Below are 57,671 nucleotides of genomic sequence, written 5' to 3' on the forward strand. Positions count from 1 at the left end.
TTGAAAGCTTTGTGAACTTTAAAACCGATTACGAGCAGGATATGCAGGTGAATATTGCAGAAGAATTCCCAATCAATGAAGCAGCGGTGAAAAAGACGCAAAGACATTTTAAAAGCATCATTAAGTTAGATAAAAACTTTCACATCTACATTCACGGAGACAGACAAAAACTGGAAATGGGTGAGGATGATAAAGGAAAATATTACAGACTTTACTTTGACAAAGAAGTATAATTAAGAAGAACTTTATAAAGTTGGATGCGAGAAGCAGGAGGCTGGAAGTTATGAAGACCATAAGAACTATTATTTATAAAAGTAATTTCCAGCTTCCCTCTTTAATCTTCCAGTTTTTAATAAATAATATTATCATAACTTTATTGCTGATTACAAAACAGCAGTTATGAAATTTATGATCATTTTCTGGGGAGCTTTTCTCCTTTTTTTCTGCGTACCGTTTCCGATTTTCATTTATATGATGGGTGGGGAACTCGCAACAGAACCGAGAAATTCATTAGCTGTAAGCTATGGGTATCTCGGTTTTTCTTTGCTGATATGGGGATATATTCTCCTATTCTTTATCAATACTCTGTTCATTAAAACTTTCAAACAGAAGAATACTATTCATTCGATTCTGAGAAACGGGATTCCCAGAGAAGCTAAAGTTATCCGCTATCAGCTCATCAAATATTTTCCGAAAACCAATATGAATGCTATTCAGATTGTTCTTTCGTTTCCGAACCTGAGAAATACAGTGATTGAGCATGAGATGATGTTTCATGATTCCAAGCCACAGGAAAAAAGATTTGATGTAGGAAAAGAAGTAAAGGTACTGCTGAATCCTACTATTTCTCAGGAACCTTATTTTATTTTGAGTGATCAGAAAGTGGGATTCAATACATCCGGAATCATAATAAGAATCGTATTTATAATACTGTTAATAGCTTACATTATCGGATTGTACTCTTATTTTTATATGAAGGAATCCTTTGACTATGGCTGGAGGTTTCTCACGTTTATGCATCCGATTATTTTTAGTGGTGTAATGACGATTATCTATGTATTGGTATTTCAACTTATTGTAGGGAAATTTTTTAAGAACAAAAAAGAAGAACGAATTCTGTTTGCAGGAAGAAGCGCTGAAGCAAATATTATCAGTGTAAGCCAAACCGGTCTTACCGTGAATGATCAGCCGGAATTGATGTTTCAGGTGAGTTTCCAGGATTATAGAGGTACCGAACATATTGCTGTTTATAAAAAGATAGTCAGCCTTTTAAACCTTTCTTCAGTCCCTAAGGCAGGAGCTATAGAAATAATGTATGACGAAAATGATCCGAAGAAAATAATGATTCCGAAGATATTTTAAGGAAAAGGCAGGAAAAACAAAAAGGTAAAAACTAAGTTTGATCATAACATATCAAAATAATTAATCAATCTTTAGAATTCAGATGTGAAAATTCTGTTTGAAATTAATTATTTAACATAAACAAAAAGATTAAAAAATATTTTTTAATAAATACTTTTTCATTTAAGTAATACCATAAAATCAATTCAATTTTTCACGAAAAAATCTTAAATAAAAAATGTTTTTTTATCAGGTAATCAACTGTTTAACATAATGAAAAACATTCCGTAGATATGAGTTAGTTGTATATATTTGAAACTTAATTAAAAAAATACATTTTGTGAAAAAATTAAAAAAATTAACTCGTGAAGACCTTAAAACTGTAAAAGGAGGAGCTAAACAAAGTTGGATTGCAGAATTTTGTGGTCAGACTGCTACTACAACTCAAGATTGGACTCCTGAACAAGCAAATCAGTGGCTTGCTAATCTTGAAGCAAATTACTGTAATTAATCTTTGTTTTATCTTAATTATTTGCACTTATAACTTTTACTATTAAGTTATAAGTGCTTTTTTTTTGCCATCAAAAATAATTCTATGCATTACAATAAAAAACTACTTCAATTATTAACCTTATTTTTTAGTGTTTTATTTTTTTCTCAATTGCATAAAAAAGATACTTTGTGGGGTGAGTTTACATATTTATTAAAAGGTAAATTAAATACTTTAACTCCTGATTATAAATATGAAGAATTTTTTTCATTACAAATAGGTGATAAACGTGCTTTTTTTGCTAGTATTCAATCACTGAAAAGAGATTCGGTATTCCAGGCACTTCCCATAAAAACTTTAGAAAATGGAGCAAAACTTTTAAGCTCAAAAGGGGTGTCTGTTCCAAAAACAAAATTTTCCTTTACTATAATACAATCAAATGAAAATATACAGTATTTTAACTTAGTTGGAATGTCAATACTCACCTATAAAGAACCCGTAATGGAAAATTGGAAGCTTGTTGATGAATCAAAAATAATCAATGCAATTAATTGTAAGAAAGCAGAAATTACTTTTAAAGGTCGGAAATGGATAGCATGGTATTCTCCTGAAATTCCATTTCCTTATGGTCCATATAAATTTAGTGGATTACCAGGGCTAATTATAAAAATAACGGATAATAAAGGTGATTATGATTTTGAGCTTATAAAATCTATACCTGGATTTAAATTAAAAGGTAAATTAATTAATATAAACGAAAATCGATATAATCAAGCTTTTGAAACAACCCGACCTAAATTTGAAAAAGCGTTAAAAGATGCTAATGCGAATTTAATTGGTGTACTTCAAAATTCTGACACCACTATTATACAAGGTCAAGAAATGATAAGGCAAAGACAAAAAGAAAAAGATGAAAATAAAAAATACGAAAACCCGATAGAACTAGAAGAAGATCATTAATTAGCTGATCTTTTTGGTATATTGATCAGATTGTAAACATTCGTTTGAAGTTAATATTTTAAAAAAATAGAAAGAGCAAACCTGCACTGGCAAATTCGCTCTTTCACATAGTATCATTTTTAGTGTTCTTCGTTTATTTACCTTTTTTATTGAAAAATAAGGCTCTGTTGTATTCGAAATTCATTCTGGCAATATTGAGGACAGAGATTCCTTGCGGACATTCTACTTCACATGCTTCTGTATTGGAACAGTGTCCGAAGAGCTCAGCATCCATTTGAGAAACCATATCCAGCACACGTTTGCTTCTTTCTTCTTTACCTTGTGGAAGCAATGCCATATGAGTGATTTTTGCTGAAGTAAACAATGCAGCACTTCCGTTTTTACAAGTTGCCACACAGGCTCCACATCCGATACATGCCGCAGAATCAAAAGCTTCCTCTGCAACCTGATGGGTAACGGGAATGGCTGTTGCATCAGGAGCCTGACCGGTATTCACTGATACAAAACCTCCGGAAGAAATAATTCTGTCAAAAGCGGAACGATCTACCTTTAAATCTTTTTTCACCGGAAAAGCGTCCGCGCGGAAAGGTTCTATTAAAATCGTTTCACCATCATTAAAAGATCTCAGGTGAAGTTGGCAGGTTGTTGTATTTTTTAGAGGACCGTGAGCAATTCCGTTGATCATCATTCCACATTGTCCGCAGATTCCCTCACGACAATCGTGATCAAATTCTACAGGTTCATCTCCTTCAGTGATGAGTTTTTCGTTTAACGTATCCAGCATTTCCAGGAAAGACATGTGGGGATTAAGCCCTTTCAGGTCATACCCAACAAGTTTTCCTTCACTCTGTTTGCTTTTCTGTCTCCATATCTTAAGGTGTAAATCCATAATTTCTGTTTTTTATTTGTAGCTTCTTACCGTTGGCTGTATTTCTTCAAAGATCAAAGGTTCCTTGATCAGTTCAGGCTCGCCATTTTCACCTGTCCATGCCCATGCAGAGATAAATTGATATTCAGCATCGTTTCTCATTGCTTCACCGTCCGGTGTCTGATATTCTTCGCGGAAGTGGGCTCCACAAGATTCATTTCTTGTTAATGCATCATAGCACATCAGTTCTCCGATCTCAAAATAATCGGCAACACGACCTGCTTTTTCCAGCTCAGAATTCATTTGATCTCCCTGTCCGGAAACTATGACGTCTTTGTAGAATTCCTGCTTTAGTTTTCTAATCTCCTGAATGGCATATTTCAGCCCTTCCTCATTTCGGGCAAGTCCGCAATAGTCATATAACAGTTTACCCAATGTCTTATGGAAATAATCAACAGTTTTAGTTCCTTTGATATCCATAAAATCCTGAATTTGTTTTTTAACAGCATTTTCTGCCTGCTCAAACTCTGGAGTATCCGGTGAAATTTTCCCGGTATGAATTTCATTAGCTAAATAATTGGCAATGGTATAAGGTGCAATAAAATATCCATCTACGGAAGCCTGTAAAAGAGAGTTGGCACCCAGTCTGTTTGCTCCGTGATCTGCAAAATTAGCTTCACCTAAAGCAAATAATCCAGGAACGGTAGTCATCAGTTCATAATCTACCCAAAGACCTCCCATGGAGAAGTGTGCTGAAGGGGAAATCATCATCGGTTCTGTATAGGCGTCATATCCGGTGATCTTAAGATACATATCAAATAAGTTTCCATATTTCTCTTTGATCTTATCCTTTCCTTGCTCTTTAATTGCTTTAGAAAAATCCAGATAGACAGCATTTTTCAAAGGACCGATTCCAAATCCTGCATCAATTCTTTCTTTTGCTGCACGGGATGAAATATCTCTCGGCGCTAAGTTTCCAAAAGCGGGATATCTTCTTTCCAGATAATAATCCCTTTCGTTTTCAGGAATATCATTCGGAGCTCTGTTTTCATCCTGTTTTGCAGGAACCCAGATCCTTCCGTCATTACGTAGTGATTCGGACATCAATGTTAATTTAGACTGATAATCTCCGGATTGGGGAAGGGAAGTAGGGTGCACCTGAATCCAGCTTGGGGAAGCCATCAATGCTCCTTTTTTATGGGCTCTCCAGATTGCAGAACCATTACACCCCATGGCTAGGGTAGACAGATAATAAATTTTTCCGTAACCTCCTGTTGCTAATATGACAGCATGAGCGGCATGTCTTTCAATTTCTCCTGTGTCTAAATTTCTTACGATAATTCCTCGCGCTTTGCCGTCAATAGTAACAAGATCAAGCATTTCATGTCTCGAAAACAATTGTACAGAACCTTTTCCAACCTGTCTCATTAAAGCCTGATAGGCACCAAGAAGTAACTGCTGACCTGTTTGTCCTCTGGCGTAGAACGTTCGGCTTACCTGCACCCCTCCGAAAGACCGGTTGTTAAGATAACCGCCATATTCTCGTCCGAAAGGAACACCTTGTGCTACAGACTGATCAATGAGGTTTAAAGAACATTCAGCCATTCGGTAAACATTGGCTTCGCGGGCTCTGAAATCTCCTCCTTTTAAAGTATCTACAAACATTCTGTAAACGCTGTCACCATCATTTTTATAATTTTTTGCAGCATTTACCCCTCCCTGTGCTGCCACAGAGTGTGCTCTTCTTGGGCTGTCCTGGAAACAGAAGGACTTCACATTATAACCCATTTCACCTAAAGAGGCTGCAATAGAACTTCCTGCCAGACCTGTTCCTACAACAATAACATCCAGTTTTTTTCGGTTGGCTGGATTAACGAGCTTAGCTTTCTTTTTATAATTGTCCCATTTGTGTTCCAATGGTCCCTGTGGTATTTTTGAATCTAAAATCATGATAGGTCTTTTTAATGATAGGTGAAGAATACATAAATAGGCATCAGTGCAAAGCCTAAACTGATAATGATGGAATATGCCGTTCCGATGATTTTGAACCATTTCACGAACTTAGGGTGATATAAGCCCAATGTTCTTACAGCACTGTATAGCCCATGAATCAAGTGATAGCATAAAGCAATCATGGAAAAAACATAAATGATCACATACCACCATTCTTTAAAGACATTCACTACAAGAATATATAAATCTTTGTTCCCGTTTTCATCCAATGGCGGGTTTCCAAACTTATAGATATACCAGAAATTTTGAAAATGAATCACCAGAAAGATAAGAACCAGTGTTCCGAGAATCCCCATATTTCGGGAAGCCCATTTGCTGGCTCTTCCACGTCTGTCATTCTGATAATCTCCACCGGACTTCTTATTTTTTAAAGTGATGATTAATCCGTCTACAGCATGCAGAATAATACTCGCATACAAAACGTATGAAACTATTTTGATAATGATATTTCCTGATAAAAAATGCGAGTACGCATTGAATTGCAGGTGTGCCTGCTCCTGTGGAAGAAAAAGCTGAAGATTTCCAAGGAAATGAATCAACAGGAAGAATCCCAAAAAGAGTCCTGTAAGGCACATCAGCATTTTTCTTGACAATGTTGATAACATAAAGTTGATTTAATAATTAATAATATCCTAAAACTTTCATCCAAAGACCTCCTACAGCCATATAGATAATTAAAAGTACAATACCGATTTCAAGACCACGAAGCCACCATACTTTCAGGTCTACATATCCACTACCGAAAAATACCGGCGCCGGACCGTGACCATAATGGGTAAGTACTCCGTAAATAGATCCCATGAATCCTAGCATCATTGCTAGTAACATAGGAGGAATTCCCAAAGAAACACCTACACCCAGTAACGCAGCATACATAGCAGCAACGTGAGCTGTAGCACTTGCGAAAATGTAGTGACTAAAGAAGTAAACGACAATGATAACAGGGAAAGCTACCTGCCAGCTCAAACCTCCGATCTGTACTTTGATAAGATCACTGAACCAGCCAATGAAGCCCAGTTCATTCAAAGAACTCGCCATCATCACTAATACAGCGAACCAAACGATGGTATCCCATGCTCCTTTTTCGCCTTTTACATCTTCCCAGGTTAATACGGAAGTTAGCAGCAATAATGTTAATCCGATAAATGCAGTTGTAGTTGCATCAATAGAAAGTGCTCCACCAAAAATCCAAAGCCCTAAAAGAATGAAGAAAGCCAATAGCATCAGCCATTCGTTTTTAGAAATAGGTCCCATTTCTTTTAGTTTTTGAGCCGCCATTTTGGGAGCATCACCTGTTTTTTTCAATTCAGGCGGGTATAATTTGTATAACACCAATGGAACGATAAAGAATGCTACCATTCCCGGTACAAAACCTGCCGCTGCCCAAGACATCCATGTGATATCAATTCCGAGGTTTGCCGCAAACTTCTGACACATTGGATTACTCGCAGTTCCCGTAAGGAACATAGAAGAAGCGATGAGATTCATGTAATAACTGTTCAGTGTTAAAAATGATCCTAATTTTCTGTGGGTTTCAGGTTTTTCAGGAACAGAATCAAAGCTTATCGCCATAGATTTCATAATCGGGTAAATAATTCCTCCGCCTCTTGCCGTATTACTTGGAATAGCCGGAGCAAGACAAACATCGGCAAGCCCTAATCCGTAGGCAAGTCCTAATGAACTTTTACCGAAAACCCTGATGAATAAAAAGGCAATACGGTTTCCAAGTCCTGTTTTAATAAATCCTCTGGCAATAAAGAATGAAATCCCGATCAGCCAGATCACTTTATCTCCAAACCCGGAAAGAGCTTTGGTAATTGATTTTCCTGCGTCTCCGGGAGCTACAACCTGTGTAAGAGCTGTAAATCCTATCGCCATCATACACATGGTTCCCATAGGAGCCGCTTTTAAAATAATCCCTAAAATGGTTGCTGCAAAAATGGCAAAAAGATGCCACGCATCCTGAGTAACCCCCTCGGGTACAGGAATGAACCAGATGATTAACGCAACGACGAATGTGATCGCAACGTTTTTAATATTAATTTCTTTCATGATATTCTATTTAATCCTTAAAATCTACTTTGTACCTGTACAATAAAAAGGTTGTTATTGTATTGATTTGTATCCTCCACCTGATGTTTATATCGGTCAAACTGTACACCCAGCTGAATTCTTGCGCCATAGTTTTTCAGGAATTCTAGCCCTACCATTGGAGTAACGGTTTGTCTTGGATTTGATGCCATTCTGAAATTGGTGTCAAGGTATTCATATCGGCAGGACAGCTCAAAGGCGCTGAGGTTTTTATGATTGATCTCGTATCTTAAATTCGGAAGGAAATAAGCACCACGAATCAGATATTGATCAGGATTATCAGGTCTTGCTTCAGGAGCAATAGAATTGTAAAGAATATGATTGGTAGCCTGTTTAGCTTCAAGCTGCATATCCAGACTCCATCTCGGGTCAAACTGAATCATAGAGCTCAGGTCAATTCCCACGGCATATACTTTTTTGCTGAAAACTTCTCCGATACCTCCATTTAAACCAATATTGAAGTTGTATTTTTTAGATAATCCGAAAAGTAATCGGGTAGAATACTGCTTGCCATTATCATTATCGTTGATCTGATTTTTTCCGTTACCGTTTACTACGGAAACTGCATATTGTAAAGGAATTTCACCTAATTTTACCTGTCCTGTTGCAGAAAGCCCAATCTGGAAACTTGTCCATCCCAGTTTTCCAAACTCAGAATACTGATTAGACCAGTCTAATGACTTGATAATATCAATAGGGTAAGTCTCCTCAATTCCGAACCAAGGTCTGAACTGCCCTACGGTAAAAGCTAATTTTGGACTGAAAGTATATTTCAGATAGGCATTTTCAAGCACTCTGCTTTTAGGGTCATTTTTAAAATCTGCGAAATTGGCTAAAGCAACCACCTCTGTACGCTTGCTGATCTGAGCACGTACCTGAACCCTCATATATTTAAGCATGAAATTATTGCTCGTTCCCGAACCGTCAGAATGATGAAGTCCGTTTACGTCAACATCCTTGCTCATCCCTACCAGATAACGAGCCTGAAAAAGTCCCTTAATCTGAAGTTGTGGATATTTTACATTATCTTCTTCCGGTTGTGGTTTGGTCTGTAAAGAATCCTGTATCTGTGCGTTTGCTGAGAACCAGCCCATAAGGATGCACAGGATCAGGCTTCTCTTTTTTAGTGAAAAAAAGGCCATATCTAATTTTTTAATTTTTGCTTTTTGAAATTTTGTGCAAGCATAAAAGTTCCATCTCTATCCTTTAAAAAGCTGAGGAAATACACAGAACGTGTATAAAATGAAAAATACTTTTAATTGCTTGCCCCCTCCGTTAAATCCTGATTTATACTTTCTCCAAGGGAAGGAAATGATCACATATCTAATCCTGAATTCAGGTTTTACCAACCTTAAGTAGAGCGATTTTTAATCTGATTACTTAAGATTTCTCTTTGTTTTTTAAGATTCTAAGCCTAAAAACTTGAAAGATGGAGCTTCTTTGAAATCAATATTTGATTTACCGTGGTAAGTCTGGTAGTTGCTTAGGTCCAGCTTCATCACTTTACCTTTTGGGCTTAGATCAAAATCTTTAAGATCTACCCAGAATGTATTCGGAGTGAAAACGGTTTCAAAATAATATACAAGATTCTTCTGATCCGAGACAGAACGCCATCTTGTAGAAGAGATATTAGGCTCAGACGGAGAGGTGATTCCGTAAGGTACCGAACAGTTTCTGATCACACTGAATACACTGGCTACAGCAGTACGGGTATCAGCAGTCTTCGGAATTGCATTAATATAATATGAAGCTCTTACAAAGCGGTCTGCCGCACGATTGGTCCCCGGAAGCATTACCGTTCCCGGGATACCTTTCCAGTAATTGTTAAGAGCAAGCTGCTCCTCAAAAATGGGAGAATTAGTCATTACTGTATAAGAAGGATCGTGGTGGATTACCAACTTTCCGTTGATATATTCTAAGACCGCATTATCTCCAGATGCATCAGAAAGAGAAAGATGGATTGTGGTAAATCTTTCTGTTCCAGGGATGTTATCACTTACTACTACAAAAGGTTCCTTTCTTGAAAAATCAACAGCTTCCTTTACTGTAAAAAAATTATCAAGATAATATTGTGCCCACAAAGAAATGGCAAGTCCCTTTTTACTTCCTTTCGGATCGAATTTCGGATATTGAGATTCTCCCAGCCAAAGCATATTGGCTACAAGTCCTTTTTCGTTCATTCCGTCTGCAGAAGCAATGTCCCATGTAGAACTAATGATACTTCCGTATTTAGAGGTCCATTTTACAGATTTCGGTCCGGTTTGTCCTGTTCGGTCTATTCCTTTCGGAAACACCCAAAGATTTGCCGGGATTTCATCACGCCAGTCCATAGAACGCGCTGTAAGAACAGTGTTTTCCGGACCTTTGTAGACTACCCTTGTACAGGCTTCTGACGGATTCCATAATCCTATAGAGAGGACCAAAGAAAATAAAATTAATGGGAACTTTTTCATAATAGTATTATTTGATTTTAAATATTATATTGAAATTATTGTGAATATTTCAATGAATTTTTCATCATATTCATTATTTGGTGATATAAATTTAGCTAAAATTGTTTAAATAACACAACAATCTTAGTTAATAATCCTTAATTCATGTTATGAATCATGCCTAATAGGGTAAATAGGTGAAAATTGTATTTTTTTTCGTATATTTTAGAGATAACCTATTAAAACTGGAGGAAAATAAAGAATGTTTTAACGTGATTTTTATCTGTCTGTTTGAGAGTAACATCCTCTGCAATTCCTTGATGTTGACTAAATTTAATACCACAATATAAGAGACAGTTAAAAAAAAGCGGTATATTTGATTGATAGACAATTATATGAATTTTGTAGAGTGCCATGAAGAACCGATCCATATTCCAGGCTATATACAAAGTTTTGGTTACCTGATTGGCATTGACTCAGTGTCACATTCCATTACTTTTTTCAGTAGGAATATTATGGATCTGTTTAAAATCGAAAACTTTGATGAGTTGTTCGATAAAAGGCTTACTGATTTTCCGGAAAGCTTTCCGGATATTATTAAGTCAGATATTTATACCTCTCTGGAGAAATTTACCAGAAGGGAAAATGAAGCCTATTTTGATAAAATCTTTATTGGCAAAAAAGAATATCATTTTTCCGTTTTCAGAAGCGAAGGATATATTTTTCTTGAATTTGAAGAAGTATTGATAAATCCGGATAAAAGAATTTCTAATAAATATGACAATTTTTATGTTATTGAAACAGAGCAGGAACTTTGGAATCATTTATTAGAAGCCCTTTCAAAAGTGGTGAATTATGACCGGATAATGGTTTATAAATTCATGATGGACGGGTCGGGGAAAGTGATTGCTGAAAAGAAAAATGAAGGGATGGAAAGTTTCTTCGGACTTCATTACCCGGAATCTGATATTCCAAAGCAGGCACGTGAGCTCTATCTTAAAAAAAGAAAGAGAATATTCAGTAATGTACATCATGAAACCGTTCCGATTATCAGTAAAACGGGGAAAGATATTGATCTCAGCTTTACTGCTTCGAGGGGAATGTCTCCTGTTCACAGACAATATCTGATCAATTCCGGGATTTCTTCAAGTTTCAGTGTTTCCATTATTATAGATAATCATCTTTGGGGATTGGTGACGTGCCAGAACGTAGAACCAAAGCATGTAGACCTTGAAGATCGTGTTCAGGCAGGGATTTTCACTGCACTTGCCGCTAATGCATACTCTTCTTTTAAATCAAAAAATGAACTGAATTATCGTCTCGAACTGAATGATAAATTATCTCAGTTGAAAACGAATTTTTTAAAGCATAATAATCTGTTTGATTCCCTGATCGAAAGTAAAACTGAAATTAGGAATTTTCCGGAAGCAGAAGGACTTGCTGTTGTGTATGATGAAAATATAGTGACGGATGGAGCTGTGCCTGCCAGTGATGTGATCAGCAGAATTGTAGATTGGGGGCTGAAGAATACCACGGACCGTATTTATGTTAACCGTAGTTTCCTTAAAAATCATGGGGAAGAACTGAATCTGCCTGAAAGCGCAGCCGGTATTATTATTTACTTTATTGAAAGAGAAAAAAATGAAATGCTGATCTGGTTCCGTAAAGAATTTGATGAGCACATAGACTGGGCTGGAAACCCTGAAAAAAAGATTGGTATTTTTACCCAAAACGGTGAAGATAAGAAGATGGTTTCGCCAAGAACATCTTTCAGGATTTTTACAGAAAATATTAAAGGACATTCCAAAAGATGGAATTCAAGAAATGTGAGTGCCGTACAGGCGATCCGCGATTTGATTCTGGAAACTTCCCATAAGAATTATAATGCTATCAAAAGGCTTAATGACGAGCTAAAAAAGGTGAATGAAGAACTGGATAGTTTTTCTTACACCATTTCCCATGACCTGGGAACTCCTTTGACGGTAATGAAGCTTAATGCTCAAATGCTTTTGGGAAATCTGACTGATAATTCTGAAAAGAGCAAAACAAAGATCAAAACCATTATTGAAGAGATCGATAATATGGCTGAAATGATGCATGATGTATTGCAGCTCAGCCGTGCCAAGCATAGCGAAATACAGTTGGAAAGTCTGAAAACGGGTACTACCATTCATAAAATCTCTGAAAATGCAAAAATCACTTATGGAAGCCCTAAAAGTGAAATCGTCATAAAAGAATGTCCCGATGTGCTGGCGGATAAAACATTGCTCCACCAGGTATTTTTAAATATTATCAATAATGCTGTCAAATATTCTTCGCATAAAGATCAGCCAAAGGTGGAGATTGAAGGCAGTGAAGACGGGCAGACTATTATTTACCGCATTTCAGATAATGGAATCGGAATTCCTCATGAAGAAAAGCATAAGATGTTTAAAATCTTCAACAGGATGGATAATGCAAAGAAATTCAAAGGGAATGGAGTAGGGTTGTCTATCGTACACAGGATCATGAAGAGAATAGGCGGAGACGTAGATTATGAGAGCAATAAGGACGGAACTTCCTTCATTTTAACGTTCAAAAAACCTTACATTTGAGAAACTTTAAAATATAATTATGGTATCAGAATATCTTAAACAAAATACAGCAGACTATCACGATGCAGCGGAGAAACTTTTTAATTCTGAAAAGATTTTTAATAAAACCTTCACTTTAGAAGATTATAAAAAGATCATCCATACCAACTATCTTATGCTTCTTCACAGCGAAGATAAAATATTCAGCAGTCTTTCGGACAAGTATGCAGAGAAACTTCAGCTTGATAACAGAAAGAAACTTCCTCTTATTGAAAAGGATCTTAAAAGTCTTTCTCTGGAAAACAGAAAAGCATCTCATGACCTTGAGTTTGTGAATGAGCATGAAGCTTTGGGAGCAATGTATGTGATCGAAGGGTCTACATTGGGTGGAAATGTGATTGCCAAGCAACTTTCCAAGACAGAAGGCTTTGATGAGGTGACTTTCAACTTTTTTGGATGTTATCAAGAAAATACAGGACCAATGTGGAAGAATTTTAAAGAGGTTCTGGATACAGAAGTGGCTGAAGAAAACTACCATGAAGTACTGTCAGGAGCAAAAAAACTATACACGTTTTTACTGAATGTCAACTAATTCCTTTTAATTCTAATAAAATTTCTGAAAAATTGCGCATTTTTTCAGGATTTATTAAATTTGGGGAGTTTCAAATTTAAACTTAACTAAAAAAATAAATAATTTAAAAAGTAACAATATGAAAGTAACTGTAGTAGGTGCAGGCGCTGTAGGAGCAAGCTGTGCAGAATACATCGCAATGAAGAACTTCTGTTCAGAAGTAGTTTTGGTAGACATTAAAGAAGGGTTTGCTGAAGGTAAAGCAATGGATTTGATGCAAACGGCATCTCTAAACGGATTTGATACAAAAATTACCGGAACAACAGGAGATTACAGCAAAACTGCAGGTTCTCATGTAGCAGTAATCACTTCAGGGATTCCTAGAAAACCTGGAATGACGAGAGAAGAATTGATCGGTATCAACGCAGGTATCGTAAAAGAAGTTACTGAAAACTTAGTAAAACATTCTCCGGAAGTAATCATCATTGTGGTTTCTAACCCTATGGATACTATGGCTTATTTGGTACACAAAACTTCAGGTCTTCCTAAGCACAAGATCATCGGAATGGGTGGTGCATTAGATTCTGCAAGATTCAAGTACAGATTAGCTGAGGCATTAGAATCTCCAATTTCTGATGTTGACGGTATGGTAATCGCTGCTCACAGTGATACTGGTATGCTTCCATTATTGAGCAAAGCTACAAGAAACGGTGTTCCTGTAACTGAATTCCTTGATGATGAGCAACAAAAATATGTAATTGAAGAAACTAAAGTAGGTGGTGCTACCCTTACTAAATTATTAGGAACTTCTGCTTGGTATGCGCCAGGTGCAGCTGTTTCTGTAATGGTTCAGGCAATTGCTTGTGATCAAAAGAAAATGATCCCTTGTTCATTAATGCTTGAAGGTGAATACGGACAAAACGATATCTGCTTAGGAGTTCCTGCGATCATTGGGGCAAACGGAGTAGAGAAAATCGTAAACGTAACACTTACTGCTGAAGAGCAATTGAAATTCGCTGAAGCTGCTAATGCAGTAAGAGAAGTGAATGGAGATCTTAAATTCTAATTCATTAGACTTTATATAATGAGAACCGCGCCCGAAGGGCGCGGTTTTTTGCTATTATCAACGACGTAAAAATGTTTTTGTTATTTTTTGTAATAATCTCCTCTTTCAAAAGGGACTCCCATTCTTCCAGTTTCCTGCATTTTAATAAAAATCATAATACAAACTCCACTCTCCGGTTTCCTTGTTCTTTGCAAACATAAAACTTCCACTGTCTATTACATTCAATTGAGCTTTACCATCTGAAGAAACCTGGAAAACAAATTCGAAGCCTTCACCAAAGCCATCCTTAAAACCAATACCAGGCTGGCAGAATGATGGATAACCACCTAATTTAGTACTGTAACAGTGCTTAATGATATTATAATAACTGTTGAAAAGCCCTTCTCTTTCAAGTTTCACAATATCAGAGATTAAATGGTAGTCTATATCCTCAATTCCGCCACCATCCCATACAGGGGCATCTTTAGGATATAATTCTGAGCGTAGTGGAAATGGTTTTAAATAGGAAACCGGACTTTGTAAATCCTTGATGACTATATCTTCCAAATCATCATATTCCCGAATGACCCAATGATCACCCATTTTTTCAAGCATTTCCGGAAAATCCTGAGAGATAAATACGGTAATTAATTTTTTATTTTTTATCAGTTCCGGCACAAAAGGTTGGTTGGGAAGGTAAAACTGAATAAGAGGCATCATAGGATCTCCGTTTTTATCCAAAGGAATTTCTTCATGTTCCGCATAAGCAAATACACGTCCGATCCATGATTCTTCGATAGTATGTAAAGGTCTGAATCCTCCGGTGAAAAATTCGGTTGCTGGTCGTTCAATTTTATCTTTGATTGCTTGAATTCTGCTATCCATAGTTGTATAATTGGTGATTAATCTTCTTCTTCTTCTTCAAATTCTGACATCATCAGGTTGATATAACCTTTGATTTCAGTTTTTTCCTTTGCTGTCCATGCATCAAGCTCAAGCGTTAAATCCCGGGCTTCTAAAAGGGAGATCCGTTGGCTATATTGAGTAAAAACAACACATCCGGGAAAGGATATCCCTTGATCTTTTAGTTCTTTTATTTTGTCACTAAGCTCCTGTCTGTTCTGAGCGGTAAAAGCAAGTGCAGCTTCTTTAATTTCATTAATATTCATGACGATTTTAAATGTTTCAAAGATAATACGATTCAAAAGGCATTAAAAATCTCTCGAATAGTAAACCTTGTCATTTTGTAAGTATATCCAGATCAAAAATGATTATGAAAGTTCTTCCATTTTTTCAAATAGCCCTGGGTAATTAACAACCATCCCGTTTTCATCAACTAAAATATCAGCTTTAAAATCGGAAAGAAGGTTTTCATAACGGTATTGATCCTCGGAAATTCTGGTATATAATTGAGGTGCTGGCTTGATGATATTATTTAAAACATCAATATAGATTACCTTAATTTCCTGTGAACCGCCTTTAGGAATGTGTAAATGATTTATGGGTAATGTATTGGTAAAAGGGGTAAGAGAAATATCAATGAAAATAAAATCCTTAAAACCCGGATCGATGGCATTATTGATCTCCCAATTGTTTTGCAACTTCTTTCCTATCAATCTATTTTTGACAGTATTGACTTCAGATTCAATATTGAATTCCTGAATTGTCCAGTTTTTATCAATAGTAAGATTGTAACTTACATTATAAATCTGTTTTTTGTAGGAACCAATGATTCTTGATTCTACGATGTAATTTTCATTGTTTTCTTTCAGTTTAAAATATTCAAGAGACTGGTAAGCGATTCCTTTCCAGATTAGTGTTTTCATTTTTTTTGATTTTTGTGTGATGTTAATAGAGTGATTAAGAAGAATAGATTTACCCAGATAATCTTCGCTTTCTGATCCTGCTTAAAGTTTCCCTTGCTACACCCAAAAATGAAGCAAGTTGAGTAAGTGATATACGTTGCACCATTTCAGGATACTTCTTTTCTATATATTCCAGTCTTTCCTGCGCTGAGTATAGTTTGAAAAGATTGGAAAACTCTTCCTGCCTGGAAGCAAACTGACGAATGCAGTGACGCCCCAAAGCCTCTATTTCCGGACATTCTGCCGCCACTTTAAACAACTTTTCTTTATCAAAAATAATAACGTGTAATTTTTCACATGCTGCGATATTAAATTCCGAAGGCAAACCATTTCCAAAGCTGTTGATATTAGTGGCTATTTCGTTTTCAAAGAAAAATCCTGTATTTTTTGTTACACCGTCTATTTCATAATAACTTTTACAAAATCCCTGATCAATATAGAATAATGAATTGCATACCTCGCCTTCCTGTAACATCAGCTCGTTCTTCTTATATACTTTTTCTGAAAGTGCAGTTTGGAGTAAGTTCCAGCTTTCATCAGAAAAAGGAGTGAGGGAATAGATGTATTTCAGGAGTTTATTCATGAAAGAATTTATACTTTCTTACTTTTTGGGATTTTAACAAGCAGAACAATAGCCCATGCCTGAAGAACAAACTGGAGAATATTCATAATTCCTAAAACAGGATTGATAATCAGGTTAGCCACCAGTGCAGGAATGCCGGCAAGTCCTAATATGAAAAGAATAATGAATAAATACTTTGCCACTTCGTTACCTTTTCCGACCATATACCCGACACCAAAAACAGCAGCAAGAACAGCAGCAGATATAAAGATCGCCAGTTCTGAATCTAATTGTTCATACGTCCATATCAAACAGCCGATTCCTACAGCCCCTGATAAGTAAATAAGATTGGCAGCCTTTGTATAGTTGGGGTGAAGTATTGTTGCTTCGTTTTCTTCAGTTTTGGAAATGACAGAGTTAATACGTTCTTTTTCCTGCTCTGTAAATACTTTTCCTCTTGATTGTAAAATTTCATAAGCATATTGAATAGCTTCAGGAACGAATTTACTATCAGGTTTTATGTATTGTTCAAGCTCATGATCCGACAATTTTTCAAGAACATTTTTTCTAGTATCCATCTGTTATAAGTCTTTTTTTGCTAAAATAGTGAAATTGCATTGAATTTTTAAGGCTGCATTATAAAAATATAAAAAACAAAAGAGCGGTAAAAACCGCTCCTCACATTATCTAACAATCTAACTTTAATTAACACATCCGCACCCTGTTTCTCCTTCCTGGCAGAAGCGTATTGGCTCATGGCAAGGAGTACCTCCGCCTCCGGGACCTCCACCGCCAGGGTTACCACCACCACCAGTTGATCTATAGCAAGTATCACCGCTGCAATAGTAAGATCCAAAAGTAGGAGGGCAATAACCATCTAAACAAACTGCATAGGCAGTATCACCACCACTGATTAATACCAATTGACTTCTTTTTAATTTCTTTAAATTTTTCATAGTAATTGATGTTTTTAATTTGTTGATTACTAATGTATAAAAATTTTAAGACACTAACAAGTGTTTTAATATAATTGAAAAATTATTCTATATCTAAAGTCATAAACAGGGCAATTTCCTCAGAATTATTATATAATCTCGTATTTATACCTGTAATATTGAAACCCATTCTTCTGTAAAATTGAATGGCGGGGTAGTTGGTATTCTGAGTTTCTAATTCAATCACCCTGCAGCTAAGTTTTCTTGCTTCTTTGATGATATTTTTAATCAGCATGATCCCGATTCCCTGCCTGCGGTATTTTTCATTGACAAGGAGATTTTCTATATAAAAGCTGTTGTTCCATGTTCTGTGCTCACCAATGATCCATCCCTGAAGCTCATCATTATCAAAAGCACCGAAAGAATGATCTTGCTCGATGATCGTATTGAGTTCTATAATATCGTCGGAATCAGTTTCCCAGTTTTTGGTATAGGAAAGAGATTTTTCTTTAATAATAAACTCAAAAGTTCCACCAAACTCGATTGAGGAAACAGTATAGATTGTATCTGTTGAGTAACCATTCTGTCCCCAATATATACTTGGATTGGTTGTCAGTTTCTGTAATTTTTTAATTTCCACGGAGTAGGTATTTTATTGAATTTCTGTGCAAATTTCCACTAAATAATTATCAAGGTCTTTGATGTAAGCTGTTTTTTGACCCCAAGGTTTTACAGCAATGTCTTCATACAATACGGCACCGTTGCATATTGATTTTTTAACCAGTGCTTCCACATTGTCAGTAACGAAACCTAATTCTAATCCGAAAGGTTTTACCTCTGTTTTTGAATGTAAGAATCCTTTTTTTACATTAGAACCAGCAAGATCGATAGATGCAAAAGAAAGAGTAGTTTCTCCTGTCAGTAATTCTCCATAATCTTTTTCCGGAGTGATGAATTTGATATCAGCATTGAAAGTGTCTTTGTAAAAATTCATGGATGTTTCTACACTTTCTACATATAAAATGACATATTTGAACTTAATCATAGCATTGTTTAAAGATGAGTATTGAATTAGGTTTGTGTTTATTCTGGGTTCAAAATATATTCTTCATCCACCATCATTTCAACATGAGGACCAGTTTGGGGATAATATTTTAAACCTTCAAAATGCCCGAAATGAAGCGAATATTTCTGAGCCAGGTGTCTTACTTTGTTTCCAAAAGTATTGATATTAACAGTTTGAATAGCATTTTTTGTCTGTCTGCCATTTGTAAAAAAGAGCATCAGATTACAATGATTGTTGAACTCGCAATCATTATAATAAAACACATTGATATTTTCTTCTTTGCAGATGGGAATCAGAGCTTTGATAAAATGTTCTTTATCTGTTAAAGGCAAATTACAGTCAATTCTTATGGAAAAGTTTTCAGCATTATTTTTTTTAAAATCTGAACCTACCAGCTGAATAAAGCGATCTTCAATGTTTCCGAAATGGTCTCTTTCTATGGGAAAGGTTTGGGATCTTTCTGATGTAAAGGGAAGGTTTGAATCCATTGATGCAGCATTTTCCTGGATCAACAGTTCTTCTATTTCTAGAGCAAACTGAAAATAAAAATCAAAAAGCAGATGTCCGCCAATACTGATGATGATTTCGTTTCCGCTGATATTAAGATGTAAAAAAGCTTTTTTAAACTGATCTTTAAGGATTTCGAGTTTTTTAATAAAATCATTGGGATTATTCACGTAAACTCTTGCCACAAGTTCTGCCGCATTATCAGCATGACCTCCATATCCTTCAAAAAACTTAAAAAATCTGAAATTGTATAGGTTTTCAGGAAATTTAAAGTACCAATATACTCCTAGAATCATGTTGAATTGGGTTGATTAATTGCATAAAGATCAAATTTAAAGAAAATTTCATACTCTAAAACTTTCAAAACCCCTAAATTTGTGATGAATAAAAAATTTACGTGGATGTTTAGGAAAATTTCAATTGCGGCAGTTACTTTCATGTCCGTAGTTACGATCAATGCACAGAAGGTCAAAAATTCTCAATTGGAGAGACCCAAATTAGTAGTAGGTCTTGTCGTAGACCAGATGCGTTGGGATTACTTATACCGTTTTTATAATAAATATGGAAATGACGGTTTCAAAAGACTTTTGAATACAGGATATTCTTTAAATAATGTACATATTCCTTATGTGCCTACAATTACAGCTTTAGGACATACTTGTATCTATACAGGATCTGTACCTGCAATTCACGGGATTGCCGGAAACGACTGGACGGATAAGGAAACAGGTAAAGGTGTATATTGTACTGCAGACGAAAGTGTACAGCCGGTAGGAACAACGAATACGAAAACGGGAAGCCATTCTCCAAAAAATCTTTGGTCTACAACAGTAACTGATGAATTGAGATTAGCAACAAACTTCCAGGGTAAAGTAATCGGGGTTTCTTTGAAAGATAGAGCTTCTATTCTTCCGGCAGGTCATACACCTAATGGTGCTTTTTGGTTTGACGACAGTACCGGAAATTTTATTACAAGTACATGGTACATGAATGATCTTCCTCAGTGGGTGAAGTCATTCAACTCTCAGAATTTACCAGAAAAATTGGTGGCAAACGGATGGAATACTTTACTACCGATCAACCAATACACGGAAAGTGCTCCGGACAATTCACCTTGGGAAGGACTATTAGGAAGCGCAAAAACACCTACATTCCCTTACAATGATCTTGCTAAGGATTATCAGACTAAAAAAGATAATATCCGTTATACACCTTTTGGAAATACTTTGACATTAAAGTTAGCGGAAGCTTCTGTAGAAGGTGAAAAATTGGGTGGTGATAATATTACAGACTTTTTAGCAATCAATCTGGCTTCTACGGATTATGCAGGACATAAATTCGGACCGAATTCTATTGAAGTAGAAGATGTGTATATCAGATTAGATCAGGATTTAGCACAATTCTTCAATTACCTGGATTCAAAAGTTGGAAAAGGAGAGTATACTGTTTTCCTTTCTGCTGACCATGGTGGCGCACATTCTGTAGGATTCCTGAAAGAACATAAAATCCCGACAGGTTTCTTTGGTGAAGGTGCAGAAAAAAATCTTAACCAAAAGCTTAAAGATAAATTCGGAGCAGATAAGCTAATCAATGCGATTGACAATTATCAGATCTACTTTGACAGAAAAGTATTGGCAGACAGCAAACTTGAACTGGATGATGTAAGAAACTTTACTGTAAAAGAATTAGAAAAAGATCCTACTGTTTTATATGCAGTTTCTGTAGACAGGGTTCAGGAAGCCAGCATTCCGGAGCCGATCAAGCAGAGAATTATTAATGGGATCAACAGACAGAGAAGTGGAGATATTCAGCTGATTTCGCATGACTCAATGCTTCCTCCATATTCTAAAACAGGTACTACACACAGTGTATGGAATTCTTATGACTCGCACATTCCATTGATCTTTATGGGATGGGGTGTAAAGCAGGGAGAAAGTAACAAGGCTTATCACATGACTGATATTGCCCCTACTGTTTCTTCACTGTTAAAAATTCAGTTCCCAAGCGGAAATGTTGGAAATCCAATCACAGAAGTTATGGGTAAATAATTTATACAATTATTATCAATATAGAGCTGCTTTCAGGATTGGAAGCAGCTTTTTATTTTAGAATATATGAAAAGGAAAAGGGTAGAGCATAAGTTCCTTTTTTGGCTAATACGTTTAAAAAACTATCTTTGCAAAAATTTTGGTTTCCAGTATATTGGAATGAAAAGGGAATTGGGTGAAATGCCCAGACTGTCCCCGCAACTGTAAATCGCAATAAAAATTTCTGTAAAAAGCCACTGTGTAAAAACGGGAAGGCGCAGAAAGCGAAAGTCAGGAGACCTGCCAGAATGATAATCAATAAAACATATTGCTTTCGGAGGAAAAGTAAAAAGATATGAATATAAAAAGATCTGTAGTACTGTTTTTGTCGTCTTATGGCTGTTTTCTTTTCGGTCAGGAGAAATCAATTGATACCATTTATATTTTCGACAGCCAGATGAATAAGGCGAAGCAATTTCATCCTATTAAAATCATCACTCCTTCAGAAATACAAAAAAACTCCAGTAACCTTTCTGAACTGTTGAGGTTTCAATCTGATGTTTATATTAAAGAAAATGGTCGTGGTGCAGTTTCTTCACCTTCTTTCAGAGGAACTACAGCTCAGCAGACTGCTTTTGTCTGGAATGGTATTAATATCAATTCTAACTTTTTAGGTCAGGGTGACGTCAATAATATTGCTTTATTCGGATATGACCAGATCGGAGTAAAGGCTGGCGGAGGAAGTGTTACGTATGGCTCGGGAGCTATCGGGGGGAGTATTCACCTGAATAACACTCTTGAATTTAATAAAGGTTTTCATGGTTCTCTGTTTTCAGAGGCAGCATCTTTTGGTACTTACAATAACTTTGTTAAAGGTTCTTACAGTAATGAGAAATTCAGCTTTAAGGCTTCTTTAAACTATGCTGTAAGCGCAAATGATTATGAAGTTCCGGAATATATAACGGGTATTACACCATTCAAGAATATTAATGGAAGGTATTATAATACAACCTTTAATGTGGGAACAGCTTATAAAATTGCCCATGATCAGACCATTTCCTGGCAAAGTCAGGTGTTTGACGCTTCACAGCATTATCCTATTTACGAGTCCAATGGTAACAGAACGAAATATAAAGCTCAGACTTTACGAAGTGTAATTTCATGGGATGTTAATAAAGAAAATCTGTCCAATAGTCTGAAAGCTGCTTATACCGAAGATAATTTCCAGTATTTCTCGGCGCTTAATTTACCTAAATCGAGTGGTGCAGAAGGAAAGAACTATATTTTTAAAAACGATTTTAATTATTTCATTACTCCAAAGATTAATTTTAATGCTATCGGAGAATTCCAGGTGAATAAAGCACAAGGCTATGAAACCGGAATAGGAACGATCAGACGTAATGTAGGTTCTTTAGCGGGAATGATAAGATATTTTGTAAATAAAGATTTACGTTTTGAAGCAGGAATCAAGAAGGATTTTGTAGAAGGTATCTCTTCTCCGCTTTTGTATTCCTTTTCAGGAAGATGGAGTCCTTTACAATGGTATCAGGTGAGTGCCAGCTTTTCGAGAAACTTCAGATTTCCATCTTTTAATGATTTGTACTGGCAACCCGGCGGGAACCTGGATTTAAAATCTGAGACCTCTTCCAATGTGGATATGAATCATGAGTTTAGGTTTGGAGATTTTAAGATTAATCTGAGCCCTTATTATATGGAGATCAAAGATCTTATCAGATGGCTTCCTACTCCTTATGGATATTGGGCACCCGTCAATACAAATAATGCAGAATTTTATGGGCTGGAGTCTCAGGTAACCTGGAATAAAAATTTCGGAAGACATGGGCTGAAAATCAATGCAGGATATACGTATTCAAAATCTATTAATAAGGATACCCGGATGCAGATGACTTATGTTCCTTTACACAAAGCTATGGGGGCAATAGATTATAGATTTGATTTCCTGAAAATTTATGCTCAGGCGCTTATCAATGGGCTTACCTACACAACAACGAATGAAGATAGAGCAACGGCTATAGATTCTTACGTTCTTTTGAATGCAGGAGTTTCTGCCGATATTTTGAAAAAATATACATTAGGCTTTAAAGTGAATAATCTTACGAATACTGTTTATCAGACTGTAATTGATTATCCTATGCCAAAGAGAAATTTTAGTATTTGTGCAACAATTAATTTTTAAATGATATGAAACTGAACAAATTTTTACATCTTCTTTTTGCTTTTGCGCTTCTTTTAGGAGTTGCTTCTTGTAGTACAGACAGTACTTCTGAACAAGAAATGTTCTACGGAAACGGATTCTTAATTGCCAATGAAGGTAAGTATAATACACCAAGTGCAGAGGTAACTTTTGTGAGCTCAGACCTAAGCTTTAAGCAGGATAATATTTTTGGAGCAAATAACGGTGGTGCAAAGCTAGGTGATGTTTTACAGATGATTGCGTTCAATGGTAATAATGCTTATTTGTTATTGAATAACTCAAACAAAATTCAGATCGTTAACCGTTTTAGCTTTAAATCTGTTGGTGAAATTACAGCAGGATTGAAGACTCCCCGTTACATGACATTTGCTAAAAATAATATGTATGTGACCAACGATAAATATCTTGGAGCTAAATCTGTAAGTGTTTATAAATTATCTGATAATTCTTTGATTAAAGAAATTCCTTTTACAGATAATGCTGAAAGAATTGTAGAAGCGGGAGGTAATATTTTCGTACAGAATGCTACGGCAGGATTTGGTACTAAGATTTCTCTTATCAATACCACAACTAATACTGTTGACAAGACTATTTCCACACCAAACGGGGAAAATATCAAAAAGATTATTTCAAATAATCAGATTGTGTATGCTATCGCAGCAGGTACTGCAGACTCTTATATTTATCAGATCTCAAGTGCAGGTGATATTACAAAAACAACGACTTTAACAGGTATTAAAGATGCTACGAACCTAGAGATTTCAAACGGGAAGTTCTACTTCAGCTCAGATAGAAATGTGTATGCTATGGACATGACTGCAACCGCAGCACCTACTTCGCCTTTGTTTACTGTAGCTGCTAGTGCTCACGACTATTCAGATCTTTATGGATTTAATGTAGTGAATGGTTTAATCTTTACTTCTGATTCAAACGGATTTACAGAAGGAAGTAAAATCGTTGTTTACAATACTTCAGGATCTATAGTTAAAACGTTCTCTGCAGGAATTGGTTCTAACTCAGTATTCTGGAACTAAGAAATTAAATACGCGATGAAGTATTTAATATAATTTTTTATTTTTTCATCATTTGTGTTTTTTTCCGGGCGGGTTCATTTGAACCCGCCCGGCTTTGGTATATACATGAACATAAAATTTATATTCAAAATTTAATGATTAATAAGCGGATCTGAACTATACAAAAAAAGTACGGCTGGATAAAATATCCAGCCGTACTTTTTTATTGATATATATTTAGTTTGCTTTTAATCCCAGCTTTTCTGCTTCGGCAATAACAAACTTTGTAGCTTCTTCCTTTTCATTAGGAATTTCACCTTCAAGGATCGCTTCTTTTACCTTTTCTTTTAAGATTCCGATTTCACGTCCCGGTTGTAAGTTAAACATTCCCATGATCTCCTCCCCAGTGATAGGAGGCTGGAAGTTTCTTACCTGATCCTTTTCTTCCACTTCTTTGATCTTAACAGCCACATATTCAAAGTTTTTCTTGAATTTTTCCTGCTTTTTAGAATTTTTCGTGGTAATATCTGCCTTACAAAGCGTAAAAAGATCTTCAAGGTTTTCTCCGGCATCAAATAAAAGCCTTCTTAACGCAGAATCCGATGCATCATCCGTGATCAAGGCAATAGGTCTCGAAGAAAGTTTCACCATTTTCTGAACATACTTCATATCACTTCCCAATGGCAGCTTCAATCTCTGGAAAAGAGTTTTTGTCATTTTTGAGCCCAAAAATTCATGCCCGTGAAATGTCCAACCCGTTCCTTCCACAAATTTTTTCGTAGGAGCTTTTCCTATATCATGAAGTAATGCAGCCCAACGCAGCCAAAGATTATCAGTATTCAAAGAAATATTATCCACTACCTCAAGCGTATGGTAAAAGTTATCTTTGTGAGTCTGTCCTTCCACTTCTTCTACACCTTTAAGTTCAATCAATTCAGGAATAACAAGTTTTAAAAGTCCTGTCTGTTCCATCAATTTCAATCCTACAGAAGGTTTTTCTGACAACATAATCTTGTTAAACTCCACCATAATCCTTTCCATAGAAACAATCTTGATCCTTTCGGCTTCCTGTCTGATGGCGTTTAATGAATTTTCTTCAATGGTGAAATTTAAAGTGGAGGCAAAACGTACCGCTCTCATCATTCTCAATGGATCATCAGAATATGTTTGAGCAGGTTCTAAAGGTGTTCTTAAAATCTCCTTTTCCAGATCATCAATACCATTGAAAGGGTCAATCAAATCACCGAAATTATCTTTATTTAAAGAAATCGCCATCGCATTGATGGTAAAATCTCTTCTTTTTTGGTCATCTTCTAAAGTTCCGCCTTCTACCTCAGGCTTTCTGCTGTTTTCCGTATAGCTTTCTTTCCTTGCTCCTACAAATTCAAGTTCGAGATCTTTGTACTTGATCATTGCCGTTCTATAGGTTTTGAATACGGAAACTTTTAATTTAGGATCAATATCCTGAGCTACATTTTGAGCCAGCTCAATACCGCTTTGCTCCGTCACAAAATCAATATCCGTAGAGGCTTTTCTCTTCATCAGAAGATCACGAACATAACCACCGACGATGTATACCGACTGGTTATTTCTTTCTGCAGCTTCAGAAATTATTTTAAAAAGTTTTAAATTCTTATTTTGATTAAGATTAATTTTCATCGTTTATAATAGCGTCAATTTCTACGAAATGCGGTCATTAATCATAATGAGCATACATTTTATTTATTTTCCCTTCTTCATTAAAAAACATAACCTCTACAGCATGCTTATCCATAATAGACTTATAAAATAATGCTACAGAATCTACTCCTGCTGTGGAATGGATCAGATCAAAATGAAGATCCGGAAATTTATCCAAAGCCTTCCTCCAGTATTCACGAACTGCTGCTTTTCCTTGTAAAGAATTTTCTTTTCCTCCGGTGGCAAGAGCAATCATTGGAGTTGTAATTTCAATATCCTCAGCATAATGAGATAAAATACTCACCAAATCATGAGAGTTCCAGGCGTTTATCCACATTTGAGCAAATTCCTGATGATTCATAGCACACATTTTACGAGTTTGGGTTTTGCAAAGATAGAATTAAAAAAAAGAAATCCTGCCGATGTAAACTGACAAGACTCTAAAAAATCTATAAAGTAGAGCGAAGGCTGAAAGTTATGATTAAACTATTTTCCTTTAAGCTTCTTCTTAAAGCTTATGTTTTATTCTCTAAGAACTTTAATTCTATTGTCGCTCCATATTTTGATCACGGAAGAACCTGAGTATTTCGAAACTTTTTCTCTGTCTTCCTCCACAGCATAATCTACAAGTCCAACAATTTCTGAAGAAATGTCAGAAAATTTCAACGGACTTTTTTCACCACTGAAATTAGCCGAAGTAGAAACCAAAGGTTTATTCAGTTTTGTAATTAATTTTTTACAAAAATCATTTTTTACCAATCTTATCCCTATACTGCCATCTTCCGCAAGCAATTCTTTAGGCAGCCCTCTTGGATTTTCATAAACAATCGTTACCGGTTTTTCACTCAGATCAATAATCTCCCACGCCATTTCCGGAACATCCACCAAATCCTGAAGTCTTTTTTCAGATTCTACAAGAATGATCATAGATTTGTTCTTCTCACGCTTTTTAATATCAAAAATTTTATTGACAGCTTCTATATTAGTAGCATCACAACCTATTCCCCAAATAGTATCAGTAGGGTAAAGGATGGTTCCGCCAGATTTTAATACTTCTATAATATGTTCCATAATTGTATCGAATTCAAATCAGTTGATAAAGGTAGAAAATCTGTGTTTTTTAGACAAAAAATGATGAGGTAAATTTAGGTTTCGACTGAAGCCGATGATTGGTTGTAAATGTGAAAACGGGCTAAAGCCCGTTTCTATTGATGTTTATATGTGACAATGATGCATATATTCCTTTCGAGATTAAAAATAAGTTACTTGTATTGTTTTGATTGATTTAATGTTATTGATCAAATTCAATAGGAATGGGCTTCAGCCTATTCAACAATAAAATAAAAATCATCCGGCTTTAGCCGAAACGTATTCTACATCCATCCCAATTTGGATAAATACCTTTCCTCAATTATATTCAGGTGATGATAATTGTGTCCGATGATCAATTTACCGATTGTTTCTACCGAAATTTCGTGACTATTAGCAATACCTGTATTTTGTAAAGCAATAGGATTCATTGTTTCCAATAGGATTTTTGAAGATGCTCTTACTAACTTATATTCTTCTAAAAGAGATTCCAAAGATCTTTCGTTAGCATAGGACTTATCAGCATATTCGTTTTCGTCAAAACCGGGAAGATTGGATTTTTCGCCTCTTGCAAAGGCTAATATTCTGTATTGAAAAACTCTTTCGGTATCTGATAAATGCAGCAGGAGTCCTTTTAAGGTCCATTTACCTTCATCATACGCAAACTCAGACTGTTCTTCGGTAAGATTAGAGAAAATTCCTACGGTTTTTTCTTCTGATTTAGAAAGTTCTGCCAGCCAGTCTTGCGAGGGAATCAGGTCTAAATATCTTTGGATATATTTTTGAAAATCTGTCATGGTTTTAAAATTTTAATAATGGAAGGATTTAATAATATGAGAAAAACTATTTATTGGACCATTCATAGAAGTTTACAGAATCATAAAGTTCGAATCCGCAAGCCGGATATAATTGATTTCCAATATCATTACTTTTTCCGGTTTCAAGAAGGATTCCGCATGCCTTTGAAGTTTTGCATAATTCTTTTGCCTGTTCGATAAGTTCTTTTGAATATCCTTTACCTCTATATTTTTCATTGACATAAAGGTCATTTAACAGCCAGTAACGCTGCATTCTTGTAGATGAAAAGATGGGGTATAATTGAACAAAACCTGTTAATAAGCTATTCTCTTCCGCAACAAAAATTTCAGAATCTTTACTTTCCAGTCTGTCCTGAAGAAAAGTGCTGGCAGCAGGAATATCAGATTCCTTATGATAGAATATTCTGTATTGGTCAAAAAGTTTTGCAAGCTGAGGCAAATCGGTAATGATTGCTTTTCTCGTATTTTTCATAGGATATGGTGTGATAATAAAAATGAGAAAGATATTGAATCCTTCTCATTTTTAATTTATTTGATGTTTTAAGAAAAAGCTTTCTCAAGATCTGCAATAAGGTCTTCAGCATCTTCAATACCAACGCTTAAACGTACAAGGTCATCGGTGATTCCCAATTCAGCACGTTTTTCTGCCGGAATAGAAGCGTGAGTCATTAAAGCAGGGTGGTTCGCTAAAGATTCCACACCTCCTAAAGATTCCGCAAGGGTAAATACTCTTACTTTTTCTAAGAATTTGATTGCATCTTCCTTTTTTCCGGATTTGAAAGTGAATGAAACCATTCCTCCAGATTCCTTCATTTGAGATTTTGCCAATTCATATTGAGGATGAGACTCTAATCCCGGATAAATTACTTTATCAACTGCAGGGTGATTTTCCAGATATTTAGCTACAGCAAGACCATTATCAGAATGTCTCTGCATTCTTAAAGCCAAAGTTTTGATTCCTCTTAATACTAAATAAGAATCGTGAGGTCCTAAAATACCACCACTTGCAAACTGAATGAAGTGAAGTTTATCTCCCAATTCAGCATCTTTTGCAATAAGGGCTCCTGCAATGACATCAGAGTGACCGCCTAAATATTTGGTAGCAGAGTGCATTACAATATCAGCTCCCAGGTCAATTGGTCTTTGGATATAAGGAGTCGCAAAAGTATTGTCTACTGCTACTAAAATATCTTTTCCTTTAGCAACTTCTACAACAGCTTTGATATCCACTAATTTCATCAATGGGTTCGTTGGAGTTTCTACCCAGATCAATTTAGTTTTATCAGTGATTACATCGGCGATTTTAGAAACATCATCAAAATTTACGAACGTAAACTTCAGCTGATATTTTTCAAAAAGTCTTGTAAACATTCTGTAAGTACCTCCGTAAAGATCATCTACAGCAATTACTTCATCACCAGGGTTTAATAATTTTAAAACACAGTCGATTGCTGCAAGTCCGGAACCGAAAGCCAGACCTCTTGCTCCATTTTCAATACTTGCTAAAGAATCTTCCAATGCCTGTCTTGTAGGATTGGCTGCTCTTGAATATTCGTATCCGGAATGTACTCCAGGGCTTTTTTGTGCAAACGTAGAGGTTAAAAATACAGGAACATTTACAGAACCTGTTGCAGACTCATGATGCTGCCCTCCGTGAATTACTTTTGTATTAAAATTCATAATATTTTATAATTTACCAATCCAACAGTGTACCAATTTACCAATGTTTTAGAATTGTTACCCTGTTAAACTGTTTCATTGTTACATTTTTATTGTGAACGGTTTTACTTGATCGCTGATTTTACCGCAAATTCTTCCGCAAATTCTTCCATCCACTGAGCGATATCCTCTTCACCGGTTGCTCTTTGGTAGGTGTTTCCTAAAGATATTAAAATCTGGTGAATAAACATTTTCATTTGATCCACAGGCATTTCTTTTGTCCAAAGATCAATTCTTAGAGCCTCCATTGTTTTATCATCCCATACAGAGATCATGGTAGCTTTTGTCTCCTGCTTTTCAATACCTCCATCCTGAGCATTCCATGTGATATTTTCAGGAACGTGGTTCTCATCAAGCTCTACATCTATCGTAATCTGAGTTTTTCTCATTTCTCTATTTTTTCTAAATTCTAAATTTTCTATTATTTAAGTTTCGGTTTATAACCGGACTGATTAAAAATTGTTGTGGCATCCATTTTCAGGAAATCTATCAGTTTTGTTTCAGGTTTTTCCTTAAGGTAAGCCTTGCATATCTGCCATCCTGTATAAATTGCGATCTGTGGTGAAGATTCATTGTCTATCTCCGTATAAAACTTTGAAAATGGTCCCGGAGCAATAAAACGCTCGCCCAATCTCGGATCATCTCCAAACAGCAAATTGCTCTCCACAAAATAATTCCAGATGTTAGCTTCATTGTAAGTTGCCCATTCATACTGCTTTTGAGTATAATTTATTTTCAGATACTCAGGAAAGTCAGGAAGAAAAGCATCTTGTAAAATCATCACTTTTCCGTTTAAAATCACCTGATCAATGAATTTTTGATGATCAGCAGATTCCGTTACAATATTTTCAGCAAAAAGTCTGGAAACCTTAGGGACAATATTCTGAGGATTCATCGATTTTTGGAAATAAAGCTCTAATCCTTTATAATTCGGATTACCATCACCCATGAAACCTGAAATATCTATGAATAAAAGATTTCCTTTTTCATCATAAAAGATAGGATCCTGTACCATTTGCAATGCTGATGAAAACAGATATACCTTCGGACTTTTAGATTGCGGAAAATAATATTTGATATGTGAAAATAAATCCTGAAGTTCCTTTTGCAACCTAGCCTGATCGATCTTTCCGATTGCCTCCTTATAGATTTTTATTTCCTCAGCATCAGCTCTTCTTTTTGAAAAGTCAGCATCAGAAACCGTTCCCTGAAACCACGGAAATTTAGCCTTGAATTGATCCAAAGGCATATTTGGATTGTAAAATTCCTTTGAAATATCGGTCATTTCGATTTTTTCTGCAGGATTTTTTACTTCTACTTTCCATTGGTTTTCAGGTTCTTTTTTACAGGAATTCAGTCCCGCAACTAAAACAGAAGAAAGGGCAATATATCTGAAAATCTTCATTATTTTTACATGAATTTTAAGTTTACAAAAATAAACATTAAATAAACAACTCATGATGAAAATTAAAATATTTACAGTCCTAAGCATTATTTCAGGATGCACTCTTTTTTACGGGCAAAAGCTTGAATTTAAAGATAAAAACTTTGAAAAGGCAGTCGTTGAAAATTTCGATATGAATAAAGACGGGATGATCGATCAGTCTGAAGCAGAGCTGGTGAATAATTTATTCCTGGTTCAAAAAGGAATTACTTCTGCAGATGATTTGAATTTTTTTAAGAATGTAAAAATGATTATGCTTGATGATAACTCGATTCCTGCTATCAGTCTTAAAAATTTTGATAAGCTGGATCTGTTTTCATGTACAGGGTGTAAAACTTCCTCATTTAAAGCAGAAAATCTGATAAGGCTTGCCTCTTTATATGTAGATAATAACCTTCTCGAAAGCATTTCATTGAAAGGAACACCAAGAATTGATCAATTAACATTATCTTTAAATCAATTAAAAACAATAGATCTGTCTCAGCTTAAAAATCTAAAAAAGCTGAACGTTGAACATAATAAAATCCAAAAGTTAGATATTTCTGGAAATCCCGCTTTACAGACTTTAAATGTAGGAGGTAATAATATGAAAGAAACAGCTATTAAAAAAGGTATGAAAACCGATGTGACAATTTTTGGGACAGAAGAATAAAACTAATAATACCATGATACTAGAAACTGAAAGACTGATTTTAAGAAAGCTTGAAGATGAAGATTTTGAACGTATGTTTCTAATGGATTCCGATCCTGAAGTGATGAAATATCTTGGAACTCCTGTAAAAACTGTGGAGGAATCAAAGAATATTATCAAAATGATTCAAAAACAATACGAAGAAAACGGAGTCGGAAGATTGGCTGTGATTGAAAAGAAAAGCGGCTTGATGATAGGATGGAGTGGACTGAAATTATTGAAGCAGCCAATTAACGGACATGTGGATACCTTGGACCTCGGATACCGCTTCATTCCTGAGTTTTGGGGTAAAGGGTATGCCTGGGAAGCGGCGATTGCCTCATTGGAGTATGGTTTCAACGAACTGAATGCAGAGACCATCTATGCTTATGCCGATGCTGGAAATGCAGGTTCCAACTATATTCTGACAAAAATGGGTTTCGAAAATACTGGAGAGTTTGAAGATTCAGGAGTAAAGTGTTTCTGGTATAAATTAAAACATGAAAAATATAGTGAATGATAATAATAAGACAGGAAGAGAAAAAAGATCACCAGAATGTTTTTCATCTGATAGAAGAAGCATTTAGAAATATGGAATATAGTGATCATCAGGAACATTTTCTTGTTGAAAAACTAAGAGATTCCGATGCTTTTATTCCTGAACTTTCATTAGTGGCAGAAGATGAAAATGGCAATATTGCAGGTCATATTCTGTTGACAAAACTTAAAATTGTAAACGATTCGGAATCTTATGAATCTCTCGCTTTGGCTCCGGTTTCCGTAAAGCCTGAGTTTCAGAATCAGGGGATTGGCGGACAACTGATCCTTGAGGGACACCGCATTGCCAGAGAATTGGGATATCAATCCGTCATCCTGATTGGGCATGAAAAATATTATCCAAAGTTTGGTTACGAAAAAACAAGTAATTTTGGAATTTCGTTTCCGTTTGACATTCCGGAAGAAAATGGAATGGCAGTTGAACTTGTACCGGACGGATTAAAAAATAAAAAAGGAGTAGTAAAATATCCTAAAGAATTTGGAATAGACTAAAAAAATATAAACGATGCAGACACAAAAAGTGATAGATCATATCGTTGGATGGTTGAAAGAGTATGCAACCAAAGCCAGAGTAAACGGATATGTAATAGGAGTTTCAGGAGGAGTAGATTCAGGAGTGGTTTCTACATTGGCAGCAATGACAGGATTGAAAACATTACTGATCGAAATGCCGATCCGCCAGAAAGCTGACCAGGTAGACCGCGCAAAAGATCACATGGAAGACCTGAAATCAAGATTTCCAAATGTTGAGACAATGTCTGTAGATCTTACGCCTGCTTTTGAAGAACTCTACAAAACTTTTGATGTAAACGAAGAACTTTATCCAAACGAAAAACTGGCATTTGCCAATACGAGATCCCGTTTGAGAATGTTGACTCTTTATTATTATGGGCAGTTGAACGGACTTCTTGTATGCGGGACCGGAAATAAAGTAGAGGATTTCGGTATCGGATTCTATACAAAATACGGTGATGGCGGAGTAGACGTTTCTCCAATTGCAGATCTTTATAAAACTGAGGTTTATACTTTGGCAAAAGGCTTAAATCTTATTAAAAGCATTCAGGAAGCAATTCCTACAGACGGACTTTGGGATGTGGACAGAACGGATGAACAACAAATCGGAGCAACTTATCCCGAATTAGAAAAAATTCAGAAAGAATACGGATCCAAAACAGCCGAAGATTACGAAGGAAGAGATAAAGAAGTATTCTTAATTTTTGACAGAATGCATAAAGCTGCAAAACATAAGATGGAACCTATTCCAATCTGTGATATTCCTGAAGAATGGAGAGAATCATAAATTAAATGTAATCATATAACAACGTAGCAGTTTACCAGTAACCGTTACGTTGTTTACATTATTAAATTACTACTATGAACAGTAAAATAAGAGCGGTGCTTTTCATGTGTCTGGGGCTTCTTTTCGGAATGTCTGTGATGTATGTCTATAAAAATTTTATTGAAGATAAAAAAGATGCCTCCAAAACAGAAACGGTAAGCTATGGAAGTTCTTCCCTGGATGAATACAATAGTGGAAAAAGCTCCTCTGTTCAGGCTTCTATCGATCAGCTTACCGAAGAAAAAACAGTGATTAGCTATGTAAAGCAAAATCATAGATTACCAGATTATTATATCACAAAAGCTGAAGCAAGAAAACAAGGCTGGAACCCTTCAAAAGGTAATCTTTGCGATGTACTTCCCGGAAAAGCAATTGGAGGTGATAAGTTCGGAAACAGAGAAGAAAGACTACCTGACGGAGAAAAATATTTCGAAGCAGATGTAAATTATCACTGTGGAGGAAGAAATGCAGACCGAATCATTTACACAAAAGATGGTGAGGTCTATCTGACTAAAAATCATTATAAAAGTTTTGAAAAGCAGTAAGCAGTCGTTGTAATGACCTGCATAAATTTGTTTTAAAATGGTCATAAGTATTACCTTTGGAGAATAAATCTTTTTTACATATTTAATCGGTAAAAATTGAAAATTTAGTTCAGTATGAAAACAGTATATATAGATTTTACAGAGATAGGCGATTATGAAGATTTTTATGCCCAGCTAAAAGAAAAAGTTCAGCTTCCTGAGCACTTTGGGGATAATCTTGATGCGCTTTTTGATACCATTACCGGAGATTTGGAAATGCCATTTCATCTTGAGTTCGTTAACATGACTGTAGATCAGTTAGAAATTTTTGAAGATCTTCTGACTACGCTGGAAGATGCGGAAGAAGAAGTTGAAGATTTCACATTCAGCTACTATCTTGAACAGTATGAAGACGATGAAGACGAAGATGAAACTGAAGATTAATCGGTAATTGAAATAAAAATACAAGAGGTTGTTTTAGAGATAAAATAACCTCTTTTTTTGCCACGGATGCACGAATAAATTATATAAACGCCTAAGTTTAAGGTAAAAAATTTTCTGCATTTTGATCAATATATTACTTTAAAAAATCCAAGAGATAAGAAAAAAATTGTGCTTTCGCGGCAAAAAAAGGTGGTTTTATTATGCCGAAAGAAGTTATGATATTGTAAGCAAAAAAACCAACAGAATACTGTTGGTTTAATGATGAAATCATCGTGTAAGTCCATATTAGTTTAAATACCACAACGAGAATTGAATATTTAATCAGACTATCACTAGCCTTTTACGATTTATAGTTTTACCTCCCTATAAAAATGTTGAGTCGAAATAGAAAGGTAGCAAGTCTTTCACTGCATGTACTTTCACAACTTCCTCATTCATGCTTGAGAAATAAAGATCAATGTCCTCGTTTTGTTTCGTTTCATACTCAATTAAGCTTTGACGGCAGGCACCACAAGGTGGAATCGGAGGGTTTTTCTCATGAAACTCCTTAGGACCACCCACTACGAAGATCTTTTTTACCTTCATATTAGGAAAGTTAGCCGCTACCCAGAAAAGAGTTGTTCTCTCAGCACAAAGTCCTGATGGAAAAGCTGCATTTTCCTGATTGTTTCCAGAGTATATTTCACCGTTTTCCAACAGTACAGCACATCCTACAAAAAACTGAGAGTAGGGTGCATAAGCATTTTCGCGCGCCTCTTTGGCTCTTTCGAATAATTTTTTTTCTATATCGCTCAGCTCGTTGCTATTTTTAAAATATTCGTAACTGATCTGTATGTCTTTTTTCATATATTGTAGACTAAAAAAGGGGGGTAAAATTAGTTCTTTTTAATGAAGTGGGCAATATTTTATTCTCCTCATGATAAAGTTCAACTTTTTAAAAGATTAAAATGTTATATACCCCAATACAATTCAGAAATGTAGAGTTAAAAAACCGCTGGGTAATGTCTCCTATGTGTATGTATTCATGCGAAAACGGATTGGCAAACGACTTTCATTTCGTACATTATGGAAGCAGAGCGCAAGGTGGAACAGGCTTACTTGTTGTGGAAGCAACCGGCGTAGAACCCCAAGGAAGAATTACCAATCATTGTATGGGAATCTGGAATGATGAACAGGCAGAAAAACTACAGAGAATTGTGGAATTTGTACATCAGAACTCAGACAGTAAAATCGGGATTCAGCTAGCGCATGCAGGGCGAAAAGGTTCCACATGGAATAATCAGCAAATCTCCATTGAAGAAGGTTGGGAAACAATTGCGCCAAGTTCCATTCCTTATCATCCTACAGAAAGAATTCCTCATGCATTGAGTACAGATGAGGTAAAAGAGCTTGTACGAAGTTTCCAAAAAGCAGCCCAAAGAGCAGTAAAGGCAGGCTTTGATGTTATTGAAATTCACGGAGCGCATGGATACCTTATTCACCAGTTTTTATCACCTCTTTCCAATATCAGAACAGATGAATATGGCGGAAGTTTCGAAAACAGAATTCGCTTTCTTATTGAAATTGTAGATGCCGTAAATGAAGAATTAAATGAAAATACAGCCCTTTTTGTAAGAATTTCAGGAACTGAATATGCCGAAAATGGTTGGGATATTCAGGATAGTGTTGCCTTGGCAAAAATATTAAAAGAACATTCCGTGGACCTTGTAGATGTATCAAGTGGCGGTAATATTCATGGTGCAAAAATCTCTGTTTTTAACGGATATCAGGTTCCTTTTTCTGAACAGGTTAAACGTGAAGCTGATGTGAAAACCGGCGCTGTAGGGTTAATTACCCAAACAGAACAGGCTGAAGAAATTTTACAGAAAGATGAAGCTGATCTGATCTTTGTAGCAAGAGAAATTCTGAGAAATCCATATATCGCAGTTCAGGGTTCTTTTGAAATGAAGGAAAACTGCTTCTTTCCTCATCAGTATACCAGAGCAAAAATTTCATTATAATCCGGTTCAATATACTATAATCTTACAGAAATGAATATTGAAGATTTCATGCTGTCCTGCCCCAGTAAAAAGTTCCTTGGTGTAGAATGCCTTGGCTGTGGTGCCCAGCGTGCTATTGTTCTGGTATTTCAAGGGAAATTTTCAGAAGCTTTTCAGATGTATCCTGCTGTATATACTTTATTGGTGCTTTTTTTATTCATAATCCTAAGTTTTATTGATAAGAAAAGAAAATATAGCCCTATTATCATGGGATTGATTGCCCTGAATATTGTGATAGCCGTCATTTCTTATGTTTATAAACATTATTGATTTTTTTTTGAAAAACTATAAAAATTAGGATCTTTTTTTATGTTTAATATAATTTCGTTAGAATCGGAATCGTAGAACTACTACAATTTTTAAAACTGTTGCCAAAAAACTTTTTAAATTAGAACTTGAAGTCTATCTTTGTTATATAGATCCTATTTACGGGAACTATGATTAATGATAAAAATTTAAGAATATGGCAGGAAATTCAAGAGGAATCTTAAAATTCAATGGAGGTGAAGGTCAGAAGTTATTAAAGCTTAACTACAGTGTATCGAGAGCTACAGATGTTTCAGGACGTGTAGCATCAGATCCGTCAAATGCCCTTATTAAAGTAACCATCGAAGCAACAGAAAAATCTGATGTTTTGGAAAGTTTACTGAACAGCAAATATAAGCCAACAACCGGAGAAATTAATTTCAACAAATCTCACGAAGAAGGAACTCTGATCACTTTGAAATGGGAAAATGGATATGTAATTCAGCACGAAGTTGATTTTGATGCAATAGACAGCAACAATATGCTGATCAGTTTTGTAATAAGCGCTGAAACGATTACTTACGGAAATTCAGCTTATGAAGGACTTTGGCCAATGAGCTAAATCTTCATGAGCAAAAAATAAAAAGGCTGTCCCATAAGACGGTCTTTTTTTACCTTTTGAAAAGCCATTTTATAAAGAAAGGGAATGCTTTTTGTTTAAAAAAAATCCCATATCATTGAAAAATTAAGGAAGAAATAAAACAAATCACCACAAAATATGTCAAACACACCTGGAAAATCAAATGCCGCGTCCTTTCGCCCGACGCAGAATGCAGATGGTGTATCTGAAAATCACCATATAGGCATCAACAGATTAGTAAAGCTTTCTCTCGTTATCGAAGGGAAAATTATAAAATACTATAAGCACTTCAAGCTTAAACAAAGTACCAGACGTCACCACGAATTTACACTCACTCTAGCGCATGATACCCTGGGAGAAAGACAGACTCATTCCCTGGATGATGCTAATAAATTTTTGGGAAAACGTCTTACGGCTGTCATTTCTTATAAAGATATTGATAACAGCCCTGAAAGAACATTCGTAGGAGTAATAACCGGCGTAGGATTCAGTCAGGAGAAAATGAGTCTCGGAAATATTGTACTAACGGGAAGCAGCCCTACTATTTTATTGGATGGAGCTCCGCATATTCAAAGTTTCGGAGGCGCACAACCTGTTAATGTAGGAATTATTGCAGAAGATGTTATCAAGCAGGGGATTGATAAAAGCCGTTTTGATATCAGGGTAGATGCCAATAATTTTTCTCAGATCATTTACAGCAGCCAATACGATGAAACTCATTATAATTATCTTGCAAGAATGGCTGAAGCGTATGGCGAACAGTTTTTCTATGACGGTGAGGTTTTGCATTTTGGGAAACTTCCACCACAGAATAAACCTATTATACTAACGTACGGAAGCAGTGCCAATGATATAAAAGTAGAATTAAAAGCCGTTCATACCAAGCCTCAATTCTATGGATACAATAGTAATAAACATGAAAAACTTACTTCCGGTTCTACGCCCATTAAGCATGTAGGAGATTTGGCGAAAACAGCCTATAATCATAACGAATCTATCTATAAAACACCGGCATTACAGATTGCACCCATTAAAGCAACCACGCATCTTGATGTAGAATATTCACAAAAAAGTGCTTCAGGAAGTGAAGCCGTAAATGTTTTTACCATTTCAGGAAATACTACAGTTCCTTTCCTGCATCCGGGATGTGTAGCTGATGTACAGATGCGTAAACAGGATTCTAATGAAACATCTTATTTTACAAGAATCATGATCACAGAAGCTGAACATGAAATTGACACCATAGGACATTATCATGGAAGTTTTGTTGGCATAGCAGCAGATACAGGATTTTTACCAAAACCGGAATACAGAATTCCAAAAGCTGAGCCACAAACAGCAACGGTGATTTCCAATACAGATCCGGAAGGGCAGGGAAGAATTCAGGTAAGATTTGATTGGCAGACTAATGATACTACTCATTTTATCCGTATGATGAGTCCGGACGCCGGAGGAACAGATCAGGTGTCTCAAAACAGAGGATACGTGGCAATTCCGGAAGTAGGAGATCAGGTAATGGTGAATTTTGTACACAGTCATCCTGACAGACCTTTTGTAATGGGAGGAATGTTTCACGGTGGAGTAGCGTTAGGAGGTGGAATTGATAATCATTTAAAGTCTATCCAAACCAGAAGCGGAATCAGAATTTTATTGAATGATAATGAGGGAAGTGTAACCATCCTTGATCCTAGTGGAAACAGTTATTTTATGGATGGTAAAGGAAATATCAATATGAAAGCTCCTAAAAATTTCACATTGAATGCAGGTGAGAATATCAATATCACTGCAGGAAAAGAAATTACCATTGATGCGGGAGCAAGCATTTCAAGTTCAGCTAACGAGGATATTGTCTCTACAGCCGGAAAAGATATTATGCAGACCGCTTCCGGAGATATCAGAGAATCTTCAGACAACAGAACAGAACTGGTAGATAAAGAATTTAAAAGACAATCTGAGACTTCCAATGAAATAGCAGGAGAAATTTCTATGTTCAGCGAAATGGAAAACATGACCATGCAAAGTGGGAAAATTGTAGAGTTCAACAGTGCTGAGAAATCAAAACTTTTCTGATATGGCGATTATTAAAACAGCAAAAAACATTGTGGTAACTGTAAAAGACACTTATCATCTGAACGTAGGAAAAAAGGTAGAAAAGATTGCAAAGAAGATCAATGTAGAGGCACAAAAAGAAAACCTTGTTTTAGCTAGTAACAAGAAGATTATGTCTCATGGTCATAAATAGTTTAAGAGCTTTTATTCTTTGTGTAGTATGTTGTTTTTCAACAATAAATTGTCAGAATAAAAAAATGGAAGAAAAATACAGTTGGCTGGGAACCGTTTCTGCACCGCAGGAATATCCTATGGAGATTTATAAAGGAGCTATTGTTGCTGATGATTTTACCTATGGCTTCGATGCTATTTGGGGAACACAGAACACCGGCTGGGGAAAAGAAGGCGGAACAATGAGTGTAGAAACCGAAAAAATGAATCTGCCACAACATCTTGAATTTACCTGGTATTCCTTGGTTGAAAAAAAGTTCTATACCGGAAAATGGGATCTTAATAAAGAAAAAATAAAGACCCTTTTTGATGAAGGATTTGTAGATCAGGATACCCGTAAGAGAACCACTTACAATTCTTTTGTGGTAGGATTGGCTCCTAAAGGAAAGGTTGTTCTTTGGGTAAAAGGTCCCGGAAATCAGAAAGAAGTAGGTGCTTTTCAGGCTCACGATACCATTATCACCAAAGAAAAAGCATACGATAATGCTCAATATATGTTTAAAGAAGGATTTGCAGACAGAATGCTGAAAGATCCGTCTTATAAAACATTCAAGCCTGAAGTTCGGAAAAAAATTGAAGAAGAAGGTTATCCTTCGGAAGATATTTACGAAGTCTATCGGGAAAAGTACAATTGGAAGCCAGATGTTATCCTTCCTGAAGGAGGTGTATGGCTGGACTTTGGATTTACTAATTATAATGGGGAACAGGAAAATCTTTTTGCTAAAAGTCTGAAAGATGATACCTACAAACCAAGGGCAATCCCAAAATTCTGTGGTTTTTATTGGCGTGATAAAAATAAAAACAGATATGCTGTATGGGTAGATGCTTTTGATGAAAAAGAAATCTTCGAATTGTTTCAGAAAATAGGGAAGGAAGAGGACATTGATTTTACCATTAAAGTAAATGAAGACAATACCAAAGTGTTTTTATCCTTAATGACTGAGCAGGGAGAAGTTTTCATTACCAAAGCAAAAGTAAGATTGTCCCGAAAAATAGAATAAGATTTCTGTGAACCAATTTAAAAACGAGAACTATGCACAATAATCAATTTGGAGGATACACCCCGTCAATAACCAAAGAAGAAGTATTGGATATTACGATTGGGATCTTTTTTGACGGAACTTTAAATAATAAAACAAACACCACAGAAAAGGCAAAGGGAACCGATGCGTATAAAAAACATGGTGGTAAAGTCACAGATAACAACAGTTACAACAATGATTGGAGCAATGTAGCCCGAATGTGGGATAACTATGATAAAAATTTCGGAATTTATATAGAAGGAATCGGAACAGAAGATGCTCAGGGAGATCAGACTTTAGGCTATGCGTTTGGGACCGGAGCCACCGGTATCAGATCCAAAGTAAGAAAAGGCTGTGAAGAGATTGTAAAAAAAGTAAAAACCATTAAAAGTGAGAAGAAGGCAGACAAAATTGCTGTACTTACTTTTGATGTGTTCGGTTTTAGCCGTGGGGCAGCAGCTGCACGAAACTTTGTACATGAAATCAGTAAAGCTAAATATAAAGCGTCTGCCCATACCGTTGCCAATGATGGAATGGTTGCGACTACCTATTCTGATGAGGATGGAAACTCTGTAGACTTACAGGAACTTCCTAAATGGGGTCATCTGGGATTGAAATTACAGGAAGCCGGGATTATCATTGATGTTTTAAAAGTAAGGTTTCTGGGTGTTTATGATACCGTTTCATCCTACTCAAAATACCTTTCTCCGAAACCTAATTTTAGTAATGATGTAGAAGAATTAAGCCTTAACGATATTGCAAAAGCTCAGACAGTGATCCACTTTATTGCAGAAGACGAACACAGAGAGAATTTTGACCTTACAAGAGTGCGTACAGGCATTGAAAAAACATTTCCGGGAGTTCACTGTGACGTAGGCGGAGCTTATGAAAACGGTGAAGAATCATGGGAAGAACTGGAAACAGCATGGGGATTCAGCCCCTCTAAGCTGGAAGCGTTGAGAGATGAACTGGAAGCAGAAGGCTGGTTTCATAAAGGAGAACTTATCATTACCTCCGGATTTTACTGGTCATTAAAAAGTACACGTAAATTAGTGAAGACATTCAGCTATATTCCGCTGCATTTTATGGCAGATTACGGGATTCAGAAAAATCTTCCGATTACAGATAAAAAAATGGTGAATGAAACTTATGCCATTGATTCTGACGCATTATTGGTAAGAGTTAAAAATCGTCTTGAACCTTATGTGATGGGAGACGGAAAACCTTACGCATTTATACCGAAAGCAGAATTGGAAAAGAAATATATGGGAGCATCCATTCCGCAAAAGAAATATGCAGAATATCAGAAAGAAGCTCAGGAACAAACTGATTTATTAGAACTTCGACATAAATATCTGCATTGGTCTGCAAGAAGAGAAGGTATCGGAATGGATCCAAGACCTAACAGAACAAGAGTTATTCACTAAAAAATTAAATCACATTACAAGAAATAGCCCTGAAGACGGAATATTATATGCAGAAGTTTAACACCCACATCATCCAGAAAAATGAAACCCTGAAAAGTATTGCAACACTTTATGGGCTGGATGCAGATACCCTGAAATTATTCCACAACAATCACTGTCAGGTAAAAGATATGATCCTCATAGAACTTACCGGGCAGAAGGAACTTTATATTCCAAGGATTGCCGTTGCGGATCAAAATAAAAAAGTACAGTTCGGAAGAGGTAACAGTATTGTTTTCCGACCAGAGAAATCATTCTGTAAATATGGAGTGATTGTCAATCTTGAAACAGGAAGCAGTAAAAATGAGCTAAAATACGAAACCTCGGTTCGCTGGTTAAAAAATGAAAGTCAGATTCACTTTTTTGAAATTGACAGAACATCTGATCTCTATCTTAACGAAGAAGAAATTAACGAAATTGCCGATACTTTAGCGTACAAAACATCCAAAGTTTTATATCCCTTACAGATAAGTGTGGATGAGCATGGTAAATTCCGTCAGGTAGAAAATCTTTCAGTATTTAAAGAGAGATGGACGGCAGTGAAGGAAGAAGTTTACAAGGAGTTTGAAGGTGATATTGTAGATAAATATTGTGAAAAGATAGAGGATATTATCAATGAACCGGATGCGATCAGTTTTTATTTGAAAAATGATTATTTCATCAGAACATTATTCTTTGGAATTTATCAGAGCTTCGGTCCCAATTTTAAGATAGAAGGTGAAGAAACCTTCCCTGTGGTGGATAATCCTATTGAACCGAGATACAAAATAAATATAGAAGTAGATCCGGTAAAAGATGAATATGACCTGGTGAATATATCCGGAGAAGGAAAATTAAATGAAGAAAGAACAGTATACGACTTCATCAACGAATCCCCTTTTTCAATGATTATTCAGGACCATCCGGTAATGAATGACAATGGAAATTTCAGATTACAGTATTATCTGAACGGGGAAACTTTACTTCCCGAAACCCTGTATCTGGAATGTAGTATAATGTTGGAAGAAGAAAAGAAAATATCAGTAGTGATTACTGCTGTATCAGAATAAAAAAACAGAATAAAATGAAAATTAAATTAAATCAGAAACTTTCTTTACTGATCTTTCTGGTGTATTTCGGTTTGTCCTTTGGGCAGAAAGTAGAATTTACGGTGCCTAAAAATATTCAGGTACTGGAAAGAGTTATCTTTGATTTTGAAAACGATTTTACCAAAAGCTCAGCAATGGATGCCGTTGCCACTGCAATGGGAGAGGGCTTTTCAACGAGTATTGACCTTTATAATCTGAAATATGATGCCGGCTCCAAAAATCCTTATCTGGAACTGGCATTGAATAAAGGTGCAAAATCAAAACAATTTATCCAACAGGCGAGTTGGAATATCAGCTTTACTAAACTTTCAAAGAAAAGTACGAAAGTAAGCATCTTCCTTGAAAATGTCATCCCTGACCGCTTATCGAAGAAAGATGTCGATGTAAAACAAACCAGATCCACTGGTAAAGTTGAAAAAGAAATTAAAGAATTCCTGTTAAATTCAAAAGCAACGGATCGTGCAACAGCAGATGCAGCCTCACCACGTGCCGAAGAAATTGCACGAATGAATGCTGAAGCAGATGCACAGTTCGCAGAAATAGAAGCGAGAAATCGTATTGAAAAAACGACATCAAAGAAACTACAGGCATTATTTACCAATAAACAATTTATTTCTTTACCGACAACAGCCGCTACTTTTACAAAACGCCTGCAGATACAACCTACAGAACCGGAATGTGAAAGCTGTAAAGGCGGAAAATATTCAAACTGGGATATTGATGAGGTTTTTAATCTGATCTATGCAACAATGGTTGATGGACAGGAATATTACGCTCTGCAATATTACGGTGATAAAAAAGTAGCAGGTTTACCTTACGGGCTTGTTTTCAATGAGAGTTCTCCTACAGAATGCCAGGAACTTTTTGCCAGATACAATGCGCAGCTTTATCAGACCACGGTAGATACTGATGAAAATTCATCCAGAGCATTAACGGTAGTTACTTTTAAAATGAATAAAAGTTTCATTCGTCTTGAGTTCGGGAATCAATACCTGACAAGACTGCTGGTTTCAAATAAAGAACAGTAAGGATGGCGGAAAAACATATTGTAGTACAGGGCGCAATGTGCAAGTGCCAGTTCGGGCAGGCTCCGGATAAACTTAAGGTACTTTCACATCAGAAAGAATACGCCAATGATAAAAGCGCTTCCAAAAAACTTATTGTAACCACAAAAGAAATAGGAGGAGCAACATTTGAGAAAAATACATTCGGAAATTGTACAAAACACGGCGGACCACCACCGCCATGTAAAATAATGGTCACCGAATGGCAGAAATTCTATGAAAAAGTACAGCTCAGCAATGGCGGATATATCATTCTGGAAGACAGTAAAGCCGTTTGTGCCGTTGCAGGAACTCCCTGCATAGAAATTATAGATCACGGACAGAGGGCTGAAGCAAGCCAGCAGAACTTTAAGAATGCAGATAAGGATGTCCAGCAGCAGATCAATCCTTTGGTAAATACGGAATCAATGTATAACGAGCAACCTTCCAATGATGAGGGAGAAGAATTTGTAATTTAAAATCAACAGGAAATGGCGAAAGGAGTTAAAGCGATAAGTTTCAGTGGTTCTTATTATCCTGATATGACGGTCCCTGGAAAAAGAGTGACATTAGTTGGTGATAAAGAAGTAACTTTTGTAGTTGTTGATTGGTTATCAGGTACTACTGCTGAAGACAAAAAGAACCCCGTTACATGGTTAGTACAGGATAGTAAAAGACAGAAAGTTACTAGCAGGACTGTATCTTATACCCGTAAATTTACAATACCCAAACACTTATGTGGTGGAAACCATTATTTTTATGTAGAAGCAAGTCTTTCAGGAAGCCCTGATAAACAAAATATCACAGGTTTATTTGTAAAAGGACATTGTACCCCTTTAATTATAAACACCAAGTGGAGTGTGAAATTAGGTGGTGCAGACAATCGTTCCCGACAGTTTTCTTTTGGTGAAAATGTTTTTTTAGGAGTAAGCACACAGGGAATTAATGGAAGTTTTGTTACCGTAGAGGTGTATAGAATGAATTCTGAAGTTACTTTTGAAAAAATTAAGAACAGGATTACTGATAAAAACTACGACCCCACTGCGGATGATGTTCTGGCAAAAGTATTTGAAAAACAGGCTTGGGTTATAAACGGGCAGATCAATACTGATTTTACGATACAACGTTCTTGGGGGAAGGGACAAGATATTACCGAGTTTTATATTAAAATAAAAGACGGTAAGAATTATATTAAAGACGACAGAGGAAATATTATCCATGGACGTTTTTTAAAAGTTCAGAACAAAACGGTTCCCGTTAAAACCAATATTACCACGCTTAATAATAATGCTCCTGTAAAGGTAGGACAAACTGATAAAAAGGTAGATTCAATATCTACATGTAAGTTTCAGGTCATCAAATTCTCAGAAAGGAACAATCTGGTTGAGCTTTTTAACGAAGGGAAGTTCATTAATAAAATGGACCCAAGCAGTAAGTTCTACACCATTAGAAATATCAACTACGATTATGATAAATCTAATATCAGAGCAGATGCTAAGCCAGTTTTGGCTGAGGTAGTACAGTTTCTTACCAAACTAATGCCGTATGTACCTGTGGAACTGGGCTCTCATACAGATTCCAGAGGAACAGACGAATACAATATGGCGCTTTCAAAACGCAGAGCACAATCTGTAGTAGATTATCTTGTTAAGAATGGGGTAGATGAAAGAAGAATTCATGCCAAAGGATACGGGAAGTCCATGCCTTTACATTCCGGTAACAATTTAACAGAAGGAATGCATGAGCAAAACAGGAGAACAACCATCAAATTCTTGATCAGCGATAAAGATGCCTTGCCAATAGAATATTCTTTGATTGCTCCTGATATTAATCACGCACAGGCTTCTGCACTTATTATTAATGGAGTTTCAAGAAAAGGGTGTTATCATAAACCTGAAAAGCATACATTACAGGTACGGGTGATCAGTGGGTATACAAACGGAAGTCCTATTACTTTGAAGGAAGGTAATAATAGCATCAACTATAAAGTATACAGTAATGAACCTAAACTTGGTGATTTCCTGCATTCCTTTTTCCTGGGAAGTAGATTTGCACACCAGTTTTTTATAAATTCATGTGCTTATTATTCTAAAATGGATAAGAAAGAAGCAAAGCCTACCTTGGTTTTAAATACTTATCCGGATGCCGTGCTGACGCAGAACTTAAGAATGAGCTATAAAGACCCGTTCTTTTGGAATGATGTTCCTGTGAAACTTGTAGATAACTTTGAGTGGCTTGATGAAACAGTAGATTCAGTAAAAAAAAGTATCACCAATCTTAAAGAATTTTCTCCAAAAGAAGTAAATGAGCTTTCTGATACAATTTTTGAATTCCTTCAAGAAGAAACCCATAAGTTCGCTTTAGGAGTACATTTTATTTATAATTTTGGAGATATTGAAAAAAGAAAATCTCCGGCGAGTACAATTGATTTCACTCGTGATTATCGTTACCTCACAGCAATTGCATTAATTATCATGTATATTATTGAAATTGCAATTATACTTTTAATAATCTGGTTTACGCGAGGTAAAGGGGCATTTGGAAGAATCAGAAAGCACAGAAGATTCTTTAAGACCATAGATAAGATGGGAGATTGGGGCTTTGAAATAGTATACCCCAAAATGGCAGAAAACAGAAGCATGTATTTTGAATCTACCCTTGGGAAAATTTCCAGAGTAGTTGAAATTAACAGTAAAGCAGATCCACTGTTAGGAATCTCCTATAAAAAAGAAGTGAGCCTTCTTGAAATAGAAAAGGTTGCGGCAAAGCTTAAAAAAGTTTTGGGTGAAGATGTTTTGAAAAATACTAAACTGAAGTTTGAATTTGAAGGGAAAATATTTGCTCAATTTAAGGTAAGAGCAAACTTTGGTTCAAAGAAAATATATGTACGAGACTTTATTTCTAATCTTAACAGTGGTGAAGGGAAATTTACTGCTGGTATGGGGATTGTTGCTGGAGCATCTTTAAAAGGCTTTAATTTGCAAAAGGAAAAAATGATAGAAATTATACCTATATACCCACCTGCAGATTTAAGAATTAAACTTGAAGCTAAATTAGATGTAGACCTAGGGGGGTATATGACATATTCTCGTAATTATGCTTTGGATTATAATTCTAAACAAGAACCAACGGGAATTTATTATCAGGATGTTATTTTCTTTTCTGGGTTAAAAGGAACTATACATCAACGGGTAGCAACAACAATGAATGGAAGAAACGTCTTTGATACCAATAAAGAAGATAAACCTGTTCCTTTTACTTTATTGGAAGGTGATACTTACTATTTAGATAAAGTTTATATTTTTAAAATTTAGTTATGAGAAAAAATATCATATTTACAGCACTTTCAGTTAGTATATTGAGCTGTTCACAACAAACAAAATCAAATAATAGTATGCAATCAGATATTACATCATCAAATATAGTAGAAAAAGTTAACGAACAAGTTAAACATTATCCCCAAGAACCCGTATATCAGGTTTATGTAAAGAATTCACTATGTGTCTATGAACTTTTAGTCAATGATTATCCTGTTGCTAAAATGTTTAATTATGGACAAATGATGACTCCATTTACAATTAATAATGCAATATTAGAAAGTGGTAAACAAAAAATTACTTTGCGTCTATATCCTGCACCGGCTGAATATAGTAGATCAGGAGATTTTTTATCACCTAACACTTTATGTAATCTTGAAATAGAATATGTAGATAATAAAAATCCTAACCAGGTGTCCTCTGTAAAAGAATTTAAACTTCCTACTAAGGTAAGAATGGCTGGCGAGCATAATGATATGGCAATTCCTGAGTTTGAAGGTGCAGGGAAAAAGTATTATGAGATCACATATGAGTTTGAGGCAACAGTTCCTTATATAATTGATGGTTGGAAAAAAGGACAAGATCTTACGAAGATAGATCAAAAAAAATTAGAAGAAGAAGTGGTTAAAGTTAATCTAAATAGGAAAAAAGAGGTTGAAGGAAAATTGATTAATAAGATTGCTTCGAGTGCATATTTGCCGTTTAAAGAACAGATGGTAAGTGAATATGAAACTAAAGAATATATAACAAAATCATGGAAAGAATATATTGAGGTTTATTCAAATCCTACTTATAAGATTCAACCTATGAAAGATTATAAAATGGTATTTTTTGGTAACGGTAAAATGGTATGTTTACGTCAAACATCTAACGATGTACGTTTAAAAGAACAATCTGGACTTTGGGGTACTTATAAGCTGGATGGGACTACTTACTCAGATTTCCATTATTTATATTTATATCTCCCAGAAGGAAAGAAACTAGAAGATGGTCTTGAAGTAATACGTTAATCCATGAAAAATGTTATTCTCCTTTTTGTTTCTGTTGTAAGCTTTTGGGCATGTTCTCAAAAGGAAACCACTGTTATAGATCAAAATGGAGGCATAACATCTTCTAATATTATAGAAAAGATTAACGAACAAGTTAAGCATTATTCCCAAGAACTTGTATATCAGGTTTATGTAAAGAATTCATTATGTGTCTATGAACTTTTAGTAAATGATTATCCTGTAGCAATTGAAAGAGAATATGGACAACAAATGACACCATTTATTATTAATAATGCTATTCTAAAAAATGGTAAACAAAAAATTACTTTGCGCTTATATCCTGCACCAGCTGAATATAGTAGATCAGGTGATGTATTTTCTCCTAATACATCGTGTAAACTTGAAATAGAATATGTAAATAAAAAAGATCCTAATTATAATGCTATAACAGTTAACGAATTTAAACTTCCGACTAAGGTAAGAATGGCTGGGGAGCATAATGATATGGCAATTCCTGAATTTGAAGGAGCTGGAAAAAAGTATTATGAAATCACATATGAATTCGATGCTACTGTTCCTTATGAAAACGAAGGTTGGAGTAAAGGGCAAGATCTTACAAAATTAGATCAGAAGCTTTTAGAGAAAAAAACTGTAGAATTTTATAATTACTATAAAAATATTTATTCTTCCAATAAAGCTGATGAACTTGCCAAGAACAAATATTCTTCTCTTCTCAGAGATGCTGTCTCAGAATATATGGAAAAGACAGATATAAAAGAAATGTGGGATGAAAGCTGTTCTAATTTATCTGTTAAGAAGGAATGGTTACCATTTAATTATAGAACAAAATTTTATGGAAATGGAAAAATTATTGCTCTTCTCCAAAAATCGGAAAATGATGTTAGATTAGCTGGAACATCTGCCTTAGCTTTCTCATACAAGGAAGATGGTACTACATATGGATCCTTTATTGGAGTATATCTTTATCTCCCAGAAGGAAAGAAACTAGAAGATGGTCTTGAAGTAATACGTTAATCTATGAAAAATGCTATTCTCCTTTTTGTTTCTGTTATAAGCTTTTGGGCATGTTCTGAAAAGAAAAAATATCGTCAATTAAAATCCCATTTATGTTTAAAAAAACGATCAACCTTTGTCTCATTCTTTTTCTGGTTTCCTATGCAAAATCACAAAATACAAATAATATCTGTGCCGATTGTGGAGACTTTGATCTGCTCAAGATTACTTTCGATGAGAATGTAAATGCAATTACCGCCAAAGCTGACCCTTTTAAAACTGTTTTTGTGAATAAGACATGTGAAGAAAAAGAAGCAAAGCAATTGTTCGAAGATGATGATACCTGCGGATTTAAGTATAATATTTTCAAAAAGAAAACAGAAAAACCCTACCTGTCTGTAGATGGGAACTTTAAATTTGATGTTCTCCATCTGCTGACAAACGCTAAAAATGAACTCGCAGCATACAACACTTCTACGGAATTTACAGGAGATGAAAAAAAGTTTCAATTATTAGTAAATACCATTACACAGAAATTTAAAACAAATCCGGTATGTAAGACCCTTTTTTTGGATGAAACTTTGGTGTATCAATGGAATACCGATTCTTATTTCTGTCAGTTAACACGATCAAAAGCTAAACAGGAACAAGGCGCAAAAATCAAAGGGAAAACCAGAATAGATCAATATTATTATATTACGCTAAGCGTTTATAAAAACAATAGATTGGATCCTAAAATAAAAGAAATCATTCGTCGTAATGAACACTTTGTGATCTATAAAGAAAAAGACTTTGTAAAATAATAAGCTTATGTGAAAACCAGCAAACTATAAAAACAAAAAAGGTTGATCTTCTTGTAAGATCAACCTTTTTTAATAAATATACTTGAATTATTTTACTAAAAACTGTGTTGTCGTTTCATCCAGTTTAAGAATATAAACTCCCTGCCCAAGATTTACAGTTCTGATTACATTCCCGTTTCTGAAAGGTTTGTCGATACTCTGAAGAACTTTTCCCTGTAACGTATAAATTTCAGCTTTTTTAACATTCTGAATATCTCCCTTTACAAAAATTTCCTGATTCGTGATTGGGTTCGGAGAAATTTTAAATGCCGCTTCTGTAGCAACATTTTGAGCTAGCTTGGCAGAAGAACCAGAATAGCAGGTCCATGTAAGATCATCAATAGCAATTCGGTTACTTGAAGAATTATTAACCAGACTTACCGTTACATTTCCGGAAACATTGATGTTATTAATTGTGGTAGTCGTAGCCGTTGTGCTATAAGGAACTGTTCCCACAGTTGTCCCGTTTACCTTCACATCAAGAACGCCGTTATTACCTGAAAATTTCAACTGAGTAGTTACTGTTAAAGAACCAATACCATTCGCTGAGCTACCGGATGTTAAAGAACCGTTTCTTACAGTAATTGCTTTATTATTGATCGTTTGGTCAGTTCGTGAGTCTGTTGCAGTCCATGAAATCCCATTATTGCTCCATGTTTTGGTAGAATATGTAGAACTTGCAGCTGGAATAGACTCAAAATTTTCATTTGCACAACCTGTAGATGGAGTAGTACCACCGCCCGCGTTTGTTGTTCCTGAAACAGTAGCGCTGTTGGCAGAAGAATTTCCGGCAGCATCCTGAGCTACAATATAAAAACTGTAAGTTGTAGAAGGAGCTAGTCCTGAAATAGTTGTTGAGGTTGAATTTACTGTTGTTTTCAGGGTTCCATCCATATAAACGTTGTATGAAGATACCCCTACATTATCCGTAGAAGCATTCCATGAAAGAGCAATACTGTTGGATGTTTTTCCTGAAACAGTTAAACCTGTTGCCACTGTCGGAGCCTGAGTATCATTAGACGATGGCTGAGATCCCCAGATAAGATTCACATAATTTGGATTATCGATGAAAGGGTTTCTGTTACCCTGATAAGTATAAGAAGCATTATTTCTCTTGATTTCAGCCTGAGAAACCGGGTCCTGATTATGCCACGCAAGAAGAACATTCAATTCCCAGGTCTGAAGCCCCGGAAACGCAGAACTTCCCAGCATATTTCCTGAACTGAAAGAAGAAAGTTTACTCTGATAACGCGTTACGAAATAGAAGATCATACGTGCCACATCACCCTTAAATTCATCAATAGGCTCGAAAACCGTTCCGGAATAGCCGGAAGAGGATGAATTACCAAGCTTTGAACCATTTTTAGAAGTAAAAGTAGCACTCCCCACCTTTCCAAAAGGATAATTACTTCTCATCCCATTTACCTTACCATCCGTAGCACGAATAAAGTGGATATCCGCTACCATTGGAGAAGCCTGACTGAATAAACTTTGTGGAACAATATGCTCTCTGTTGTAGCAATTCCCTTCCGTAGAATAGGTTCCGCATTGATTGCCTCCCGGTGTATAATTATAAGGATCAGCGCCTACAGGTTTTTCAGAATAAATATCAAGGATTGATCCGTCATTTTCGTAATCTTTATCAATATCTGTGGTTTTATAAGCTGTCCACAATCCATTGTAGCCCTTATCCTGATGTCCGCTGGTGATAATACTGCTTAATGCCGTTTTCAATGCTGCGCCGCTAAGCCCATTGGCAGCATTATAGTAACCTGCAGGAGCCTGAGCATTCGCAAGTCCCGCAAATACAGTAAATAGAATGATTTTTTTCATATTAATATAATTTCACAACAAGATTACTACATTTTTGTGAATAAAAAATTACATTATTATTAATTTTGAATGTATCGCATTTATATTTCGCAAATGAATTATAATTGATTAATAAAATACATTAATTTAAAATATTTAATGAATATATGACTTAATATTTGAGTTTAAAATAAAAAAAGCCGGCACAAAAGTACCGGCATATCATATAATAATAGCTATAAAATCTTATTTTCTCTGCGGCGGATAATTTTTCATGATCTCAGCCATGATTTCAGGAATCTGTCTCTGTTTAGATCTTGGAGAATCTACAGAAATTCCGCTTCCGATACCCTGCCATACCAATTTATTCGTTTTTGAATCAATCAGATCTACAATCAAAGCACCTTCATTATAATTGCTCGTCCATGTTCTGTTCATACCAACGCCCCATCCGAAAGGTCCGCCCCATCCCCACATTCCGTAAGGAGAAGTTGTATTGATATCCGTTATTTTTTTATGATTCGCTTTTACGTTGATAATCAGATCTGGGTTCTCTCCGGATTGTAGTCCTTTCGCCTGAAGTTGTCTTGAAAGCTCATTAAGAACTCTGTCTTTATCAATATCATTCAATTTTAGATCATCAATTCTTATTTTATACGTTCTGTAAGAATTGAAATTAGCTGTTTCAGCATAATCTGAACGTACCTGAAAAGGGCTACATGAAGTTAATCCTAATGTAGCTGCTGCCAACAAAATAAAAATATATTTTTTCATTTTATTTATTTTTTTTATCAATTTTAATGAATGTATCAGTCTTTTTATCGTACCCGTACGGACAATGTCTGCAACCGCTTTTACAGCAATGTCCTCTTTTCAGATGAAATTTTTCTGTAAAAACCTTGTATCCCTGTTCATTATAGTAAAAGTCTTCACCTTCTTTGATGTCATAATGGGTCATAAGTTAAACGTAAGTCAAAAAACTTTTTATATTTGTTAGTATGATAATTATATGCCAAAAGCCGTTAAAAAGATTAAAAATTAATGGCATTGCTCTTTTTCCCTTTATCTTCATTAGGAAACCCGAAGATAAGGAAAATAAAGTACTTATCAATCACGAAAAAATTCATTTAAGACAGCAGCTGGAAATGCTTGTTATTTTCTTTTATATCTTTTATGTTATTGAATATTATTACTGGTTTTTCAAACTTAAAGACGGTGACCTCGCTTACAGAAGGATCTCATTCGAAAGAGAAGCGTATGCTAATGAATCCAACCTGGATTACCTTAGAAAAAGACGGTTTTGGAGGTTTAGAAAGTATTTGTAAGTTTGTTAGACATCAGACATCAGACATCAGATATTGGTTATCAGTTTTTTGTGAATGAATGGCTGCATCAATAGGGATGGGCTTTAGCCCATCTAAATAAAATACCCCAAATACAATGGCTTTAGCCAAAACACACATATTGAAACACAAAATATCACAACATAATATCATGTAATTTTACAACATTCTTTCCATGTCATTATGATAAAAAAATCATAAGTAATCTTTTATTATTTTTGTATTTCGTAAACCATGAGTAGCCAACAATCGAAATGCTATTAAAAGTCCCTACAGAACCTGTTCCTATTCAGGAAATTCCAACTTATAAAAATGTAAGGCTCTTTATGAAGAGAGAAGACCTTATTCACCCTCAGATTTCAGGAAATAAATACTGGAAATTATTTTATAATATCAATCATTATCTGGAGAAAAACCCTGAAAAGCCTTACGTTATTACTTTTGGAGGCGCTTTCTCCAATCATATTGCCGCAGTTTCCGCAGTAGGAAATCTTGCAGGTATTCCGACCCTTGGAATTATCAGAGGACAAGAACTGGAACATAAATGGAGAGATAATCCAACATTACTCTTTGCTAAAAGAAACGGCATGAACCTGAAATTTGTCACCCGTGAAGAGTATCGTCATAAAGAAAAACTGACCGAATTCCTTCAACAGGAGTTCCCTGAGGCACTCGTAGTACCGGAAGGAGGAACCAATGAAGATGCCGTGGAAGGTGTGAAAATGATGCTCAATGAGCAAACAAAAGATTTTGACTATCTTTGCACCGCAGTTGGAACTGGAGGTACCATTGCCGGAATTTCAAAATTTTGTGAAGAAAATCAGAAAGTTATAGGATGTAAGGTCGTTGACGATGATTCACTTGATAATAAAATTTTTGAATTAACTTTGAAACAGAATTTTAATCTAATAGATTCATGTTTCGGAGGTTATGGTAAAATAAGTGATGAAAATATCCGTTTTATCAATGATTTCAAAGAGAAATACGATATTCCTCTGGAACCAATTTATACAGGAAAGATGATGCAGAAGGTTTTTGAACTGATTGAAGAAGATTATTTTCCTGAAAACAGCAGCATTTTGTGCTTTCATACGGGTGGATTGCAAGGAATTGAAGGTGCTAATCTGCTTTTAGAAAAACAGAATAGAAATTTAATTATATAAGTAAAATTGAGAAACATGAAAAGACTTTTCCTATCCATAAGCCTTTTAGTTGTATCAAAATTTTCTGCTCAGGGATGGGCTACCGAAGATCAGTACATTCAGAAATTTGCTAAATATGCAGTAGAGGAAATGGAAAAATATAAAATTCCGGCTTCTATTACTCTTGCACAGGGACTTCTTGAAACAGGAGGCGGGCAAAGCAGATTGGCACAGGAAGGTAAAAATCACTTCGGAATAAAATGTAAAGAAGACTGGACCGGTAAAACGATGAAACATACGGACGACGCTCCAAACGAATGTTTCCGTGTATATGACGATCCAAGACAGTCTTACGAAGATCACTCTATATTTTTATCCACAAGAAAATACTACGCAAATCTTTTCAAGCTAGATATGAAGGACTACAGAGCGTGGGCAACAGGATTGAAAAAAGCAGGTTATGCAACCAATCCGCGCTATGCTTCTATCCTTATTACTAAAATTGAAAAGTACAGACTATACGAATATGACAACACCAATTCTAATGAAGTGTTGTATGCTGTTCTTAAAATGTATCCTGACCTGAAAGATGACAGAGCTTTTATGGCACAGTTGGAACCTTCAAAAGCAGGAAAAAAAACTAAAGAACCGGTTACGGTAGAAGTTCCTTACAAACAAACTTCTTATGCACAACAGCAAAAAAGAGTAGAGCGAATTAAAACAAAAGCAGAGATTCTGAACTCTATTCTTATCAAAAGTCACCCGAACGACGGGCTGAAATATATCATTATCCCTGAAGATACCGATGTTAAATTCATTGCCAATAAATTTAAAGTAAGCGAAAGCCGATTAATGAAATGGAATGAACTGGAAAACGAAACATTGAAGAAAAACTCTATTGTCTTCCTTGAATCCAAGAACTCTTCAGGAAACACAGCCACTTATAAAGCTGAATCAGGTGAAGATATGCATGATATTGCCCAGAAATTCGGAATCAAGTTACATAAATTGTATGCTAAAAACAGAATGGATGAAGGACAGAAACCTTCTGCAGGACAGCTGATTTATCTGATTGATAAAAAACCTAGAAACTAATTTAATTTTTTGTTGATAGCTTAAGTTGACAGTAAGATGCCAACCAGCAAATTGTCAACGCCAACCGAAAATATATGAAGTATCAAAGAAGTTCGGCTTTATTTGATGAAGCCTACAAATACATTCCGGGAGGGGTAAACTCCCCGGTAAGAGCATTCAAATCCGTAGGAGGAGTGCCTGTTTTCATGAAATCAGCGAAAGGTGCTTACCTTACTGATGCGGATGACAATACCTATATCGATTATATCAATTCATGGGGACCAGCTATTTTAGGACATACCCATCCTGAAGTATTGGAAGAACTGAAAATTCAGGCAGAAAAAGGATTCTCTTTCGGGGCTCCAACAGAACTGGAAACTGAAATTGCAAAGTTCATCATTGAAAATGTTCCCAATATTGACCAGATCAGAATGGTTTCTTCAGGTACAGAAGCTTGTATGAGCGCAATCCGACTGGCAAGAGGATATACTAAGAGAGACAAAATTGTAAAATTTGAAGGGTGCTACCACGGGCATTCAGATTCATTCCTGATTAAGGCAGGAAGTGGTGCCGCAACTTTTGGGAATCCAAATTCTCCGGGAGTAACGGAAGGTACTGCGAAGGATACATTATTGGCTCGTTATAATGATTTTGAACAGGTTCAGGATTTATTCCGTCACAATCCGGGAGAAATTGCAGCGGTAATCATTGAACCGGTTGCAGGAAACATGGGGTGCGTATTACCGGAAAATGATTTCCTACAAAACCTAAGACAAATCTGTGATGAAAATGGAGCTTTATTAATTTTTGATGAAGTAATGACAGGTTTCAGATTAGCTTTCGGAGGAGCTCAGGAACTTTTCAACGTAAAAGCTGACCTTGTAACTTACGGAAAAGTAATCGGAGGCGGACTTCCGGTAGGAGCTTTTGCAGGAAGAAACGAAATTATGGATCACCTGGCTCCAAAAGGAGGTGTTTACCAGGCTGGAACATTAAGTGGAAATCCATTAGCGATGAGAGCGGGATTAAAAACTCTTCAGTTAATCAAAAATGATCCTGAATTCTTCAACAGGCTAAGCAAAACAACACAGACTTTAGATCTTGAAATCGGAAAGATTTTAAATGAAAAAGGAATTGCTCATAAAATCAACAGAAAAGGTTCGATGATGTCTGTATTCTTCCATACGAACAGAGTTTCTAATTTTGATGAAGCACAGGAAGCCAACCATTCATTGTTCAATAATTTCTTCCACCAATTGCTTCAAAATGGAGTGTATCTGCCACCAAGTGGTTATGAAACATACTTCATCAGTGATGCGATCAAAGAAAAAGAAATTGATATGACATTGGAAGCCGTTAGGAAATTTGAATATTCTAATAAATAATAAGAAGAGACTGTCTCAAAAGGCAGTCTCTTTTTTTATCTCTATGCTATTAAGTTAGTTAAGCAAAACC

The 57,671-nt window shown here is 35.7% G+C and carries 62 protein-coding genes and 1 riboswitch (2 of these 63 only partly in view); of the genes, 34 read left to right on the top strand and 28 right to left on the bottom strand.

Annotated features, from left to right (window positions below):
• From AC5YGG_RS10625 to AC5YGG_RS10640, 4 genes are all read left to right on the top strand, one after another.
• A protein-coding gene (locus AC5YGG_RS10625; RefSeq protein ID WP_496144474.1) for a nucleoid-associated protein crosses the window boundary here: on the top strand, positions 1-233 show its end. It extends 781 nt beyond the left edge of the window; only the last 233 of its 1,014 coding nucleotides appear in the window; its start codon lies off the left edge, out of view; the stop codon is at positions 231-233.
• A gap of 166 nt (positions 234-399) precedes the next feature.
• Complete coding sequence (locus tag AC5YGG_RS10630; protein WP_496144475.1) at positions 400-1,362, top strand: hypothetical protein; 963 nt, start codon at positions 400-402, stop codon at positions 1,360-1,362.
• Between the two features lie 319 nt (positions 1,363-1,681).
• On the top strand, positions 1,682-1,852 hold the full coding sequence (locus AC5YGG_RS10635; protein ID WP_496144476.1) for a bacteriocin-like protein: 171 nt from the start codon (positions 1,682-1,684) through the stop codon (positions 1,850-1,852).
• Between the two features lie 84 nt (positions 1,853-1,936).
• Positions 1,937-2,791 (top strand): GLPGLI family protein, encoded by an 855-nt coding sequence (locus AC5YGG_RS10640; RefSeq protein ID WP_496144477.1) that lies wholly within the window; start codon positions 1,937-1,939, stop codon positions 2,789-2,791.
• Between the two features lie 133 nt (positions 2,792-2,924).
• Here the strand turns inward: AC5YGG_RS10640 and AC5YGG_RS10645 are convergent, their stop codons facing one another.
• From AC5YGG_RS10645 to AC5YGG_RS10670, 6 genes are all read right to left on the bottom strand, one after another.
• Positions 2,925-3,680, bottom strand: a complete 756-nt coding sequence (locus tag AC5YGG_RS10645; protein WP_496144478.1) for a succinate dehydrogenase/fumarate reductase iron-sulfur subunit — start codon at positions 3,678-3,680, stop codon at positions 2,925-2,927.
• A 12-nt stretch (positions 3,681-3,692) separates the two neighbouring features.
• Complete coding sequence (locus AC5YGG_RS10650) at positions 3,693-5,609, bottom strand: fumarate reductase/succinate dehydrogenase flavoprotein subunit (protein WP_496144479.1); 1,917 nt, start codon at positions 5,607-5,609, stop codon at positions 3,693-3,695.
• Between the two features lie 11 nt (positions 5,610-5,620).
• Positions 5,621-6,277 carry a succinate dehydrogenase cytochrome b subunit gene (locus AC5YGG_RS10655; protein ID WP_496144480.1) on the bottom strand — a complete coding sequence of 219 codons (657 nt, stop codon included), beginning with the start codon at positions 6,275-6,277 and terminating at the stop codon, positions 5,621-5,623.
• Between the two features lie 16 nt (positions 6,278-6,293).
• On the bottom strand, positions 6,294-7,724 hold the full coding sequence (locus AC5YGG_RS10660; RefSeq protein WP_496144481.1) for an anion permease: 1,431 nt from the start codon (positions 7,722-7,724) through the stop codon (positions 6,294-6,296).
• 17 nt (positions 7,725-7,741) lie between these two features.
• Positions 7,742-8,905 carry a porin gene (locus AC5YGG_RS10665; protein ID WP_496144482.1) on the bottom strand — a complete coding sequence of 388 codons (1,164 nt, stop codon included), beginning with the start codon at positions 8,903-8,905 and terminating at the stop codon, positions 7,742-7,744.
• A gap of 258 nt (positions 8,906-9,163) precedes the next feature.
• Complete coding sequence (locus AC5YGG_RS10670) at positions 9,164-10,216, bottom strand: linear amide C-N hydrolase (protein ID WP_496144483.1); 1,053 nt, start codon at positions 10,214-10,216, stop codon at positions 9,164-9,166.
• 374 nt (positions 10,217-10,590) lie between these two features.
• Between AC5YGG_RS10670 and AC5YGG_RS10675 the strand changes: the two genes are divergently transcribed.
• The 3 genes from AC5YGG_RS10675 to AC5YGG_RS10685 all read left to right on the top strand — a co-directional run bounded on the left by AC5YGG_RS10675 (position 10,591) and on the right by AC5YGG_RS10685 (position 14,405).
• Positions 10,591-12,789: an ATP-binding protein gene (locus AC5YGG_RS10675; protein WP_496144484.1), complete on the top strand. Its 2,199-nt coding sequence runs from the start codon at positions 10,591-10,593 to the stop codon at positions 12,787-12,789.
• Between the two features lie 19 nt (positions 12,790-12,808).
• Positions 12,809-13,360, top strand: a complete 552-nt coding sequence (locus AC5YGG_RS10680; protein WP_496144485.1) for a biliverdin-producing heme oxygenase — start codon at positions 12,809-12,811, stop codon at positions 13,358-13,360.
• Positions 13,361-13,478: 118 nt separating this feature from the next.
• Positions 13,479-14,405 carry a malate dehydrogenase gene (locus AC5YGG_RS10685; protein ID WP_065396130.1) on the top strand — a complete coding sequence of 309 codons (927 nt, stop codon included), beginning with the start codon at positions 13,479-13,481 and terminating at the stop codon, positions 14,403-14,405.
• Positions 14,406-14,546: 141 nt separating this feature from the next.
• Here the strand turns inward: AC5YGG_RS10685 and AC5YGG_RS10690 are convergent, their stop codons facing one another.
• From AC5YGG_RS10690 to AC5YGG_RS10730, 9 genes are all read right to left on the bottom strand, one after another.
• Positions 14,547-15,269, bottom strand: a complete 723-nt coding sequence (locus AC5YGG_RS10690) for a YwqG family protein (protein WP_496144486.1) — start codon at positions 15,267-15,269, stop codon at positions 14,547-14,549.
• A gap of 17 nt (positions 15,270-15,286) precedes the next feature.
• Positions 15,287-15,553: a hypothetical protein gene (locus tag AC5YGG_RS10695; RefSeq protein WP_496144487.1), complete on the bottom strand. Its 267-nt coding sequence runs from the start codon at positions 15,551-15,553 to the stop codon at positions 15,287-15,289.
• A gap of 102 nt (positions 15,554-15,655) precedes the next feature.
• Positions 15,656-16,210, bottom strand: coding sequence for a putative glycolipid-binding domain-containing protein (locus tag AC5YGG_RS10700; protein WP_496144488.1), 555 nt, complete (start codon positions 16,208-16,210; stop codon positions 15,656-15,658).
• Between the two features lie 49 nt (positions 16,211-16,259).
• Positions 16,260-16,832 (bottom strand): Crp/Fnr family transcriptional regulator, encoded by a 573-nt coding sequence (locus tag AC5YGG_RS10705; RefSeq protein ID WP_496144489.1) that lies wholly within the window; start codon positions 16,830-16,832, stop codon positions 16,260-16,262.
• Between the two features lie 8 nt (positions 16,833-16,840).
• Positions 16,841-17,389 (bottom strand): hypothetical protein, encoded by a 549-nt coding sequence (locus tag AC5YGG_RS10710; protein WP_496144490.1) that lies wholly within the window; start codon positions 17,387-17,389, stop codon positions 16,841-16,843.
• Between the two features lie 123 nt (positions 17,390-17,512).
• A complete protein-coding gene (locus tag AC5YGG_RS10715; protein ID WP_083190152.1) occupies positions 17,513-17,767 on the bottom strand; it encodes a hypothetical protein in 255 nt (84 codons plus the stop codon).
• A gap of 82 nt (positions 17,768-17,849) precedes the next feature.
• Positions 17,850-18,386 (bottom strand): GNAT family N-acetyltransferase, encoded by a 537-nt coding sequence (locus tag AC5YGG_RS10720; protein ID WP_496144491.1) that lies wholly within the window; start codon positions 18,384-18,386, stop codon positions 17,850-17,852.
• Positions 18,387-18,398: 12 nt separating this feature from the next.
• Positions 18,399-18,791: a VOC family protein gene (locus AC5YGG_RS10725; RefSeq protein ID WP_496144492.1), complete on the bottom strand. Its 393-nt coding sequence runs from the start codon at positions 18,789-18,791 to the stop codon at positions 18,399-18,401.
• Between the two features lie 38 nt (positions 18,792-18,829).
• The gene (locus AC5YGG_RS10730) at positions 18,830-19,615 is read right to left on the bottom strand and encodes a hypothetical protein (RefSeq protein ID WP_496144493.1); all 786 of its coding nucleotides are present in this window, start codon (positions 19,613-19,615) and stop codon (positions 18,830-18,832) included.
• Between the two features lie 105 nt (positions 19,616-19,720).
• Between AC5YGG_RS10730 and pafA the strand changes: the two genes are divergently transcribed.
• The 3 genes from pafA to AC5YGG_RS10745 all read left to right on the top strand — a co-directional run bounded on the left by pafA (position 19,721) and on the right by AC5YGG_RS10745 (position 24,595).
• Complete coding sequence (pafA, locus tag AC5YGG_RS10735; protein WP_496144494.1) at positions 19,721-21,367, top strand: alkaline phosphatase PafA; 1,647 nt, start codon at positions 19,721-19,723, stop codon at positions 21,365-21,367.
• Between the two features lie 123 nt (positions 21,368-21,490).
• Positions 21,491-21,668, top strand: a riboswitch (cobalamin riboswitch).
• Positions 21,669-21,701: 33 nt separating this feature from the next.
• Positions 21,702-23,543 (top strand): TonB-dependent receptor plug domain-containing protein, encoded by a 1,842-nt coding sequence (locus tag AC5YGG_RS10740; RefSeq protein WP_496144495.1) that lies wholly within the window; start codon positions 21,702-21,704, stop codon positions 23,541-23,543.
• Between the two features lie 5 nt (positions 23,544-23,548).
• On the top strand, positions 23,549-24,595 hold the full coding sequence (locus tag AC5YGG_RS10745) for a YncE family protein (protein WP_496144496.1): 1,047 nt from the start codon (positions 23,549-23,551) through the stop codon (positions 24,593-24,595).
• Between the two features lie 216 nt (positions 24,596-24,811).
• Here AC5YGG_RS10745 and AC5YGG_RS10750 read toward each other — a convergent pair whose 3' ends face one another.
• The 8 genes from AC5YGG_RS10750 to gldB all read right to left on the bottom strand — a co-directional run bounded on the left by AC5YGG_RS10750 (position 24,812) and on the right by gldB (position 31,285).
• Positions 24,812-26,233: a CCA tRNA nucleotidyltransferase gene (locus AC5YGG_RS10750; protein WP_496144497.1), complete on the bottom strand. Its 1,422-nt coding sequence runs from the start codon at positions 26,231-26,233 to the stop codon at positions 24,812-24,814.
• Positions 26,234-26,270: 37 nt separating this feature from the next.
• Positions 26,271-26,615, bottom strand: coding sequence for a nuclear transport factor 2 family protein (locus AC5YGG_RS10755; RefSeq protein WP_496144498.1), 345 nt, complete (start codon positions 26,613-26,615; stop codon positions 26,271-26,273).
• 161 nt (positions 26,616-26,776) lie between these two features.
• Positions 26,777-27,325 carry an L-threonylcarbamoyladenylate synthase gene (locus tag AC5YGG_RS10760; RefSeq protein ID WP_496144499.1) on the bottom strand — a complete coding sequence of 183 codons (549 nt, stop codon included), beginning with the start codon at positions 27,323-27,325 and terminating at the stop codon, positions 26,777-26,779.
• Between the two features lie 302 nt (positions 27,326-27,627).
• Positions 27,628-28,140, bottom strand: a complete 513-nt coding sequence (locus AC5YGG_RS10765; RefSeq protein WP_496144500.1) for a DinB family protein — start codon at positions 28,138-28,140, stop codon at positions 27,628-27,630.
• A 46-nt stretch (positions 28,141-28,186) separates the two neighbouring features.
• Positions 28,187-28,633, bottom strand: a complete 447-nt coding sequence (locus AC5YGG_RS10770) for a GNAT family N-acetyltransferase (RefSeq protein ID WP_496144501.1) — start codon at positions 28,631-28,633, stop codon at positions 28,187-28,189.
• Positions 28,634-28,701: 68 nt separating this feature from the next.
• Positions 28,702-29,841 carry a cystathionine gamma-synthase gene (locus AC5YGG_RS10775; protein WP_496144502.1) on the bottom strand — a complete coding sequence of 380 codons (1,140 nt, stop codon included), beginning with the start codon at positions 29,839-29,841 and terminating at the stop codon, positions 28,702-28,704.
• A gap of 104 nt (positions 29,842-29,945) precedes the next feature.
• A complete protein-coding gene (gene gldC, locus AC5YGG_RS10780) occupies positions 29,946-30,269 on the bottom strand; it encodes a gliding motility protein GldC (RefSeq protein WP_496144503.1) in 324 nt (107 codons plus the stop codon).
• 32 nt (positions 30,270-30,301) lie between these two features.
• Positions 30,302-31,285 (bottom strand): gliding motility lipoprotein GldB, encoded by a 984-nt coding sequence (gene gldB / locus AC5YGG_RS10785; protein WP_496144504.1) that lies wholly within the window; start codon positions 31,283-31,285, stop codon positions 30,302-30,304.
• Positions 31,286-31,337: 52 nt separating this feature from the next.
• Here gldB and AC5YGG_RS10790 point away from each other — a divergent pair, with 52 nt between their 5' ends.
• The 6 genes from AC5YGG_RS10790 (at position 31,338) to AC5YGG_RS10815 (ending at position 34,859) form a co-directional block, all read left to right on the top strand.
• Positions 31,338-31,976: a leucine-rich repeat domain-containing protein gene (locus AC5YGG_RS10790; protein WP_496144505.1), complete on the top strand. Its 639-nt coding sequence runs from the start codon at positions 31,338-31,340 to the stop codon at positions 31,974-31,976.
• A gap of 13 nt (positions 31,977-31,989) precedes the next feature.
• Entirely contained in the window at positions 31,990-32,514 is a 525-nt protein-coding gene (locus AC5YGG_RS10795) for a GNAT family N-acetyltransferase (RefSeq protein WP_496144506.1), read from the top strand.
• Positions 32,511-33,044, top strand: a complete 534-nt coding sequence (locus AC5YGG_RS10800; RefSeq protein ID WP_496144507.1) for a GNAT family N-acetyltransferase — start codon at positions 32,511-32,513, stop codon at positions 33,042-33,044. Before AC5YGG_RS10795 ends, AC5YGG_RS10800 begins: the two co-directional genes overlap by 4 nt.
• 13 nt (positions 33,045-33,057) lie before the next feature.
• Positions 33,058-33,852, top strand: a complete 795-nt coding sequence (gene nadE / locus AC5YGG_RS10805) for an NAD(+) synthase (protein ID WP_496144508.1) — start codon at positions 33,058-33,060, stop codon at positions 33,850-33,852.
• A 74-nt stretch (positions 33,853-33,926) separates the two neighbouring features.
• Entirely contained in the window at positions 33,927-34,436 is a 510-nt protein-coding gene (locus tag AC5YGG_RS10810) for a ribonuclease domain-containing protein (RefSeq protein WP_496144509.1), read from the top strand.
• A gap of 114 nt (positions 34,437-34,550) precedes the next feature.
• On the top strand, positions 34,551-34,859 hold the full coding sequence (locus tag AC5YGG_RS10815; protein WP_496144510.1) for a barstar family protein: 309 nt from the start codon (positions 34,551-34,553) through the stop codon (positions 34,857-34,859).
• Between the two features lie 363 nt (positions 34,860-35,222).
• Here AC5YGG_RS10815 and AC5YGG_RS10820 read toward each other — a convergent pair whose 3' ends face one another.
• On the bottom strand, positions 35,223-35,705 hold the full coding sequence (locus tag AC5YGG_RS10820; RefSeq protein ID WP_496144511.1) for a cytidine deaminase: 483 nt from the start codon (positions 35,703-35,705) through the stop codon (positions 35,223-35,225).
• Between the two features lie 101 nt (positions 35,706-35,806).
• On the opposite strand from AC5YGG_RS10820, the gene namA reads away from it, so the two are divergent.
• From namA to AC5YGG_RS10890, 14 genes are all read left to right on the top strand, one after another.
• Entirely contained in the window at positions 35,807-36,859 is a 1,053-nt protein-coding gene (namA, locus tag AC5YGG_RS10825) for an NADPH dehydrogenase NamA (RefSeq protein ID WP_496144512.1), read from the top strand.
• A 30-nt stretch (positions 36,860-36,889) separates the two neighbouring features.
• Positions 36,890-37,168, top strand: a complete 279-nt coding sequence (locus tag AC5YGG_RS10830) for a DUF2752 domain-containing protein (protein ID WP_496144513.1) — start codon at positions 36,890-36,892, stop codon at positions 37,166-37,168.
• 193 nt (positions 37,169-37,361) lie between these two features.
• Positions 37,362-37,766 (top strand): type VI secretion system tube protein TssD, encoded by a 405-nt coding sequence (tssD, locus tag AC5YGG_RS10835; protein WP_065396102.1) that lies wholly within the window; start codon positions 37,362-37,364, stop codon positions 37,764-37,766.
• 156 nt (positions 37,767-37,922) lie between these two features.
• Positions 37,923-39,854: a type VI secretion system Vgr family protein gene (locus tag AC5YGG_RS10840; RefSeq protein ID WP_496144514.1), complete on the top strand. Its 1,932-nt coding sequence runs from the start codon at positions 37,923-37,925 to the stop codon at positions 39,852-39,854.
• A gap of 1 nt (position 39,855) precedes the next feature.
• Complete coding sequence (locus tag AC5YGG_RS10845; protein ID WP_496144515.1) at positions 39,856-40,026, top strand: hypothetical protein; 171 nt, start codon at positions 39,856-39,858, stop codon at positions 40,024-40,026.
• Between the two features lie 64 nt (positions 40,027-40,090).
• Positions 40,091-41,065, top strand: a complete 975-nt coding sequence (locus AC5YGG_RS10850) for a DUF2931 family protein (RefSeq protein WP_496144516.1) — start codon at positions 40,091-40,093, stop codon at positions 41,063-41,065.
• Between the two features lie 32 nt (positions 41,066-41,097).
• On the top strand, positions 41,098-42,513 hold the full coding sequence (locus tag AC5YGG_RS10855; RefSeq protein ID WP_496144517.1) for a T6SS phospholipase effector Tle1-like catalytic domain-containing protein: 1,416 nt from the start codon (positions 41,098-41,100) through the stop codon (positions 42,511-42,513).
• A gap of 47 nt (positions 42,514-42,560) precedes the next feature.
• A complete protein-coding gene (locus AC5YGG_RS10860; RefSeq protein ID WP_496144518.1) occupies positions 42,561-43,601 on the top strand; it encodes a hypothetical protein in 1,041 nt (346 codons plus the stop codon).
• 14 nt (positions 43,602-43,615) lie between these two features.
• Positions 43,616-44,668: a hypothetical protein gene (locus AC5YGG_RS10865; RefSeq protein ID WP_496144519.1), complete on the top strand. Its 1,053-nt coding sequence runs from the start codon at positions 43,616-43,618 to the stop codon at positions 44,666-44,668.
• A gap of 2 nt (positions 44,669-44,670) precedes the next feature.
• Entirely contained in the window at positions 44,671-45,162 is a 492-nt protein-coding gene (locus AC5YGG_RS10870; RefSeq protein WP_496144520.1) for a DUF4280 domain-containing protein, read from the top strand.
• A 12-nt stretch (positions 45,163-45,174) separates the two neighbouring features.
• A complete protein-coding gene (locus tag AC5YGG_RS10875) occupies positions 45,175-47,997 on the top strand; it encodes an OmpA family protein (protein ID WP_496144521.1) in 2,823 nt (940 codons plus the stop codon).
• A gap of 2 nt (positions 47,998-47,999) precedes the next feature.
• Positions 48,000-49,010, top strand: a complete 1,011-nt coding sequence (locus tag AC5YGG_RS10880) for a hypothetical protein (RefSeq protein ID WP_496144522.1) — start codon at positions 48,000-48,002, stop codon at positions 49,008-49,010.
• Positions 49,011-49,013: 3 nt separating this feature from the next.
• Positions 49,014-50,024, top strand: a complete 1,011-nt coding sequence (locus AC5YGG_RS10885) for a hypothetical protein (RefSeq protein WP_496144523.1) — start codon at positions 49,014-49,016, stop codon at positions 50,022-50,024.
• Between the two features lie 92 nt (positions 50,025-50,116).
• Positions 50,117-50,806, top strand: coding sequence for a hypothetical protein (locus AC5YGG_RS10890; RefSeq protein WP_496144524.1), 690 nt, complete (start codon positions 50,117-50,119; stop codon positions 50,804-50,806).
• 87 nt (positions 50,807-50,893) lie between these two features.
• Here AC5YGG_RS10890 and AC5YGG_RS10895 read toward each other — a convergent pair whose 3' ends face one another.
• The 3 genes from AC5YGG_RS10895 to AC5YGG_RS10905 all read right to left on the bottom strand — a co-directional run bounded on the left by AC5YGG_RS10895 (position 50,894) and on the right by AC5YGG_RS10905 (position 53,615).
• A complete protein-coding gene (locus AC5YGG_RS10895; protein ID WP_496144525.1) occupies positions 50,894-52,678 on the bottom strand; it encodes an endonuclease in 1,785 nt (594 codons plus the stop codon).
• Positions 52,679-52,903: 225 nt separating this feature from the next.
• Complete coding sequence (locus tag AC5YGG_RS10900) at positions 52,904-53,431, bottom strand: DUF4136 domain-containing protein (RefSeq protein WP_065396090.1); 528 nt, start codon at positions 53,429-53,431, stop codon at positions 52,904-52,906.
• Between the two features lies 1 nt (position 53,432).
• A complete protein-coding gene (locus AC5YGG_RS10905) occupies positions 53,433-53,615 on the bottom strand; it encodes a C1orf53 family protein (RefSeq protein WP_496144526.1) in 183 nt (60 codons plus the stop codon).
• Between the two features lie 40 nt (positions 53,616-53,655).
• Here AC5YGG_RS10905 and AC5YGG_RS10910 point away from each other — a divergent pair, with 40 nt between their 5' ends.
• The 4 genes from AC5YGG_RS10910 (at position 53,656) to hemL (ending at position 57,601) form a co-directional block, all read left to right on the top strand.
• Positions 53,656-53,982 carry a hypothetical protein gene (locus AC5YGG_RS10910; RefSeq protein ID WP_496144527.1) on the top strand — a complete coding sequence of 109 codons (327 nt, stop codon included), beginning with the start codon at positions 53,656-53,658 and terminating at the stop codon, positions 53,980-53,982.
• Between the two features lie 272 nt (positions 53,983-54,254).
• Positions 54,255-55,163, top strand: coding sequence for a 1-aminocyclopropane-1-carboxylate deaminase/D-cysteine desulfhydrase (locus AC5YGG_RS10915; RefSeq protein ID WP_496144528.1), 909 nt, complete (start codon positions 54,255-54,257; stop codon positions 55,161-55,163).
• 15 nt (positions 55,164-55,178) lie between these two features.
• The gene (locus AC5YGG_RS10920; RefSeq protein WP_496144529.1) at positions 55,179-56,237 is read left to right on the top strand and encodes a glucosaminidase domain-containing protein; all 1,059 of its coding nucleotides are present in this window, start codon (positions 55,179-55,181) and stop codon (positions 56,235-56,237) included.
• Between the two features lie 74 nt (positions 56,238-56,311).
• A complete protein-coding gene (gene hemL / locus AC5YGG_RS10925) occupies positions 56,312-57,601 on the top strand; it encodes a glutamate-1-semialdehyde 2,1-aminomutase (RefSeq protein WP_496144530.1) in 1,290 nt (429 codons plus the stop codon).
• Positions 57,602-57,659: 58 nt separating this feature from the next.
• Here hemL and AC5YGG_RS10930 read toward each other — a convergent pair whose 3' ends face one another.
• Positions 57,660-57,671: the final stretch of a phage tail-like protein gene (locus AC5YGG_RS10930; protein WP_496144531.1), read on the bottom strand. 342 nt of this gene lie beyond the right edge of the window; the window shows 12 of its 354 coding nt (coding positions 343-354); its start codon lies beyond the right edge, outside the window; it ends in the stop codon at positions 57,660-57,662.

The organism is Chryseobacterium sp. CS2K3 (assembly GCF_059515185.1).

Coding starts and splice junctions, on each gene's coding strand:
- AC5YGG_RS10715 (WP_083190152.1), bottom strand. CDS start 17,767: ATGAAAAATTTAAAGAAATTAAAAAGAAGTCAATTGGTATTAATCAGT.
- AC5YGG_RS10650 (WP_496144479.1), bottom strand. CDS start 5,609: ATGATTTTAGATTCAAAAATACCACAGGGACCATTGGAACACAAATGG.
- AC5YGG_RS10680 (WP_496144485.1), top strand. CDS start 12,809: ATGGTATCAGAATATCTTAAACAAAATACAGCAGACTATCACGATGCA.
- AC5YGG_RS10815 (WP_496144510.1), top strand. CDS start 34,551: ATGAAAACAGTATATATAGATTTTACAGAGATAGGCGATTATGAAGAT.
- AC5YGG_RS10860 (WP_496144518.1), top strand. CDS start 42,561: ATGCAGAAGTTTAACACCCACATCATCCAGAAAAATGAAACCCTGAAA.
- AC5YGG_RS10760 (WP_496144499.1), bottom strand. CDS start 27,325: ATGGAACATATTATAGAAGTATTAAAATCTGGCGGAACCATCCTTTAC.
- AC5YGG_RS10660 (WP_496144481.1), bottom strand. CDS start 7,724: ATGAAAGAAATTAATATTAAAAACGTTGCGATCACATTCGTCGTTGCG.
- namA (WP_496144512.1), top strand. CDS start 35,807: ATGTTATATACCCCAATACAATTCAGAAATGTAGAGTTAAAAAACCGC.
- AC5YGG_RS10840 (WP_496144514.1), top strand. CDS start 37,923: ATGTCAAACACACCTGGAAAATCAAATGCCGCGTCCTTTCGCCCGACG.
- AC5YGG_RS10690 (WP_496144486.1), bottom strand. CDS start 15,269: ATGGATAGCAGAATTCAAGCAATCAAAGATAAAATTGAACGACCAGCA.
- AC5YGG_RS10645 (WP_496144478.1), bottom strand. CDS start 3,680: ATGGATTTACACCTTAAGATATGGAGACAGAAAAGCAAACAGAGTGAA.
- tssD (WP_065396102.1), top strand. CDS start 37,362: ATGGCAGGAAATTCAAGAGGAATCTTAAAATTCAATGGAGGTGAAGGT.
- AC5YGG_RS10820 (WP_496144511.1), bottom strand. CDS start 35,705: ATGAAAAAAGACATACAGATCAGTTACGAATATTTTAAAAATAGCAAC.
- AC5YGG_RS10845 (WP_496144515.1), top strand. CDS start 39,856: ATGGCGATTATTAAAACAGCAAAAAACATTGTGGTAACTGTAAAAGAC.
- AC5YGG_RS10655 (WP_496144480.1), bottom strand. CDS start 6,277: ATGTTATCAACATTGTCAAGAAAAATGCTGATGTGCCTTACAGGACTC.
- AC5YGG_RS10685 (WP_065396130.1), top strand. CDS start 13,479: ATGAAAGTAACTGTAGTAGGTGCAGGCGCTGTAGGAGCAAGCTGTGCA.
- AC5YGG_RS10700 (WP_496144488.1), bottom strand. CDS start 16,210: ATGAAAACACTAATCTGGAAAGGAATCGCTTACCAGTCTCTTGAATAT.
- AC5YGG_RS10905 (WP_496144526.1), bottom strand. CDS start 53,615: ATGACCCATTATGACATCAAAGAAGGTGAAGACTTTTACTATAATGAA.
- AC5YGG_RS10730 (WP_496144493.1), bottom strand. CDS start 19,615: ATGATTCTAGGAGTATATTGGTACTTTAAATTTCCTGAAAACCTATAC.
- AC5YGG_RS10830 (WP_496144513.1), top strand. CDS start 36,890: ATGAATATTGAAGATTTCATGCTGTCCTGCCCCAGTAAAAAGTTCCTT.
- AC5YGG_RS10880 (WP_496144522.1), top strand. CDS start 48,000: ATGAGAAAAAATATCATATTTACAGCACTTTCAGTTAGTATATTGAGC.
- AC5YGG_RS10885 (WP_496144523.1), top strand. CDS start 49,014: ATGAAAAATGTTATTCTCCTTTTTGTTTCTGTTGTAAGCTTTTGGGCA.
- AC5YGG_RS10745 (WP_496144496.1), top strand. CDS start 23,549: ATGAAACTGAACAAATTTTTACATCTTCTTTTTGCTTTTGCGCTTCTT.
- AC5YGG_RS10705 (WP_496144489.1), bottom strand. CDS start 16,832: ATGAATAAACTCCTGAAATACATCTATTCCCTCACTCCTTTTTCTGAT.
- AC5YGG_RS10695 (WP_496144487.1), bottom strand. CDS start 15,553: ATGAATATTAATGAAATTAAAGAAGCTGCACTTGCTTTTACCGCTCAG.
- AC5YGG_RS10900 (WP_065396090.1), bottom strand. CDS start 53,431: ATGAAAAAATATATTTTTATTTTGTTGGCAGCAGCTACATTAGGATTA.
- AC5YGG_RS10665 (WP_496144482.1), bottom strand. CDS start 8,905: ATGGCCTTTTTTTCACTAAAAAAGAGAAGCCTGATCCTGTGCATCCTT.
- AC5YGG_RS10875 (WP_496144521.1), top strand. CDS start 45,175: ATGGCGAAAGGAGTTAAAGCGATAAGTTTCAGTGGTTCTTATTATCCT.
- AC5YGG_RS10790 (WP_496144505.1), top strand. CDS start 31,338: ATGATGAAAATTAAAATATTTACAGTCCTAAGCATTATTTCAGGATGC.
- AC5YGG_RS10640 (WP_496144477.1), top strand. CDS start 1,937: ATGCATTACAATAAAAAACTACTTCAATTATTAACCTTATTTTTTAGT.
- AC5YGG_RS10920 (WP_496144529.1), top strand. CDS start 55,179: ATGAAAAGACTTTTCCTATCCATAAGCCTTTTAGTTGTATCAAAATTT.
- gldB (WP_496144504.1), bottom strand. CDS start 31,285: ATGAAGATTTTCAGATATATTGCCCTTTCTTCTGTTTTAGTTGCGGGA.
- AC5YGG_RS10630 (WP_496144475.1), top strand. CDS start 400: ATGAAATTTATGATCATTTTCTGGGGAGCTTTTCTCCTTTTTTTCTGC.
- AC5YGG_RS10865 (WP_496144519.1), top strand. CDS start 43,616: ATGAAAATTAAATTAAATCAGAAACTTTCTTTACTGATCTTTCTGGTG.
- nadE (WP_496144508.1), top strand. CDS start 33,058: ATGCAGACACAAAAAGTGATAGATCATATCGTTGGATGGTTGAAAGAG.
- AC5YGG_RS10765 (WP_496144500.1), bottom strand. CDS start 28,140: ATGACAGATTTTCAAAAATATATCCAAAGATATTTAGACCTGATTCCC.
- AC5YGG_RS10850 (WP_496144516.1), top strand. CDS start 40,091: ATGGAAGAAAAATACAGTTGGCTGGGAACCGTTTCTGCACCGCAGGAA.
- AC5YGG_RS10870 (WP_496144520.1), top strand. CDS start 44,671: ATGGCGGAAAAACATATTGTAGTACAGGGCGCAATGTGCAAGTGCCAG.
- AC5YGG_RS10800 (WP_496144507.1), top strand. CDS start 32,511: ATGATAATAATAAGACAGGAAGAGAAAAAAGATCACCAGAATGTTTTT.
- AC5YGG_RS10895 (WP_496144525.1), bottom strand. CDS start 52,678: ATGAAAAAAATCATTCTATTTACTGTATTTGCGGGACTTGCGAATGCT.
- hemL (WP_496144530.1), top strand. CDS start 56,312: ATGAAGTATCAAAGAAGTTCGGCTTTATTTGATGAAGCCTACAAATAC.
- gldC (WP_496144503.1), bottom strand. CDS start 30,269: ATGAGAAAAACTCAGATTACGATAGATGTAGAGCTTGATGAGAACCAC.
- AC5YGG_RS10725 (WP_496144492.1), bottom strand. CDS start 18,791: ATGATTAAGTTCAAATATGTCATTTTATATGTAGAAAGTGTAGAAACA.
- AC5YGG_RS10795 (WP_496144506.1), top strand. CDS start 31,990: ATGATACTAGAAACTGAAAGACTGATTTTAAGAAAGCTTGAAGATGAA.
- AC5YGG_RS10740 (WP_496144495.1), top strand. CDS start 21,702: ATGAATATAAAAAGATCTGTAGTACTGTTTTTGTCGTCTTATGGCTGT.
- AC5YGG_RS10890 (WP_496144524.1), top strand. CDS start 50,117: ATGTTTAAAAAAACGATCAACCTTTGTCTCATTCTTTTTCTGGTTTCC.
- AC5YGG_RS10910 (WP_496144527.1), top strand. CDS start 53,656: ATGATAATTATATGCCAAAAGCCGTTAAAAAGATTAAAAATTAATGGC.
- pafA (WP_496144494.1), top strand. CDS start 19,721: ATGTTTAGGAAAATTTCAATTGCGGCAGTTACTTTCATGTCCGTAGTT.
- AC5YGG_RS10855 (WP_496144517.1), top strand. CDS start 41,098: ATGCACAATAATCAATTTGGAGGATACACCCCGTCAATAACCAAAGAA.
- AC5YGG_RS10915 (WP_496144528.1), top strand. CDS start 54,255: ATGCTATTAAAAGTCCCTACAGAACCTGTTCCTATTCAGGAAATTCCA.
- AC5YGG_RS10675 (WP_496144484.1), top strand. CDS start 10,591: ATGAATTTTGTAGAGTGCCATGAAGAACCGATCCATATTCCAGGCTAT.
- AC5YGG_RS10670 (WP_496144483.1), bottom strand. CDS start 10,216: ATGAAAAAGTTCCCATTAATTTTATTTTCTTTGGTCCTCTCTATAGGA.
- AC5YGG_RS10750 (WP_496144497.1), bottom strand. CDS start 26,233: ATGAAAATTAATCTTAATCAAAATAAGAATTTAAAACTTTTTAAAATA.
- AC5YGG_RS10710 (WP_496144490.1), bottom strand. CDS start 17,389: ATGGATACTAGAAAAAATGTTCTTGAAAAATTGTCGGATCATGAGCTT.
- AC5YGG_RS10810 (WP_496144509.1), top strand. CDS start 33,927: ATGAACAGTAAAATAAGAGCGGTGCTTTTCATGTGTCTGGGGCTTCTT.
- AC5YGG_RS10755 (WP_496144498.1), bottom strand. CDS start 26,615: ATGAATCATCAGGAATTTGCTCAAATGTGGATAAACGCCTGGAACTCT.
- AC5YGG_RS10770 (WP_496144501.1), bottom strand. CDS start 28,633: ATGAAAAATACGAGAAAAGCAATCATTACCGATTTGCCTCAGCTTGCA.
- AC5YGG_RS10775 (WP_496144502.1), bottom strand. CDS start 29,841: ATGAATTTTAATACAAAAGTAATTCACGGAGGGCAGCATCATGAGTCT.